Source organism: Nocardia sp. CA-136227, assembly GCF_050955695.1.
GTDB lineage: Bacteria > Actinomycetota > Actinomycetes > Mycobacteriales > Mycobacteriaceae > Nocardia.
Window position 1 is genome coordinate 2,460,708 of record NZ_CP192081.1, and the last position, 56,922, is coordinate 2,517,629.

Here is a 56,922-nt window from a genome sequence, read left to right on the forward strand (position 1 = left end):
TGCTCTCGATGTCGTCGTCGAAATCGAGGTAGGGCACCTCGGCCCGCAGGCACGCCTCCATCACGGGTCCGGCGGTGCGGTTGTACGGACCCGCGCCGAGCACCACGAGCGCGGCTCCCTCGATCGCGTCTCGAAGTCCTCGCTGGTCGTAGAGGTCGAGCCGCCCGGCGGTCGCCAGGCCGGGCGGCAGCCGCCGGACCAGCTCGTCGAGCAGGTCGGGACGGATGTCGTACAGGGCCAGCGTCCAGTCCCCATCGGCGACGGCGAAGCGTTCGATGGCGAGCCGGCACATCTCCCCGGCTGCCCCGATGAAGACGATTCGTTTGGTTCCCATGGATATCTCCTGTGGGTAGAGGGGCCACACGTGGGCCAGATTTCTCGTACTCGATTCGAGTTCGAGTTAGAGCAGGATAGTGCCGGATGTGACCTAGGCGCTACCCGTTCCTCGAGACTGTGCGGCCGCACAGGATCCATAGCAACCCGTGAGCCGCTGCACATGGCATATGCCGCGTCGGACCCGCAGTATCGACTTCGACAGTGACCGGGGTCATAGCGCTCCGATGTCAGGGATGAATCGAGAGAGGTGCCGATCGTGTACGACTACGTCGTCGTGGGCGCGGGGTCCGCCGGATCCGTGCTGGCCAGCAGATTGTCCGAGGATCCGACGGTGACCGTCGCCCTGATCGAGGCCGGGCCGACCGACACCGCCGAGGAGATCCATCTGCCGATCGCCTTCCCGTCCCTGTTCAAGGGCGCCTTGGACTGGGACTTCGACTCCGAACCCGAAGCGGGACTGCACTTCCGCCGGGCCTACCTGCCGCGCGGGCGCGTGCTCGGCGGGTCCAGCTCCATGAACGCGATGATCTACATTCGCGGGGCGCGCGCCGATTTCGACGCCTGGGCCGCCGGCGGCGCGGATGGCTGGAGCTACGACGAGGTGCTGCCGTACTTCCTGAAGGCCGAGGACAACGAGCGTGGCAAGGACACCTATCACGGCGCCGGTGGCCCACTCTCGGTCAGCGACAGCCGCTCGGAACATCCACTGGCGGAAGCGTTTCTGCTCGCCGCGGAACAGGCCGGGCACCGGCGCAACGACGATTTCAACGGCGCCACCCAGCTGGGCGTCGGACGCTATCAGCTGACGCAGCGCAATGGCATGCGCTGTAGTGCGGCGGTCGCCTACCTGCATCCGGCCGCGGACCGTCCCAACCTGACCGTGCTCACCGATGCGCTCGTGCATCGGGTCGTGGTCGAGGACGGCCGCGCCACCGGCGTGGTGGTGGGGCGCGGCGCCGGCACGGAGGTCATCGCGGCGCGCCGGGAAGTCGTGCTGAGCGCCGGTGCGTACGGATCGGCCCAGTTGCTGCTGCTGTCGGGCATCGGCCCGGCCGAGCAGTCGGCGGCGTTCGGATTCGATGTGGTCCGAGACCTTCCGGTCGGCCAGGGCATGCAGGACCACCTGTCGGTGTTCCTCAACTACCGCACCGATCGCGAATCCCTGATGACCGCGCTCACGCCGGAGAATCTCGGCCTGTTGCAGTCGGCGGGCCGCGGGCCGCTGACCTCCAATATCGGTGAGGCCGGTGGATTCGTGCAGACCCGAACCGGATTGGCGGGCCCCGACATCCAGTTCCACATGGCCCCGGTGCTCTTCCACGGCGAAGGCATGGGCGTCGCGTCCGAGCACGGCTTCGCCTTCGGCCCGTGCCTGGTCGGCCCCGAGAGTCGCGGCACGCTCACCCTGCGCTCCGCGTCCCCGACGACCGCACCCCGCATCCACCACAACTACCTCGCCACCGAGGCGGATCGCGCCGCGCTGATCGCGGGCCTGCGCGCGGCCCTCGACATCGCCGCGCAGCCCGCCCTGCGCGAGCTCACCACGGGCGAATTCCTCACCCCGGCAGGCGATTCCGACGCCGAGCTGCTCGATTTCGCGGCGCGCACCGCGCAGACCCTCTACCACCCGACCTCGACCTGCGCCATCGGCGCCGTCGTGGACCCGCGGCTGCGGGTGCTCGGCGTGGACGGTCTGCGGGTGGCCGACGCGTCGGTGATGCCGTCGGTGGTCCGCGGCAATACCAACGCCGCCACCATCATGATCGCCGAGAAGGCCGCGGCCATGATCGGCGAGGACTCCGCCTCCGAGGGAGGCCACGCGTGAACCCCGCGGTGACCGGCACAGCCGACACGACCGTCACCGCCCTGCGGAACGGCGAGATCCAATGGGCGCGTACCGCGTTGTCCGCCCGGCGCGTGCTGCTCGAACAGATCCACGCCAATACCGCCAGGTTCGCGCAGGAATGGGTCGACACCGCGGCCCGCATCAAACAGCTGCCCGAGGATTCCCCACTGCTCGGCGAGGAGTGGGTCAGCGGCCCCTACTCGCTGCTCACCGCGACCACCGCGCTGGCGGAATCACTGCTGGCGCTGGAGCAGGGCCACAGTCCGATCGACGGCTACCCCACACACGCGGCGCCCGGTGATCGCACGGCCGTCGCGGTGTTCCCGCACGGCCTGTTCGACGCGTTGCTGCTCAACGGTTTTCACGCCGAGGTCTGGACCCGACCGGGCGTCGACGCCGAAACGGTGCGGGCCCGTGCGGGTCTGGGGCAGCGCACCCCGACCGCCACCGGCGGCATCGGCGTCGTGCTCGGCGCGGGCAATATCTTCTCCATCGCCCCGCTCGACGTGCTGTACCAGCTCTACGCCTACAACCGGGTGGTGGCGCTGAAGCTCAACCCGCTCACCGATCCGCTGCTGCCGGTCTTCCAGAAGATCTTCGCCCCGCTGGTCGAGCGCGGCTTCCTGCGAATCGTCACCGGCGGACCGGAGATCGGGTCGGCGCTGGTACACCATCCGGGTGTGGGCGCGGTGCACATGACCGGCAGCGCGGTCACCCACGACGCCATCGTGTTCGGCTCCGGGGCCGAGGGCGCGCGCAATCGCCTGGCCGGCACCCCGAGGCTGGACAAACCCATCACCAGCGAATTGGGCGGCGTCTCACCGGCGATCGTGGTGCCGGGCCGTTGGTCGGACGCCGACCTGCGCTACCAGGCCGAGCACGTCGCGACCCAGCGGTTGCATAACAACGGCTACAACTGCGTCGCCGCGCAGGTGGTGGTGATCCCCGCCGACTGGCCGCAGAAGGACCGATTCCTCGACGAACTGCGGGCCGCGATCGAACGCGCGCCGCAGCGGCCCGCCTACTATCCGGGCTCGCCGGAACGGGTGGCGGACGCGTGCGCCACGTATCCCTGGGCGCAGCGGATCGGTGCGCGAGTCCTCATCGAGGGCATCACGCCCGATCGTGGTGAACCGCTGCTGCACACCGAGTACTTCGCACCGGTGCTCGGCGTACTCGAACTGCCTGGCGCCGCGGCCGAATTCCTGGATCGTGCGGTCCAGGTCTGCAACGAGGAGATCGAGGGCACGCTCGGGGTGAATCTCATCGCCCACCCCGCGACCATCCGCGCGCTGGGAGACCGATTCGACGGCGCGGTCGCCGCGCTCCGGTACGGGACCGTCGCGATCAATGCCTGGACCGGCCTGGGCTACCTCACCGCCCGCGCCACCTGGGGGGCGTTCCCGGGGCACACCCTCGCCGATATCCAGAGCGGAATCGGCGTGGTGCACAACGGATTGCTCATCGAGGACCCGGAACGCACCGTCGTGCGCGGTCCCTTCCGTCCGGCCCCGCGGTCGCTGCTCCACGGTGAGTTCACATTGTCCCCGAAGCCGCCCTGGTTCGTCACCAACCGTACCGGCGCCACGACGCTGCGACGCCTGACCGGCTTCGCGCACAGACCCGGATTCGCCGCCCTGCCGGGGATTTTCGCCTCCGCCCTGCGTGGCTGACCACCGGCACGCCGACCACGAAGCAAGAGAGAACCTCACCATGAGCCCTTCCCGTCGCCCCCGCGAGGTCCGCGCATGACCCGCACCCCTATCCGTATCGCGCGCTCGCGCAACCCCTTCGAAGAATCCGGCGTGGCCCTGGACGCGGCGGGCGTCCGGCGCTACACCGATCTGCCCGCGACACTGGTGGACGTCCTACGGACGCACGTCGACGCCCGCCCCGATGCCGAGGCGGTCGTCGAAGTCGGCGGCAGGCGACTGACCTACGCCGAACTGTGGGACGGCGCGGTGCGAGTGGCCGGTGGGCTGTACGCCGACGGCGTGCGGAGCGGGGACCGGGTCGCCATCCGCTATCCGGCGGGCGTGAACTGGGTGCTCGCGTTCTGGGGCACCGTGCTGGCCGGCGGCATCGCGGTGCCCGTCAACACTCGGTCGGCGGAGCCGGAGGTCCGCTACGTCCTCGACGACGCGGGCGCGACCGTGGACCTCACCGCCGAATCCCCACTGCCCGACGGCGACCCCTACTTCGCGCACGATCTGGAACCGGACGACGTGGCGGCCATGTTCTACACCTCCGGCACCACCGGGCATCCGAAGGGCGTCCCGACCACACACGAGGCGTTCATCACCAACGCCGAGAACATGATTCGCTGCTTCGGACTCCCCCGCGACAGCGGATCCGAACTGCGCACCCTGATCTCGGTCCCGCTGTTCCACGTCACGGCCTGCAATTCGCAGCTGCTGGTCGCCGCCTACGCGGGCGGGGCCTCCGTGATCCTGCCCGCGCTGGATCTGCCCACCCTGATCGAGGTGCTCGAGACCGAGCGGATCTCGTTCATCGTGACCGTGCCCGCCGTGTACTCGCTGCTGCTCCGGCATCCGGACTTCGCGGGCACCGACCTGTCCGCCGTCCGCGTCGTCGGATACGGCGGAGCGCCCATCGCACCCACGCTGGTGCGCGCGCTGAAAGCTGCCTTCCCCCAGGCATCGCTGCTGAACGGCTACGGGATGACGGAGACGGCGGCACTGATCACCGTGCTGCCCGACCACGACGCCGCCGCGCACGCGGACTCGGTCGGGTACCCCGTCCCGTCGGTCGACCTCGGCATCGTCCCGATCGGCACCGACCCGGCAGTCGGCGAACTGGTGGTCCGGGGCGCGAATGTCACCTCCGGATACTGGAACAAGCCCGCCGCCACCGCCGACGCGCTCGTCGACGGCTGGCTGCACACCGGCGACATCGTGCGGGTAGACGAGGCCGGACGGGTGCACATCGTCGACCGGGTCAAGGACATCATCATCCGCGGTGGCGAGAACGTCTCCAGCGTCGAGGTGGAGGCCGTGCTGCTGTCGGCCCCCGGCGTCGCCGACGCCGCGGTCCTCGCGGTACCGGACGAGGTGATGGGGGAGAAGGTCGGCGCCGTCCTGTTCGGCGGCGAGGCGGCCATCGACCTCGACGCCGTGCTCGGGCACTGCCGAAACCATCTGGCCGACTTCAAGATTCCGCAATTCGCCGCCATCCGCACCGAACCACTGCCGCGCAACCCCGGCGGCAAACTCCTCAAGAGCCAGCTGCGCGGGCAGGTGCGCTGGGGCGCCCCGCTGCGCTAGCCGTCCGAGCATCCACGAAGGAACACACATGACCCGACTCGATCTCACCGGTCGCACCGCGATCGTCACCGGAGGCTCGCGCGGCATCGGACTGGCCGCGGCCAAAGCGATCGCCGCGGCCGGCGGCAATGTCATCCTGACCTCGCGCAGCCAGGAGTCCGCGGATGCCGCCGCCGCCGAAGTCGGCGGCACCACGCTCGGCATCGTCGCACACGCCGTCGACGAGCAGGGCGCGCGGCGCTGCATGGACCTGGCCCTCGAATGGTTCGGCAGCATAGACATTCTCGTCAACAATGCCGGAACCAACCCGGCCTACGGCCCGGTCATCGATCAGGACCACGCCCGCTTCGCCAAGACCTTCGACGTCAACCTGTGGGCGCCGGTCCTGTGGACCGGGCTCGCGACCCGGGCGTGGATGGGCGAGCACGGCGGCGCCGTCGTCAATATGGCCTCGATCGGCGGCCTGGGCTTCGAACCGGATCTCGGCATCTACAACGCGTCCAAGGCCGCGCTGATCCACCTCACCAAACAACTGGCGCTGGAACTGTCACCACGAGTGCGGGTCAACTCGCTCGCACCGGGCGTCGTCCGCACCAAGCTGGCCGAGCAGTTGTGGAAACAGTATGAGGGACAGCTGAATTCGAGCACCGCGCTGGGCAGGATCGGCGAACCCGGCGACATCGGGTCCGCGGTCGCCTTCCTGGTGTCCGACGCCGCGAGCTGGGTCACCGGGGAGACCTTCGTGATCGACGGCGGACAGCGCCTGGGCGATGCCGCGCTGTTCCGGGCCGAGGCGCTGGCCGATGCCTGACACTCGCGCTTCGGTCGCCGTCGATGGCCCGGTCGCCATCGATCTCGAGGCGGCCGCCCGCTGGCTGGCGACGCTCGGCATCGAGTGCGTGCTGCCGCTGGGGCTGCGGCGAATCGGCCAGGGCTATTCGAACCTGACCTACCGCCTCACCGACGCCGAAGGCCGGGCCTGGGTGCTGCGCCGCCCGCCGCTCGGTCACCTCCTGAGCACCGCGCACGACGTGGTGCGGGAGGCCCGAATCATGGCGGCGCTGGCGGGCACCGGCGTCCCGGCGCCCCGAATCCTCGGCGTCGCAGTCGATTCGGATGTCGCGGACGTGCCGGTCGTCCTGATGGAATTCGTCGACGGCGTCATCGTCGACACGATGGCGGCGGCCGAAGCGCTGTCCCCGGAACGCCGCCTCGGCATCGCCCGGTCGATGCCCGCCATGCTCGCCCGGATCCACTCCGTCGACCTCGCCGCCACCGGACTGACGGATCTCGCCGGCCACCGGCCCTACGCCCAGCGGCAGCTCGAACGCTGGGCCGCGCAATGGGAATCGTCCAAGACCCGCGAGTCGCCCGCGCTGGACGCGCTCACCCGGCGATTGGCGTCGGCCGTCCCCGAACAACGCGAGATCAGCCTGGTGCACGGCGACTTCCACCTGCGCAATCTGATCACCGCGCCCGCCACCGGACAGGTCACCGCGGTACTGGACTGGGAACTGTCCACCTTGGGCGATCCCTTGGCCGACATGGGCAGCCTGCTCACCTACTGGCCGGAACCCGGCGAGCCGTCGTGCGGCATCCTCGAAGCCTCGACCCTGGCGGGATTCCCCGACCGCGCGGAGATGGCGCGCCTGTACCTCGACGAGACCGGTCGTGACCCGGCGGCGCTGCGCTACTGGCACGCACTCGGCCTCTGGAAGCTGGCCATCATCGCCGAGGGGGTGCGGCGCCGGGCGCTCGACGAGGCGCACAACGAATCCGCGGCGGGCACACCGACTCTCGCCCAGATCGACGCCCTGGTCCAGCAGGCGGGCGAGATCGCCGACACCGCGGGAATATGAACCCTGTGCGCCCGTTCGAGATCGAGATGCTGGAGTTCGCCGCCGAGTGGGCTCCCTACGGCGGCAACGACGACGCGGCGTTCGTGCGCTTCGGGCTCACCCCCGAGGAGTTCCACTGCCGCCTCGCCCGTCTGCTCGTCACCCCGACCGCGCGGACGCTCGACAATGCGACGATCGCCCGGCTCCGGGCGCAATGCGCCGATCGCTCCGGCGGCCCGGCGCGGCGCTGACGAACGACGAAGGCCCGCCTGACATCTCAGGCGGGCCTTCCTCGTTCTCGGCTCAGTTGTAGGACTTGGCGACCCCGTCGAGGAGGTGTTCGAGGGTGTCGTAGTCGGGCGGGCTGACCTGGTTCACCAGGTTCGGGTCGACCGGGACCTGGTGGGCGGCCGTGGCTTTCGTGAACAGGCTCACGTCGGTCGGCCGGAAGCCGTGGTCGGCGGCCAGGCGCTGCAGGTCGGGGTCGGTGGTGAGGAGCTTGCCGAGCCGGTCGCCCTTGTCGTTGAACGGGACGACGGTGTGCTGGGACATCACCGTGGGCTTCGGGTACATCAGCACCATGTCGGGCTTGAGCTGGTTGTGCACCGCGGCGTCGACGTACTGGGCCTCGTAGATCCAGGCCATCGGGACGGTGCCCATGCCATTGGCCAGGTAGTCCTTGAACGGGCCGTCGCTGGAGGACTCGGTGTAGCCCTGACGGGTGAACAGCCGCGAAACCCGGGACACCGCATAGTCTTCGGCCTTCGCGCCGCGCACGATGGTGTTGTCATTGGCCACGTAGGCGGTCACGGCCAGGTACATGGCGGCCGAGTTGGAGGTGCGCGGGTCGGTCGTGGAGACCAGCACGTTCTTGGGCACCGAATAGGCCGTGTTGCCGTCCAGCTGCGTCCACTGCACCCCCTTCTCGGCCAGCGACAGGTACTTCTCGACGTCGAAAGTCGTTGTCGCGCCGGGCTGCACGATCCCGGCCTGGGTCAGCAGGTCCGCGATCGGCTTGAAGGTGGCGATGGCCATGGGGGAGGAGAACGGCATGTACTTGCCGCTCACCCCGCGCTGGCGCTGGATCCGCTCCGCCGCCGCCGAACTGGACGGAAACGCGAAGTCGTACTTGCCGAGATCCACCGAGGTCGCGATCTGGCGCGACCCCGCGGGCTCGACGTCGACCTTGAATCCGTGCTTGCCCAGCGCGTCGACCACCTTCGGATCGTCGAAGAACGCCGACTTCTCCGACCCGACGACCCCGCGCACCGTGGTCAGCACGGGCGCGGCCGTGCCGCCCTCCGACGGCGAATCCGATTGCTGCACAGCCAGAATCACACCCAGTGCGGTGACCGCGGCCACACCGGCTGCCGCGACCCCCAGCACCCGCTTGTTCTCGACCAGCCGCGCCGGGACGAACCGGCCGGCGACGGCCGCGAACACACTCGTGGTCTCCGCGCCGTGGCCGTCGGCCGAATTGCTCTCGCCATTCGCCGCGACCGGCTCGGACTTGCTCGAGTCGACCTGGCCCGCGCTGTTCTTGGAACGTTTCGGATCCAACTCCCGACGCGCAATCCGTTCGACGAGAATCGGAACGAAATCCCGCACCGCATGCCCCTCGAACCGCTTGCGCACCGCACCCACCACGGCCTCGACCCGCTCCGGCGGATGCGCCTCGCCATAGTCGTCGACCAGGCGATTCGTCATCTCGCGTAGGGCCTTCTCCTCCCGCACAGCTTTCTCTCCCCGCGCAGCACCGACCGCCACGGTATCTCCCTCCGAGCTCGCACCGAATTTCGTTGCACGGCAGGAAAAATGCGAAAAGAGCCGCGCCGCACAGACCCTATCGATCCAGGGTTGTGCCCGGTGATCGAGAACGGAAACGGAAAGTGCGGACGCGGCGAATTCCCGGTAACCCTGCGGACCGGTTTCCCGGTATCCGATCAGGCCTTACCGGGGAAGGGTGTGGTCACCGGGCTCGTACCCAGGATGGACTCCCAAGTGGCAAGGCGCACAGCGCATTCGGTGAGCGCGTCGATTCCGGTGCGGCGCACGCCGGGATCGGTGGCGCGTTCCACCACCGCCCGCCAGGAGGCCGCGGCGTCGGATTCCACGGTCACCGCCAGGTGCGCCGCCGGGATCGGATCGTTCACCGGGAACGGCGCGGTGTAGGCGGCGGCCGGTTCGGGAACCGTCGCGCCGTCGGCCCGCAACGCGTCGATGGTGGCGTCGCGCCGGGCCCGGTGCGCGGCGGTGTACTCGGCCACCAGCTTGTCCCGGTCGTGGTTGGCGTAGGCGGCGATCACGCCGTAGGCGTAGACCGCCGCGTACTCGGCGCTCAGGGCATCGATGAGCGCCTGCTGATCGAGGGTGGTCATGCGAGAAGGACTCCTGCGTGGGTGCCGCAGCAGGCGCTGATCGAGGCCAGCAGCCCGGCGCGGAATCCGGAGAGGGAGATGGACAGGTCGGCGGCCGAACGCTGCGAGGCGCTCAGCTGGGTGCGCAGCGACGCCACCGACGTCGGGCTGATGACGGCGATCGCGGTGGGCGGCGGGGTGCGGCGGCTGGGGGTGGTGCCGTCGCCGTAAACGCCGATGGCGCGGTCGATTTCGGTGCGCAGCGCCTGCGCGTGCGCGGTGCGCTGATCGGCGATGGTCTTCAGTGCGCCCGCCCGATCGGGGGTGGTCGCGATGGCCTCGGTGGCGGCGGCGGCATCAGTAAGTGCCGCGGTCTCCTGCGCCAGCAGCGGATCCGGCGCGGCCGGCTGCTCGTTCTTCGTGCACGCGGCCGACGCACCCGCGGCGGCCGCCACCAGCAGGCTGCCCCCGGCCAACCGCAGCGCGGAGCGCCGATTCACCGCGGCATCGGACCGGGGTGAGGAAATCGGGGTGGGGGCGGAGCCGGTTCGGTCCGGTTGGACCGTGAGACCGACGACATCGGCCATGAGGCCGCTCTGACTGCTGGGCACGGGGTACATGGTGCCAGCCGTCGCGGACAGCTTGCTGCGCGAGGGCGGTCGGATAGGCTGTGATCAGCGACGACGGGCAACCGTCTTGGGCGCGTCGCTCTCGACGCGCCAGCGGTACCGCACGGCCGACCATGCCGAACTCAGGCGGGTCGGCTGGTCCTTTACACTCTTTCAGCGCGTTACGCTAGACCTTCGGCCCGGTATTTCGCCGAAGCAGACAACTCAACCCGTGACAACTGAACCAGGAGCCGCCCCATATGCCGATGCCGACCGAGGAAAGGGTGAGCCAGCTAGTTGCTGAGCTCGTCGAACGCCGAGGATTCGACCTCGAAGGCGTCGCGATCTCGGCTGCCGGTCCAGCGAGCAAGGTCAAGGTGACCGTCGACAGCGACGGATCCCCGGACCTGGACGCGGTCGCGGAACTGAGCTCGGAGATCTCGCAGACCCTCGACGACGCCGGTGACTTCGGCGAGACCCCGTATCTGCTGGAGATCACCACCCCCGGCATCGACCGGCCCCTCACCAGCCCGCGGCACTGGCAGCGCGCGCAGGGGCGCAAGGTCAAGATCACCCTGGCTCCCGGCGCCGAATCACCGGAGGAGAAGGGCAAATCCACGTTCGAGGCCAGGGTCGGCGTCCTCACCGACACCGACATCGCCCTGGTCCTCGGCGGCAAGCGGAAGCCACACCGGGTGACGGTGCCGCTCGCCGACATCCACTCGGCCGTCGTGCAGGTGGAATTCACTCCACCCGGCGTGGCCGAGCTGGACCTCGCGGGGGGAGTAGCGCCGGGCCGTCCCCAGCCGGGCGCCCCGGAGGACAACGAAACCGAAACAACAGAATCCGATTCACTGACCGAAGGGATCGTGGAATGAACATCGAAATCGAAGCCCTGCGCGCGATTGTCGCCGACAAGGGGATCTCGATGGAGACGGTGATCTCCGCGATCGAGTCCGCGCTGCTCACCGCCTACCGGCACACCGAGGGCCACCAGCCCAACGCCCGCATCGACATCAACCAGAAGACCGGTGTCGTGCGCGTGATGGCCCGCGAGGTCGACGCCGACGGCAATGTCATCTCCGAGTGGGACGACACCCCCGAGGGCTTCGGCCGCATCGCCGCCACCACCGCCCGCCAGGTGGTGCTGCAGCGGCTGCGCGACGCCGAGAACGAGAAATCCTTCGGCGAGTTCTCCACCCACGAGGGCGACATCGTCGGCGGCGTGGTGCAGCGCGACGCGCGCATGAACGCCCGCGGCACCGTCGTGGTCCGCATCGGCTCGGAAGCCCATGGCGCCGAGGGTGTCATCCCGCCCGCCGAACAGGTGCCGGGCGAGACCTACGAGCACGGCGACCGCATCAAGTGCTACGTGGTCGGCGTCTCGCGTGGCCCGCGCGGCCCGCAGATCACCCTCTCGCGCACCCACCCGAACCTGGTGCGCCGCCTGTTCGCGCTCGAGGTCCCCGAGATCGCGGACGGCTCGGTCGAGATCGTGGCCGTGGCCCGCGAGGCCGGGCACCGCTCCAAGATCGCGGTCCGCTCGACCGTGCCGGGCGTCAACGCCAAGGGCGCGTGCATCGGCCCGATGGGTCAGCGTGTGCGCAACGTCATGAGCGAGCTGGCGGGCGAGAAGATCGACATCATCGACTACGCCGAGGACCCGGCCGCCTTCGTCGGGAATGCGCTGTCCCCGTCGAAGGTTGTGTCGGTGACGATCGTGGACCCCGACGCCCGCGCCGCGCGCGTGGTGGTCCCCGACTTCCAGCTCTCCCTCGCCATCGGCAAGGAGGGGCAGAACGCCCGCCTGGCGGCCCGGCTCACCGGCTGGCGGATCGACATCCGCTCGGACGCGGCGGCCGACCCGCAGGGCGGCGCGCGTCCCGCGGCGGCGACCGGCGGCTCCGACACGCACCGGAACTGAGGGTCGCGTACGGCCGGGATCGAGGCGCCACGGTAGCTCGATCACGGCCGCCCGGCACCGGGCTGATCTTGCTCGATGAGTCCGGCCCGGTCGGAAATGGATTTGTGAAACAGACCCCTGGGATGACAGCTTGGTAACTTCCAAGGGGTACGGATGCGGAGATCGGGACGTGAGAGCGGTAGAGTGGACGCAGGCTCAGCGCGAGTCTTCGACTTCTCCGCGCGCCGAGCGGGTGCCGGTAAGATCAGCACCCGTCCGGACCTGCATCGGATGTCGCAGACGCGAGCTGGCTGCCGATCTGATGCGGGTCGTGGCGCAAGGGTCTGCCGAGAGTGGGCAAACCCTTGTGGTCGTTCCGGATCCGCGGCGCAGACTTCCCGGAAGGGGTGCTTGGTTGCACCCCTCTTCGGTTTGTCTGAGTCAAGCAGTTCGGCGCCGAGCAATCGGCAGAGCACTACGAGTGTCCGGACATCTGGATATCTCAGCCCTGGAGCATTACGTAGAGAACAGGCACGAGCACTCATGAGCACACCGTGAAGTCCCAGAAATGATCGGCCTTCGAAATTAGTCGAGGTCGTGCGGACGCCCCGTTGTAAGCGGGCTGTCACGCTCGGCCTCTGAGTGAGGAGAGCAGTGGCAGGCAAGGCCCGCGTGCACGAGTTGGCAAAAGAACTCGGTGTCACGAGCAAAGAACTACTCGCGCGGCTCAAGGAGCAGGGCGAGTTCGTGAAGTCGGCGAGCTCGACGGTGGAAGCACCTGTCGCGCGCCGGCTGCGGGAGTCGCTCGCACCCAAGAGCGCCCCCTCCGGTGCCGCCAAGTCGGCGGCCCCCAAGCCCAGTGGTGACAGCACCCCGCGTCCGGCAAGGCCCGGAGAGGCGGCGGCCGGCAAGCCGGCCACCCCGGGTGCCGGTCCCCGTCCCGGCCCGCGTCCGACCCCGGCGGCTCCGGCCCCCGCGGCTCCGGCTCCGGCCCCCGCCGCACCGGTGGCTCCGGCCGCCCGTGCCGAATCGCCCGCGACCCCGGCCGCTCCCGCAGCGCGTCCGGCTCCGGGCCCGAAGCCCGCGGCTCGCGAAAACGCTGCTCCGGCAGCCGCTTCCGCGTCTCCGGCTCCGTCCGCTCCGGCTCCGCAGGCCCCGCGTACCGACGCTCCGCGTCCGGGCGCTCAGGCCCCGCGTCCGGCGCAGCAGGGCGGTGCCCCCGCCCCGCAGTCCGGTCCGCGTCCGGGTGGCCCGAAGCCGGGTCCGAAGCCGCCGCGTGTCGGTAACAACCCCTTCTCTTCCGCGCCCGAGCGTCCCGCGCCGCGTCCGGCCCCTCGTCCGGGTCAGGGCCAGGGTGGTCCGCGTCCGGGTCAGGGCCAGGGTGGCCCGCGTCCGGGTCAGCCGCAGGGCGGCCCGCGTCCGGGTCCGGGTCAGGGCGGTCCCCGTCCGGGTCCCGGCCAGGGCGGTCCGCGCCCCGGTCCCGGCCAGGGTGGTCCCCGTCCGGCTGCTGCCGGTCAGGGCGGTCCCCGTCCCGGCGGTCCGCGTCCCAGCCCCGGTTCGATGCCCCCGCGGCCGAACCCGGGTGCCATGCCCGCTCGCGCTCAGCGTCCGGCCGGTCCGGGTGGCGCAGGCCGTCCGGCGCGTCCGGGTGGTCCGGGTGCCGGCGGCGGCCGTCCCGGTGGCGGTGGCGGCGGTTACCGCGGTGGCGGCGCTCCCGGTGCGGGTGGCGGCGCTGGCGCCGGTGCCGGTGCCGGTGGTGGCACGGGTGCTCCCGGTGGTTTCCGGGGTCGTCCCGGTGGTGGCGGCGGTGGCCGTCCGGGTTCCGGTGGCGGTCGCGGCGGTGCCGCGGGTGCGTTCGGTCGTCCGGGTGGAGCTCCGCGTCGTGGCCGTAAGTCGAAGCGGGCGAAGCGCGCCGAGTACGAGAACCAGCAGGCGCCCATCGCCGGTGGCGTGCGGCTGCCGCGCGGCAACGGTGAGATCGTGCGTCTCGCCCGTGGCGCGTCGCTGTCGGACTTCGCCGAGAAGATCGGCGCCAACCCGGCCTCGCTGGTCCAGGCGCTGTTCAACCTCGGTGAGATGGTGACCGCGACCCAGTCGGTGAACGAGGAGACCCTCGAGCTGCTGGGTTCGGAGATGAACTACGTCGTGCACGTGGTCTCCCCGGAGGACGAGGACCGCGAGCTGCTCGCCAACTTCGACCTCACCTACGGCGAGGACGACGGCGACGAGGAAGACCTGCAGGTCCGTCCGCCGGTCGTGACCGTCATGGGTCACGTCGACCACGGTAAGACCCGACTGCTGGACACCATCCGTAAGGCCAACGTCCGTGAGGGCGAGGCCGGCGGTATCACCCAGCACATCGGCGCCTACCAGGTGCTGGCCGAGGTCAACGACGAAGACCGCCTCATCACCTTCATCGATACCCCCGGTCACGAGGCGTTCACCGCCATGCGTGCCCGTGGTGCGAAGGCCACCGATATCGCGATCCTCGTGGTCGCGGCCGACGACGGCGTCATGCCGCAGACGGTGGAGGCCATCAACCACGCGCAGGCCGCGGATGTGCCGATCGTGGTGGCGGTCAACAAGATCGATAAGGAAGGCGCGAATCCGCAGAAGATTCGCCAGCAGTTGACCGAATACGGTCTGGTGGCCGAGGAATACGGTGGCGACACCATGTTCGTCGACATCTCCGCCAAGCAGGGCACCAACATCGAGTCGCTGCTCGAGGCCGTGGTCCTGACCGCGGACGCCTCGCTGGATCTGCGGGCGAACCCGGACATGGACGCGCAGGGTGTGGCCATCGAGGCCCACCTCGACCGCGGCCGTGGCCCGGTGGCGACCGTGCTCATCCAGCGCGGCACGCTGCGGGTCGGCGACTCGATCGTGGCGGGTGACGCCTACGGTCGCGTCCGCCGCATGGTCGACGAGCACGGCGACGACGTCGTGGCGGCCATGCCGTCGCGGCCCGTCCAGGTCATCGGTTTCACCTCGGTGCCCGGCGCCGGCGACAACCTGCTCGTGGTCGAGGAAGACCGCATCGCGCGTCAGATCGCCGACCGCCGCAACGCTCGCAAGCGCAACGCCCTGGCCGCGCGCAGCCGCAAGCGGATCTCCCTGGAAGATCTGGATGCCGCTCTGAAGGAGACTTCGGAGCTGAACCTGATCCTCAAGGGCGACAACTCCGGTACCGTCGAGGCCCTCGAAGAGGCGCTGCTCGGTATCGATGTCGGCGACGAGGTGCGTCTGCGCGTCATCGACCGCGGTGTCGGTGGCGTCACCGAGACCAACGTCAACCTGGCGTCGGCGTCGAACGCGATCATCATCGGGTTCAACGTCCGCGCCGAGGGCAAGGCGACCGAGCTGGCGAACCGCGAAGGCGTGGACATCCGCTACTACTCGGTCATCTACCAGGCGATCGACGAGATCGAGAAGGCCCTCAAGGGTCTGCTCAAGCCGATCTACGAGGAGCACGAGCTGGGCCGGGCGGAGATCCGCCAGATCTTCCGCTCCTCCAAGTTCGGCAACATCGCGGGTTGCTGGGTGCTCTCGGGTTCGGTCAAGCGCAACGCCAAGGCGCGCCTGATCCGCGACAACGTCGTGGTCGCCGAGACCACCATCCAGTCGCTGCGTCGTGAGAAGGATGACGTGACCGAGGTCCGCGAAGGCTACGAATGTGGTCTGACCGTCGGGTACAACGACATCAAGGAAGGCGACATCGTCGAGGCCTACGAGCTGCGCGAGAAGCCGCGCGACTAGGCGAAAGCAGTACGCGATCCCGCCGGACCTTCGGGTCCGGCGGGGTTGTGCCCCTTACCTTTCCGGGTAACTGTGCGCGCATTCCCCGGGGCGCGTTCATATGACTGAAAAGATGTTCTTCGGAGCGCTCGAGTTCGATATCTTGCTCGGTGATGTGCATTCACTGAAAGAGAAGCGCTCTGTCATCCGCCCCATCCTCGCGGACCTGAAACGGTTCGATGTGAGTGTCACCGAGGGCGGAGATCATGACCGTTATCGACGGTCATTGCTCGGTGTGGCAATGGTCAGCTACGGCATGAACCACCTGACCGAGGTGCTGGACAAGTGTGAACGGCACGTCGCCAATCGTCCGGAGTTAGAGTTGCTGTCGGTACGCCGCCGCATCTTCGGACCCGAAGACTGAAGAAGTGAGGAGCGCTCTCATGGCTGACCAAGCCCGAGCACGCCGACTCGCGAAGCGCATCTCGTCCATCGTCGCCACGGCGATCGAGTACGAGATCAAGGATCCGCGACTGCGGTTCGTCACCGTCACCGATTCCAAGGTGACGGGGGATCTACGCGAGGCGACAATTTTCTACACCGTCATGGGTGAAACCATCGACGCCGAACCCGATTACGCGGAAGCCGCTGCCGGTCTGAAGGCCGCCGCCGGCATTCTGCGGTCCAAGGTGGGCGCGGGCACCGGGGTGAAGTTCACCCCCACCCTCGCGTTCAAGCTCGACACCGTGCCCGACGCGGCGCGCGAGATGGAAGAGCTGCTGTCCAAGGCCCGCGCCAGCGACGCGCGGGTCGCGCAGGTCGCCGTCGGCGCGACCTACGCCGGTGACGAGGACCCGTACAAGAGCGAAGAGGACGAAGACGACGACGAAGCCTGACCTCCGGTGACCCCCGTCGACGTCACCCCGGCGGTCGAGATTCTCGACGCCGCGAAGTCGGTGACCATCCTGTGCCATATCCAGCCCGATGCCGATACCGTCGGCAGCGGGCTGGCGTTGGCGCAGGTCCTGCGTCGGCGTGGGGTCCCGGTCGTCGTCTGCTTCGCCGAACCGGACCGGTTGCCGGTGTCCATGCGGTCGCTGCCCGGCACCGAGCTGCTGGTCGGGCCCGATCAGGTCCCGGCCGAGACGGATGTGCTGGTCACGGTTGACTGCGGCAGCGCGGATCGGCTCGGTGTGCTGCGGGACCGATTGGCCGGTGCCGCAACCACTCTGGTGATCGACCATCACCGCTCCAACACCCGCTTCGGCGCGGTGAACATCGTCGACGAGTCCGCCGAGTCGACCGCGGGTGTCATCGCCCGTATCCTGGACGCCTGGTCCGAGCCGCTGGACGCGAATATCGCGCACTGCCTCTACGCCGGACTGGTCACCGATACCGGCTCGTTCAAATGGGTGCGGCCGGGCTCGCACGCCCTGGCCGAACGGCTGCTGGCCACCGGTATCGACGGCGCGGCCATCACCCGCACCCTCATGGACACCCATCCCTTCGCCTGGCTGCCGATGCTGTCGCGGGTGCTCGGGTCGGCGCAGTTGCTGCCCGACGCGGCCGGGGGAGCGGGCCTGGTCTACGCGGTGGTCCGCCGCGAGGACACCGAGGCGGTCCGGTCCGAGGAGGTGGAGAGCGTCATCGACCTCATCCGCACCGCCGCCGAGGCGCAGGTCGCGGCCGTGTTCAAGGAATCGCGGACCGAACCGGACCGGTGGACGGTGTCGCTGCGTTCGCACGCCAATGCCGACGGCACTCCCGGCGTCGATGTGGCGCGGGTGGCGGTGTCGCTGGGCGGTGGCGGGCATCGCTACGCCGCCGGGTACAGCGCGACCGGGTCGCACGACGATCTGATCGAGACGCTGAAATCCCGTTTGAGTGACTGAGCTCGAGTGACTGACCCCACCGATTTCCGGCTCGCCACCCGCGATTAAGCCTTTGTGATTACAGTGGATTCGACAACCATCCTCCGCCGACGGCTTGCCGGGGGAACAGTCCGGGGGCTTCCGCGCGAATACGCTTGATGACAAGGACGTTTCAGCATTCTCGAAGTGGGCGAAGGCATGCGCGACCGCGTTCGCGGAACTCCCGATACCGGTGAGGAATTCCCATGGCGTCTACAGTTCTGCCCCGCATCGCCCGCCGTCTCGGCACCCAGCGCTGGGTCATGCACGCGGCCGGCACGATTCTCGCGTCCGACCGCGCGGTCCGGCGAATCACCCGGGGGCGCAACGGCGTTCTCGACATCGCGGGCCTGCCCTCCCTCGAACTGACCGTGATCGGCCGCAAGACCGGCCTCCCGCGCACCACCTCGCTGCTCTACGTCCCCGACGACGGCAGCATCCTGCTCATCGGCTCCAATTGGGGCAGCCCCGACCACCCGTCCTGGTCGGCCAACCTGCGCTCCGCTGCCACCGCCACCGTCCATGTGGGCGGCCAGCGCTTCCCCGTCACTGTCACCCAGATCACCGGCGTCGAACGAAAACGCGCCTGGGACACCGCCATCGAATTCTGGCCCGGCTACGAAATGGAACACGAGCTCTCCGGCGGCCGTATCTTCCGCATCTTCGAACTACGCCCCGTCCACCCGACGCCGCAGCTCGCATCCGCCATCCGCGGCGACACCCTGTCCCGCCCGCGCTCCCCGTACACCCGCCCGGCGCTGGCGGCTGCCGCCGTCACCGTCGCGGCGCTGTGGTGGCGTGCTCGCCGCGAATGAAGCGGGCCGCGGCCGAGTTCGGGGGAGAGGCCGACTTCAGTAGGCGGGTACTCCTGCCTACGGTCGGCACCCGGCGAATGCGGCTGCGTCGGTGGTCTGACCGCGAACGTCGGGCTTCGGCTCCCTCCCGGCGGCCGCGTGCGCGCTGTCATCGAGCGGTCGGCGGTAGGCTGGCATGTTCAAATGCGGACATGCGCATCTAACCTTGCCGCCGGGCGCGTCGGATGGCAGAGGCACGGAGGAGCCTTGTCGGGGACCAGGCCTCGGCAGGCAGAGCCGTCGGTCGCTCTGGCGTCGTGGGCCATTCGTGTGGCGGGTCCGGGATTGAGCGTCGGTGCCGGTACCGGGGCGGCGGCAGGAACCGGTGCCCGCGGTCCGCACCATATATTTGCCCGTTCACGGCTCTCGGCGGGCGCTTCGGCCGGTTCCCGTGTGGAATGGTGGGCCCATGAGCGGTGCGGAGATCGTGGCGGATGGCGGGGAGGATCCGGGATCCCCGGCGGCGGGGGATGAGGCGGCCAGACGCGCGCGGGCGGAAGCGCGGGGCGCGGAGGCGGCGGCCGCGGGGCCGCGGCGGATTCTCGGGATCGCGGTGCCGACCCTCGGTGTACTGGTCGCCGAGCCGATCTACCTGCTGTTCGACATGGCCGTGGTGGGGCGGCTCGGGGCGTTGGCGCTGGCGGGGTTGGCGGTCGGGGGTTTGATTCTGGCGCAGGTCAGTTCGCAGTTGACGTTCCTGAGTTACGGGACGACGGCGCGCGCGGCCCGGCGGCACGGGTCGGGGGAGGAGCGCGGGGCGGTCGTGGAGGGCGTGCAGGCCAGTTGGATCGCGGTCGCGGCCGGGTTGGCGATCGTACTGGTGGTGCAGGTGTTCGCGGGGCCGATCACGCGGGCCATCGCCGGCGGGTCCGATATCGCCGACGCGGCCGAGTCGTGGGTGCGGATCGCCTTGTTCGGGGTGCCGTTGATCCTGCTGTCGATGGCCGGGAACGGATGGATGCGCGGGGTGCAGCAGACGCGGCGGCCATTGCTGTATGTGGTTGCGGGGCTGGTGGTTTCGGGCGTGCTGTGCCCGACGTTGGTGCACGGGCTGCTGGGCGCGCCCCGGATGGAGCTGGAGGGGTCGGCGGTCGCGAATCTGGCCGGGCAGGCGGTGTCCGGGGTGTTGTTCGTGCGCGCGTTGTGGCGGGCGCACGTGTCGATCGCGCCGCACCTCGAGATCATGAAGGCGCAGCTGGTGCTGGGCCGGGACCTGATCGCGCGCAGCCTCGCCTTCCAGGCGTCGTTCGTGTCGGCGGCGGCGGTGGCCTCGCGGTTCGGGGCGGCGTCGGTGGCGGCGCATCAGCTGGTGCTGCAACTGTGGAACTTCCTGGCGCTGACGCTGGATTCGCTGGCCATCGCGGCGCAGACGCTGGTCGGCGCGGCGCTCGGGGCCGGAAACGCGCGCGGGGCACAGGGTTTGGCCCGGCGGGTCACGGCCTGGTCGACTGTGTTCGCGACGGTGCTGGCGGTGTTCTTCGCCGCGGGTCACTCGCTGATTCCGCGCCTGTTCACCGATGATCCCGCGGTGCTGGACCGCACCAATGTGGTCTGGTGGTTCTTCGTCGCGATCATCCCGATCGGCGGTGTGGTGTTCGCCCTCGACGGCGTCCTGCTGGGCGCGGGCGATGCCGCCTTCCTGCGCAACGCCACCCTCGGCTCGGCGCTGCTCGGGTTCCTCCCGATGATCTGGCTGTCGCTCGAATTCGATTGGGGCATCGGCGGAATCTGGACCGGCCTGGTCGCCTTCCTGGTCCTGCGCCTGATCACGGTGTCGTGGCGGGCGCTGTCGGGCCGCTGGGCCCGCGTCGGCGCCGAGGTGCCGGGACGGATGGCGTAGTCCGTTCCGGCGGCGTCGCTAGTCGCTGGAGCCGTTCGCCTGGGCGGCGGCCTGCTTCTCGAGGTTCTGCGCGACCTCGGCCTGCCAGTTCTCGTTGGCGTGGGTGGTGTCGACCTCGTACTCGAACCGGGCCGTCATTTCCGGCTTGATATCGGCGACGTCGACGTAGAACTGCTCGTACCAGCGGCGATGCTGATAGACCGGCCCGTCTTCCTGGGTGAGCAGCGGATTGTCGATGCGGGTCTTGTGTTTCCAGATCTCGACGTCCTGGAGGAATCCGACGCCGAAGCTCTTGCCGAAGGACTTGGCGAGCTTCTCGGATTTCTCCGGCGGCAGACCCTGGATGCGCTGCACGCTCACGCCCCACTGCAACATGAACGAGTTGTGGGTGACCGGGTAGTGGCAGTTGATGAGCGCCACCTCGACGGTGTTGTCGCCGAAGTCGTTGTGCAGGTAGTTGATCATGTACGACGGCCCGAAATAGGAGGCCTCCGAACGCAGCAGCGACATTTCCTGCGAATAGTTGGACTTGGCGTGAATGTCCGGCCGGCCCTTGGAGTGCAGGAACTGGGTCGCCACATGCCCTTCGAACACATTCTTGAAGTACACGGGGTACGCGAAGTGAATGTAGAAGAAGTGCGCCATGTCGACGTTGTTGTCGATGATCTCGCGGCAGTGCGCGCCCTCGATGAGCAGTGAGTTCCAGTCCCAGTCGCTCCACTGGTCGGTCTCGATGCCCTCGATGTGCGGAATGGCGACCTCGGGCGGCGGGGGATTGCCTTCCGGGTCGTTCCACACGAAGAACTGGCCGTTTTCCTCGCAGGTGGTCCAGGACCGGGTGCGCGCCAACGGCGGAACGCGCCGCGCATAGGGAATGGCGGCGCATTTGCCGTCGCCGCGCCACCGCCAATCGTGGAAGGGGCAGGCGATATTGTCGTCCTTGACGCTGCCGTAGGCGAGGTCCGCGCCCATGTGCCGGCAGTAGCCGTCGAGGGCGTGTAATTCGCCTTTGCTGTCGGACCAGATCACCAGTTTGGTGCCGAAGGCATTGACCGAATGTGGCTGTCCGTCCCGGAAGCTCTCGGCGAGCCCGAGGCAATGCCACCCCCGGGCGAACCGCGTCATCGGTTCGCCGACATCGATGCTGCGATAGTGCTGACTCATCTGCGTCCTCCGCGATCGATCAGTCCGTGCACTTCGCAGCCTACTAGAACACGTGTCAGTTCTGGTTCGGAATCAGGCCCCTCGATACCGCCGCACAACGACTTTCGCGGGCCGGATCGAGCGATCCCCTATGGTCAGGCCCGGCTGGATGACCGACTCCACGGTCTTGTCCGCCTCCCGGTCGTCGGTGCCCACGATCTCGGCGGCCTCCATGGTGTCCGGATCGAACGCCGTGCCCCGGAACGGCGTCACCAGCTCGCCGCCGCGCTCGGCCAGCATGCGCTCGACCCGGCGATTGATGGCCTCGAAGCCCTGGCGGTCCGGTTCCGAATTCGAGGTGGAGACGAAGGTCTGGGCCAGCCCGTGCAGGGCGAACAGATCGCGCAGCAGCGGCGCGTCGGCTTCGGCGCGCTCGTCGCGGATCTTCAGTTTGGCGGCGTCGGCTAGTCGCTCGATGGTGGCGGCCTGCCGGGCGATGACCCGGGCGAGGTCGTCGATGCGTTCGGTGATGCGGTCGAGAGTCGGGGCGGACTCCTCCGCGGTCGCTGGGGGCGCCTGGGGAATCGTGGCCGCCGGGGCTGGATCGGTCATGCACGAACGATAAACCCAGCTGTCGCCGGTGACTGCTACCATCGCCGCCATGGGGGTCTATGGAATCGATCTGGGCACAACGAATTCGGCAATTGCGGCAATCGACGCAGATGGCCGGCCGCAGGTCCTGGTCGGATTGAAGGGGGAACCGACCGTTCCCTCCGTTGTGCTGTTCGCCTCCGCGAGCGACCATGTGGTCGGCGAGGGCGCGCGCCGGCAGGCCCGGCTCGACCCTGACAATGTGTGCACCCTGGTGAAGCGCCGCATGGGCGACGCCGAATGGCGGTTCGGCGCGCACGGGCAGCTGTGGTCCGCGCCCGCGGTGTCGGCGCTCATCCTGAAAAGCCTTGCCGCCGACGCCGAGTTCTCCGGTGGCGAACCGGTGCGGCGCGCGGTCATCACGGTGCCCGCCTACTTCGGTGACGAGGAGCGCCGCGCCACCATCCAGGCCGGAACCTACGCCGGATTCGATGTGGCGGGTGTGCTCTCGGAGCCGATCGCGGCCGCGCTGTCCTACGGCTTCGGGCGCCTGGACGGCGGTATCGAACTCGGCAAGGAACCCACGCGCGAGACCGTGCTGGTCTACGACCTCGGCGGCGGCACCTTCGACGCCACCGTCATCGAACTGGCCGATCGCCGCATCTCGGTGCTCGCGGTGGAGGGCGACCATCAGCTCGGCGGCGCGGACTGGGACGAGCGGCTGGCGCTGTATCTGTCCCAGCAGTTCTGCACGGCCAACCCGGATGCCGAAGACCCCCTGGACGATTCGGTCGGCTCCCAGCTGCTGGTGCTGGCCGCCGAACAGGCCAAACAGGAGCTCACCGCCGCCGAGGCCACCGAGGTGGTGATCGCGCACGACGGCGCGCGGGCGGTGATCCCGCTGACCCGCTCCGATCTGGAATCGCTGACCGCCTCGCTCATGCGGCGCACCCTGGACCTGACCAAGGCCGTGCTGGCCGCCGCCGAGAAGCGCGGGGTGCGGCAGGTGGACCGGCTGCTGCTGGTCGGCGGCTCCTCGCGCATGCCGATGGTGGCCGAGCAGCTACGGAAGGAATTCGGGCTCACCGGCGAACTGCGCGACCCGGACCTGTCGGTGGCCCGCGGCGCCGCGCTGTACGGCGAGAAGCTGGAGATGGAGCGGCTGGTGGCCGCGGACCTGGTGACCCGCGGGCGGCTCCGCGACGGAGCGCCGCTCGGTGACGCCGATCCCGGTGACCTGGAGGGTTCGCTGGTGCGGGTGGCCGCATCCTTCGGCCAGCCGGTGAGCCTGGTGCGCCGCATGATCGAGATCCAGGTGGACACCGTGGTGTCGCGCGGGTTCGGTGTGCTGGCGCTGGATCCGTTCAACGGGCTGGCGGCGAGCTGGCTGGTGCACCGCAACCAGACGCTGCCGATCAAGGTGCGACGCTCCTACGGCACGGTGCGCGCGCACCAGGAGCAGATCGAGCTGACCATCGTCGAGCAGCAGGGGCAGGCGGCCTCGACCCGTCCCGAGGACACGAAGGTGCTGGTGGAGGGCAGGATTCGCGATATTCCGCCGGGGTATCCGGAGGGTAGTGAAGTCCGGGTGACCTTCGAGATGGGATTCGACGGTGTGCTGCACGTGACGGCCTACCATGTGGACGCCGATCTGCCGCTGACCTTGTCGGTGCAGACCGGGGCCACCCTGTCACAGGCGGATGTGGAGCGCGAGCTGGATCAGCTGCAGCGCACCCGCCGTCGCAATTCCTGACCGGTATACGCTGTCCGACGAAAAGCCATGCACGCCTTCGATCCCAATGACTATCGCAAACGCGTCCTCGCCGCCGTCGAACGCCGCGGCGGCCTCGCGGAGTCGGATGCCTTCGAGCTGTACGACATTCCGCTCGCCGACGCGTCCCGGCTGAGTGACGCCGACGTCGCCGCGCGCGTCGAGCAGGTATGGGCGCTGTGGCAGAAGCTGCGCGACCACCCCAAGTTCCGGGTGCTGGCCGGGCTGCTGGTCGAGGCGCATCAGGAGCTGTCCGAGCCGCTGCTGCACACCGGTTCCCGGCTGATCGAGGCCGACCGGGTCAAGCAGTTGCGTGACCGTCGGGACGCCGAACGCTACGAGATGCTCGATGCCGCCATCGAGCGGCTGATCCAGCGGCACAACGGCATTCCCGCCGGGAAGATTGCGGGCCTCGAGGACATCGGCCGCCTCGGTGGCCTGACGGTCGCCGAGGTCGCCGCCCGGGTCCGCCGCCACCGCATCATCGACGAGGCCCCCGCCGCGCCGCCGCCCCCGGCCGCGCCCGCGCTGAGTACCGAGCGTCGCCGCCAGATCCGGTCGCTGCTGGCCGAATACGAGCGACTCCTCGCCGGTGACCCGGTGCCCACCCTGCTGTCCCTGCTCGACATGGATTTCTCGGCGGCCCACCGCAGCAACGAGATCCGCCTGCGCGCCGAGGCCCTGCGCGCCCGCACCCGCGAGCTCCCGCCCGGCCGTCTGCGCGTGGTCCTCGACGAGCTCCTCATCCACATCGGCGATCTGCTCGAGCCCGGCGGTCCGCTGGTCGACGCCTATCTGCTGACCATCACCGAGACCGTCACCGACCAGCTGCGCCCCCAGGTCCGCGCGGCCGTGCTCGTCGAGGACCTGCTGGTGGCACCGGATTTCGACTACCTGCTCGGCGTGGCCATCGCCGGCGGTCTCGACCGCGCCAATGCCGAACGCATCCTCGTCGCCCTCGCCGACGAGCTCGGCACCACCGTCGAGGGGCGCGAACACCTCGCGGCCGGTCGGAAACCGTCGACCACTCCGGAGAAACAGTCCACCTCAGCCACGTCGACAGCTGCTCCGGTGAATCCCGCCGCGGACGAGGCGAACCCGCCGGGCGCGCCGCAGCCGGAGCACTGGCAGCGGACGCCCTACGACGGCACGACCCAGTCGGGGCGGCCGTGGGAGGCCGCGTTGCGGGCGGCGCGGGCGTCGCTGCGGGCCGGAAAGCCCAAGGAGGCGGCGGCTTTCATCGCCGACGCCCGGCGACTGGTCGGCGATGACGCGGCGGCCGCGCGCTCGGTGCGCGCGGTGGGGGAGGACGTCGAGCGGGTGCTCGCCGAGGCAGTCGTGCACTGGCGGGCCGCCGTGTCCTGCTGCGCGGGGCGGCGATTCGTGGAGGCGCTGGCCGAGCACCTGGACTTCCTGGATCGGAGAGCCGCCGATGTCGCGAATCCCGATCCGCGCGGCGCGAGCCGGGAACTGCTGATCGGCCGTGCGCGGGCCGCTGTGATCGAGGCGGGCCGCCTGTTCGAGGCCCTCCCCGCCGATCCCGGCCTGCGCATGCAGGCGGTGCGCGAAGTCCTCGAGGTCTGCGCCGACCACGCCGAGGCCCGCGCGGCCCTGGCCGAACTCCGCGTCGCCGCGCCCGAACACGTCACCGTCAGCCGCAAACCGGACGGCACGGTCGTGATCACCTGGACCCCGTCGACCACCGACCAGGCCGAGTACCGCATCACCCGGCTGCTCGCGGACGGTTCCTGGCGCGTGGTCGGCCGCACCCGCGGCGTGGCCATGGAGGACGGCGGCGCGCCCGCCGGACCGGTGCCGGTGTACGGCGTGGTCGCCTCGATCTCGGGCCGCGCCTCGGACATGACCCGCTCGGACCGGACTGCCGCCACCACGGGGTCCGCGTCGACAGCACAACACGGCGATCCCGCCGCCCGCCGAAACACCCCTGGACCCGCCGAGAATTCGGCCACCGGTTCCACCGGGGCTGCCGCCGACACCGCCCGCGAGCCCAGCGGCCTGCCGACCGTGCGCGGCCTCGCCGAGCGCAATGGCCTGCTGGTCTTCCAATGGCCGACCGGCGTCACCGAGGTCATGGTCGTGGCCCGCGCCGACGCCCCGCCCGACGACCCCGACGACCCGCAGGCGCAGCGCTGGAAGGTCACCAATATGCGCTACGAGATCGAGGGCGGCGTCCGCATCCCCGCCGAGATCCCGCGCCCCTGTCATGTGGCGGTGGCGTCGTGTCGCCGGGAGCCGTCCGGAACCCTCACCGTCGCGGCCGGATTCGGCGCCGCGGCTCGCCTTCGCTGGGTGCGGTGACGTCGGTTTCTCCCGCGCATGGGAATCTGGTGGAGGCCGGGATGGTTGCTGCCAGGACGGTCGTGAACAGGAAGGCGGAACCGGGTGATTCCGAAGTTGATGGCGGTGAGCGACATCCATGTCGGTCATCAGGGCAACAAGCCGGTGGTGGAGGCGATCCACGCGGATTCCCCCGAGGACTGGCTGATCCTGGCCGGTGACGTCGGCGAGAAGACCGATGACATCCGCTGGGCCCTGCAGACGCTGCGCGGCCGCTTCGCCAAGGTCATCTGGGTGCCCGGCAATCACGAATTGTGGACCACCGCAAAGGATCCCGTGCAGATGCACGGCGCGGCCCGCTACGACTACCTGGTGTCGCTGTGCCGCGATCTGGACGTCGTCACCCCGGAGGACCCGTTCCCGGTGTGGGAGGGCGCGGGCGCGGAGGAGTTCGGCGGCGCGGTCACCTTGGCCCCGCTGTTCATGCTCTACGACTACTCGTGGCTGCCGGAGGGCGCGAAGACCAAGGCCGAGGGCCTGGCCATCGCCCGGGACCGCAATGTGGTGGCGACCGACGAGTTCCTGTTGTCGGCCGAGCCGTACCTGACTCGCGACGCCTGGTGTCACGCCCGCGTCCAGTACACCCAGCGCCGCCTTGACGCGCTGCCCGCCGACACTCCGCTGGTTCTGATCAACCACTTCCCGTTGCTGCGCAAGCCGGTCGACATGATGTGGTACCCGGAGTTCTCCCTGTGGTGCGGCACCGACCTGACCGCGGACTGGCACACCAGTTACAACGTGGTCTGCGCCGTCTACGGCCACCTCCATATTCCGCGCACCACCTGGTACGACGGCGTCCGCTTCGAGGAGGTGTCGCTCGGCTACCCGCGCGAGTGGCAGCGTCGCGGCCTGCCCGACAAGCTGCTGCGTCAGATCCTGCCGGTCCCCGACTACGGCGACACCCTCAACGAGTGGGGCGGCCACTTCAAGATCACCCCGGAGATGCAGGCGGCCGCGGTGAAGATGAAGGAGCAGGCCGAACGCCGTCGCGGCCTGGTCTGATCCGTCGCGGCCTGCCGGGCCGGGCCGTGCACGTCCGCGCGAATCGGTCGGTGACCGGCCTGCCCGGTAGGCTCGATTCGGCAGTTGGTGGAAGCGAGCAGGAGGCGGGTCATCGAGGAGCGGGCAGTCGCGGCGACGGAGTCGGCGCGCATACTCGGCAGAATTCTCCCGAGCGGGGTCGCGGCGGCCGAGCTGACGGCCTACCCGGAGGATCTGAAACCGCATCCCGGCGAGGAGCATCTGATCGCTCGCGCGGTCGAGAAGCGTCGCCGTGATTTCATCGGCGCCCGCTACTGCGCCCGGCAGGCCCTGACCCAGCTGGGTGAGCCCGCCGTCGCCATCGGCAAGGGCGGCACCGGCGAACCGGTGTTCCCGCGCGGCATCGTCGGCAGCCTCACCCATTGCGACGGCTATCGCGCCGCGGCCCTGGGCCACAAGCTCCGCTTCCGCTCGATCGGCATCGACGCTGAACCGCACGGTCAGCTGCCCGACGGCGTCCTGGATTCGGTCAGCCTCGCGCCCGAACGCGAGTGGCTCTCCGCGGTGCTCCCCGGCACCGGTCTGCACCTGGACCGGCTGCTGTTCTGCGCCAAGGAGGCCACCTACAAGGCGTGGTTCCCCCTGACCGGGCTGTGGCTCGGCTTCGAGGACGCCCACATCACCTTCACCGTGGACGAGGAGTCCGCCGCCGGCGGCGCGGGCACCTTCCACAGCGACCTTCTGATCCCCGGCCCCGTCACCGACGGCGGCACCCCGCTGACGGCCTTCGACGGCCGCTGGGTCGTCAGCGACGGCCTCATCCTCACCGCGATCGTGACGGCCTGATGGGCGACGAATCGATGGTGGTCGGCGCGTCGGACGCCGCGGTCCCCGTGGAATCCGGTGCGGTGGAGAACGCCGAGGCGGCGCAGGCTCGTGGTGGTGCGAAGCGTCGCGGCCGGCCCGGGCCCAAGCGGGAGAAGCTGCCGCCCTTGGTCGATGCGTTCGGCGGCCTGCTGATCGTCGACAAGGAGGGTGGCTGGACCAGCCACGACGTGGTAGCCAAGAGCCGAAGGCTGTTGCGCACCAAGAAGGTCGGCCACGCGGGCACCCTCGACCCGATGGCCACCGGCGTGCTGGTGCTGGGCGTGGAGCGCGCCACCAAGCTGCTCGGCCAGCTCATCCTGACCACCAAGTCGTACACGGCCACCATCCGCCTGGGTCAGTCCACCATCACCGACGACGCCGAGGGCGAGGTCACCGCGACCACGGCGGCCGCACACCTCACCGACGCCGAGATCGCCGCGCGCGTAGCCGAATTGACCGGCGACATCCAGCAGGTCCCCGCCACCGTCAGCGCCATCAAGGTCAACGGCGAGCGCGCCTACGCCCGCGCCCGCGCCGGTGAGGACGTGGAACTGGCGGCCCGCCCCGTCACCGTCAGCCGCTTCGACATCCTGGCCCGCCGCGACATCGACACCGGCGAAACCCATTTCGTCGATCTCGACGTCGCCGTGGACTGCTCCTCGGGCACCTACATCCGTGCCCTGGCCCGCGACCTCGGTGAAAAGCTGGGCGTCGGAGGCCATCTCACGGCCCTGCGCCGTACCGCGGTCGGCCCCTTCACCCTCGACCACGCCCGCACGCTGGCCCAGGTCGAGGCCGCCGCCGAGGCCGGAGACCCGGTTCTCAACCTGGATATCGATGCCGCGGTCCGCACCGCCTTCCCGGTTCGCGACATCACCGACGCCCAGGCGAACGACCTCCGCAACGGCCGCTGGCTCGAACCGGTCGGTATCCCAGGCGTTTACGCGGCCCTGGACCCCGCCGGCCACGCCATCGCCCTGCTCCAGGAGTCCGGCAAACGCGCCTCCTCCGTCATGGTCGTCCGACCGGCCAACCTCTGACGCTGCCCAACCTCTGACCTGTTGCCGCCCAATCGCTTACCGGCGTGAGCGATCGGGCGGCACCATGGATAGGTCGTCCGGCCGTGCAGAGGAGGCGAAGATGCCCACCGACCTCTCCCTCGATTCCATGAAGCAGTTCGTGGCGGACCATTTCGAGCAGTTCGTCAATCGGCGCAACGCCGCGGTGATCCACCGCAATATGACCCCCGACTTCCTCGATCACGACGGTCCGGGCGGGAAACCGACCGACCTGATCGGTGACGAGAAGATGATGCTCGGCATGTACGAGTCGCTGCCGGGCCTGCATGTCACCGTGGTCGACATGCTCGCCGAGGGCGACAAGGTCATGTGCCGCAATATCTGGCGTTGGACCGACCGCGCCACCGGTGAGCCGATGACCTCCCAGGGCTTCGTCCTGTGGCGCTTCCAGGGCCGCCGCATCGCCGAACGCTGGGCCACCGTCGCCCAACGCGCGCCCGGCACCGGCTGGGACTGACGACCTGCCGAGCGCCACCGGGCAATTCACTCACTGGTGGCCGCGCGGCGGATGCGGACGCCTACCCTTCAGGGGTGGAATTGCGGCAGTTGCGGTACTTCGTGGCGGTGGCCGAGGAGCTGCATTTTCGGCGGGCGGCCGAGCGTTTGTTCATCTCCACTCCGACCCTGAGTCAGCAGGTCCGGGCCATCGAGCGGGAGGTGGGCGGCCCGCTGCTGATCCGCGGCAATCACGGGGTCGAGTTGACCGCGGCGGGGGAAGTGCTGCTGAAGACGGCGCGAACCGTGCTGGAGGCGGCCGAGATCGCGGTGCGGGAGACGCGGGCCGTGGCGCAGCCGGGCAACGTGGTGTTCCGGCTGGGCGTGGTGAACGGGGCGCCGTCCTGGCTGCCGGGACGGATCGAGGCGTTGGTGAAGGCCCGCCAGCCCGGCATCCGGGTCGCGCTGACCACGGGGACCAGCGGGGATCAGGCGCGGCTGCTCGATCGCGGCGACGTGGACCTGGCGGTGTTGCGGCTGCCGGTGGGGCTGGCCGACCACTTCACCTGCACCCCGGTCGCCGATGAGGAGCTCGGCATCGTCATGTCCCGCAAAAACCCGCTCGCCGCCGCGGTTTCGGTGGAAGCGGCGTGCATCGGCGAGCAGGAGCTCATCATGTTCGCGCGCGACGCGGCCCCGGAGGTCCACGATTCGGTGCTGGCCCAGCTGCGTGAGCGGGGCGCGTCGGTGGTGTTGAGCGACAGCGCCATGAGCCACGCCCAGATGCTGCAATTGCTGCCCTTGCGTCCGCAGTCGATCGGGGTCGGTTCGTCCCGCACGGCCTCGGTCCCCGGCCTGGTGTGGCGTCCCCTCCACCCACGCCCGCTGGTCATCACCTACGCCGCCGCCTGGCGCACAGCCACCCGGAACCCCCTGTTGCACACCATGGCGGACGCCCTCTCCGGCGGCCTGCGCCTCACCTCGGAGCGCTCGGAGGGTTGCCCGCCGGTCTGAGTCCGGCCGATCTCATTACCGCTACCGGCGATCATGTCGTTCGGCTATTGACTTCTGCCGTGACCCGGCTCACACTCCTAACTGTGTTAGGAGAAACTACGCGCGATAGGAAAGCCGAACGTCGTGAGGCGACTCGGCGGGAGATTCTCGATGTCGCGTGGTCCGTGGCCCGCGAGCACGGGCTGGCGCAGCTCACGCTGCGGGCCGTGGCCGATCGGGTCGGGATGCGCGCGCCCTCGCTGTACACCCATTTCGCCTCCAAGCACGCCATCTACGACGCCATGTTCGGTGCGGCCTGGCTGGAGTACGAGGAGGTGTCCGGGCGGGAGCTGCGGGACCTGCCGGACTCCCCGCGGGTCCGGGTCCGGGCCATGGCCCGATCGTTCTTCGAGTTCTCGGTGGCGGACCTGGCCCGCTACCAGTTGATGAATCAGCGCACGATCCCCGGCTTCGTTCCCTCCGAGGAGGCGTTCGCGCCCTCGGTGCGGACCGTCCAGCAGGCGATCGACCTGCTCGGCTCGGCCGGGGTCGCGGACCGCGACGACGTGGAGATCCTCTTCGCCATCATCGGTGGCCTGGTGGATCAGCAGCTGGCCAATGATCCCGGCGGCGACACCCGTCGCCGCCTGCTGGATCGGGCCGTGGAGATGTGGGCCGACGGCGTGGGCCTGCCGCCGGACTCCGAAACATCGGGGCCCGAACCGCATTAGGGGAAGCCATGAGTGACAACCAGACCACAGTGCGCGGCGCCATCGAGACGCCGCTCCAGCCCGGAATCGCCCGCCCCGACGCCCTGCGCCTGGCGGCCGACGAATACGCCCGCGTCGCCGACGCGGTAGCCGCCCTCGCCCCCGGCGACTGGGAACGACCCACCGAATGCACGGAATGGACCGTGCACCAACTCGTCTCGCACGTGGTGGGCATGGCCACGATGGCCTCCTCACCCTTCGAGAGCCGCCGCCAGATGCGCATCGCGGAGAAGCGGCCCGGAGGGGAGGCCGAGATGGTCGACGCGCTCACCGCCCTCCAGGTCCGCGAATTCGGCAGGCACACACCGGCCGAACTGGTGGCCGACCTCTACCGGATCGGCCCGAAGGCCGCCAAGGGCCGCCGCCGCACCCCCGGATTCCTGCGCCGCCGCGCCATGGCGGGCTCGGAACTGGTCAACGGCCAGCGCGAACGGTGGACCCTCGGCTACCTCATCGACGTCGTCCTCACCCGCGACCCGTGGATGCACCGCATCGACCTCAGCCGCGCCACCGGCCGCCCCCTCGCCCTCACCGCCGACCACGACGGCCGCATCATCGACGATGTGGTCCGCGAATGGGCCGCCCGCCACGACAAGCCCTACCGCCTCACCCTCACCGGCCCCGCCGGCGGCACCTGGACCTCCCCGGACCCCGACGGCGAAGCCTTCGAACTCGACGCCATCGAATTCTGCCGAGCCCTCTGCGGCCGAGGCTCCACGCCCGCCCCGTTCGACACCCAGGTTCCGTTCTGACCGTTCGGCAGTGGGATTCAGCCTCGCCGGACTCCACTGTCGAGGAACCGATCCCACTGCTCCCCGGAGAACACCGCCCGTATCGAGCGGGAACGCGACCAGCTCCGTCGCCAATCCTCACTGGTTCGCCGGCCTGACCGCCGCGTCGTCGGCGACTCCGCGGTGTCAGCGGCCGTGTCAGTCCGCCATCAGCACCCTGTCAGCAGCCCCGGACAAAGTACTCCCATCGAACAAGACAGCCCCGAACCGCCGACCGGCTCAGGGCCGCAACAACTTCCGAAGGAGCACCTCATGTCCGCCACCACCGCCACCCTCGCCCTGACCGACCAGTCCAAGGCCACCGTCCGCACCGCCGCCTACGGTGCGGTCTCCCTCCTCGCCGCCGCCTCCGACAAGCCCGGCAAGGCCGCCGGCGCCGGCACCGCCGCCCTGCTGTCGGCGACCGGCGAGATCGGCCACGTCCTGAACGCCAAGTCCAAGGACATCCACCTGACCGGCAAGACGGTCGCCGCCCTGGCCGACCACGTCCTGCCCGCCCTGACCGCCGCCGCGACCCTCCTCGACGCCCAGAACCCCGCCGAGGCGACCAACTTCCGCACCACCATCCTGATCGCCGCCGAAGCCGCCGCCGCCACGAGCCGCCCCGGCCAGCCGGTCGTCGCCGAGATGACCCGCAAGATCGCCGCCGCCCTGCACACCGGCAATTGACAACGGCCATTGATGAATTGCCCCTGAATAGCTGTTTCCCTTCCACCCGCCCGATCTCTACCGTTTTCCCTGCGAGTGAACCCCCCAACTCCCGCTCGCACCGCCTCACCCCGAATGAGGCACCCGGGCGCCGCCGACCAACGGGCCCGACCCCCACGGTCGGCGGCACCCACCTGTAGACCCCCACTGCCGCAAGCTGATTGAGCTCGGCGCGCGGACAGCGGCAGTGAGGTAACCGGATCGGCCGGTAATCACCCCGGGCACTGGCCGATTCCCACCTCATTCCCGCCCGTCTGTATGGTTCGGATGATCAACCCGGGAGGACCGACGGCATGGCGCAGATTCACCATCAGATCGACGAAATGACCGATGACTCAGGATTTCTCGGCCTCGTCGACCCTCACGCCTACACCTCGTTCGTCGGCGAGGACTGGACGCTGGAGAGCCTGTTCGAACACATCGAATCAGAGCTTCCCCAACAGTCCATCCTGCTCTGGGGAACCGGCGGCGAGGAGCAATGGCGAATCGACCTCTCCGACTCCCCGGTAGACCCCCACCTCCCGATCATCAGGCAAACCACCGGCCCCATCACCGTGACCGGCGGCGAACTGATCGTCGTCAACCTCGACACCGTCACCATGGCCGCCCAGTACGCCGACTCCTCCGTAGCCGACGACAAGGAAATCTACGGCTCCAGCATCGAACTCCCCAACGGCGACTACACCTGCACCATCACCCAACTCACCGACCCCGAAGAAGACCGCACCCACGACGGCCCCGACTTCCACCTCCACCTACACGCCGGCCGAACCTCCCCCTGGTCAGAGATCGCCTGGTCCGAACTCTGACCCCTGACCCGGCGCACCGGAATCGATTGCCCGACTATGTGGTCGGCGTTCCGGCAGGTGCCCTGAGGTCCGGGAGCTCTGCGTAGTCGGGCAGTTCGATGCCGTTGATCGCGCGGTCGATCAGCTCGAGGTCCCACTCGGGCTCGGCGCTCGGCTCGGAGTCGGGCGCGGGGGTTGCGAGGCTGTGCGCGTGCAGTCGCCCGATTTCCTGGTTGGCCTCGACGAACGAACGCATGCGGGCCTCGTACGCGGTGAACCCGGCCTCGGGATCCCATCCGGCGGCGGCCAGCTCGCCGGCCAGCAGGTAGGCGCCGACCAGGGCCAGGCCGGTGCCCTGCCCGGACATTGGCGAGGAGCTGAACGCCGCGTCGCCGAGCAGGCCGACGCGTCCGGTCGACCAGCGGTCCATGATCACTTGGGCGACCTGGTCGAGATAGAAGTCCGGGGTGTCGTCGAGGTGCGCGAGGATGCGCGGGGTCAGCCAGCCCATGCCGGACATTCGGTCGCGCAACAGGCGTTTCTGGGCGTCGATGTCGCGGTAGTCGACGTCGAAATCGGCTGCGGTGAAGGAGAATATGGCCATCGCGCGGGTGGCGTCCTGGATGGGTCGCAGGCCCGCGGAACGCCCGGGCTCCTGGCAGTCGAGCAGCCAGCGATCCAGCTCGAATTCGTTCGGGACGCTGTAGAACGCCAGCGCCAGCCCGAGATGACGGACGAAGCGTTCATGCGGCCCGAAGGCCATCTCCCGCAATGACGAATGCAGTCCGTCCGCCCCGATCACCAGGTCGAACCGCCGCCGGTCGCCGCTCTCGAAGGTCACGTCGACCCCGTCCGCGTCCTGGGTGAATGCGGCGATCCGGTCGCCGAAGATGTACTCGACACCGTCGCGGGTGTCGTCGTGGAGCACCTGCGACAGGTCCCCGCGCAGGATCTCGATGTCCGCGATGTACCCGTCGCCGTCGTTGTCCTCCGCGCGAAAGGTCTCCAGCACTGTCCCGTTCGCGTCGACGGTGTACGCGCCCGCGGTCTCGGTGCGTGCCGCACGCACTTCCGCGTCCAGCCCCATGCGCCGGATGACCTCCTTGGCCACCCCGCGCGCGTCCACCGCCTGCCCGCCCGGTCGCAGCCCCGGTGCCCGCTCCACCACCGTCACCGCCGCGCCCCGCCGATGCAACCAATGAGCCAACGCGGGTCCCGCGATACTCGCCCCCGCCACCAACACCGTCGTACCGCTCACTGCGCCTCCCGCTCGCTCGGCCGGACCACTGCCCGGATCGATTGCTTCTGCCCCGGCCCACCGCTGTTCGGTGTGCCCAGAGGTGTCGACGACGTATCCCTCTGGAATTCATCGGTCCAGCGGAGATCGTGTCCACTCTGCCGGCCCATCGCAACGACACTCACCGCAACAGTGGTGAAGGCGGCGCCGCACCACAACGCTGTGGTCGGGTGATCAGTGCGGTCGACGAGCAGACCGGCAGCGGCAGCGCCGAGAACGGCGCCGATGTTGAAGGCGGTGGTCGCCAGTGCGCCGGCGATCCGCGGAGCCACCGGCGTGGCAGTCTGCACGATCGTCGCGATCAGCGTCGAACCGATACCGAACGCGACCGCACCCGCCACCATCGACATGACCAGCACCCCGATCAGCGTCTGCGCGGTCATCGCGGCCAGCAGCCAGACTCCGACGAGGACGACCGTTCCGACAAGGATGATCCGCTGCTGATGACGGTCGCTGTAGCGACCGGTGACCATCACTCCGAGAAACGAGCCGACACCGAACAAGGCCAGCACCACCGGAACCCACCGATCACCACCGGCGATGCCGGTCGTGATGGTGCCCAGATAGGTGAACCCGGCGAAGGTCGCAGCATTGACCAGGACACCAGCCGCGACGGCGATCAGAACCGGCCGCTGCCGCACCACCAGCCATTCGCGTCGCATCGACCGTGCCCGCCCGTCCAGCGTATCGCCGTCGTGCGCGTCACCGAGCATCATCCACACCGGCGCCAGCGCTGCCGCGCTGATGACGGCAACGGCCCAGAACGCCGAACGCCAACCCCAGACCTGCCCCAGCAACGCGCCTGCGGGAACACCGGCGATGCAGGCCACCGTCACCCCGGACACGACCACCGAACTCGCGCGCCCCAGCACCGCCGGACTCACCAACCGCGGCAACGCGGCCAGCACGATCGCCAAGAACCCGGCATTGGCGATCGCCGCGACAACGCGCGTCACCAGCAGCACCGAGAACCCGGGCGCCGCGGCGCCGACGACATGCGCAGCGCAGAACAACCCCAAAAACGCTGTCACCGAATACCGGACGGGGAATCGGCCTGCCAGCATCACCATCACCGGCGCCCCCACCACCATGCCGGCGGCGAATAGCGAGGTCAGCAGGCCGGCCGCACCGAGCGAGACCCCGACATCGGCCGCGATCTGCTCCAGCAGTCCCGACACCATGAACTCGGACGTGCCCTGCGCGAAAACCGCAGCAGCCAGCACAAACACCACAATGGGCATAAGAGGAACTCCCCGGATACAAGGCGCCGCAGTCACATCCACGACACCTGAGATGAATTGCGGAATCAGGCGAACCATCCACCCGACCGCAAGAGATCGACATCATCCGGCGTTGCGAGATGCCCGAAACGCACCGGTCGCTCGGCGACCGGTGGGGACCACGCTCACAACGCCGCCCAGCCCACAGGCCGAGCGGCTACCGTTTGGACGCCTCCGGAGAACTCACCCCGCCACCCTAACAACCCACCCGACCCGCAATACCTAAGGGACCGGGATCATTTCCGGATGCAGCAGGGTGGCCGGGGCCTTGCCGAGGTCGTCGAAACGGCCGAATGTCTTGTCGAAGAACGTGCGCAGGGAGCCGCGCTGCAGATCGAGCGAGTCCCGCGGGTCGATGGTGCCGACGATCTTGGCGGCGAAATCGGCGGGCACGATGCGCGCGGCGGCCAGGACGGGAACGATCAGCTGGTTGTCGCAGAACGAGTGATGTTGCGACCCGTCGAGCCGGAATTCCAGTTTCGGTCCGTGATCGGCGGTCCAGAACTGCTGCCAGCTGGGGTCCTGGGCGCGGCCGCGATCGGTACCGCCGATCAGCATGAACGGGCGGTCCAATCCGTCGGTGAGCACCGAACCCAGCAGCGTGCCATCCAGATCCACTCCCGCCGCGACCCGCCGATCGTCGTGCATCACCTGGGCGGCGGTGGCACCGCCGAGCGAATGCCCGAACATCGCGATCTTCGACATGTCGAGTATTCCGGCGAGATTCACCGGCAGCGGATGCCCGTCGGCGTCCGGGTCGGCGCCGGCGCCGATGTCGGCCAGCCGGTCGAGGACGAATCGCGTATCGGCGACGCGGACCCGCATCGCCAGCTCGGCTTGCGCCTTGATCTCGTCGATATCGGTGGTCTGCGGCAGCAGGCTCTTCTCGAGCCGTCCGCCGGGGAATTCGGTCGCCAGCGACTCGTGGGTGTGGCTCATGGCGACCACGACGAATCCGTGGCTGGCGAGATCCTCGGCCTGCGCGGTATTGGCCTCGCGCAGCATCCCCATGCCGGGGGAGAACAACACGATCGGCCGCCGCCCGCCGGCGATATCCGCGCCCGCGTCGACCCGGCCGTGGCTGGGCGCCCATGTCCACGACCCCGTGATCGGCGCGCCGATCTGAATCATGCCGTCGGTATAGGCGCGGGCAACCTGTTCGGAAACCCAGGGCCGCAACGGCATTGCGGACCGATCGGCGGTCGGGTACCAGATGCTGACCATCAGTTCGCGGGTCAGGTCCGGGACATACGGATCCTGGCGGGCTGGATCGACCAGATGCAGATCCACCACGCCGACGGCGTCGTCGCCGGTCGGCTCGGGGAGGGCGGCGACCACGGCTTCCGGTTGCGACGGCACCGGTTCGGCGGGGGCCACTACGTCAACCGCGGCCAACGCCAGCAGCGGAATCAACAGGCCACGAAATACCCGGCCCAACAAGACAATTCCCTCCGCAGTCTCGGCGATGCTCGCCTCGGATCGGCTCAGCCTAACTCGAGTTCCCGCGCCTCCCGCTCGGCGACTGTCCAGGTGTCGAGCGTGGTGCGAACCGTCGACAAGCGAACCCCAAGGTTTCGTTAACGCGGTCCTCGCAGAGTGGTCTTGTCGGACTACGAGGGGAGACCACAATGAAGGCACTCGCGAGTACAGCCGTCATCGGCGGAGTCATCGCGGCGGCGGTCATCGGATCGGCCGGATTCGCGTCCGCCACGGCGACGCCGGTGGTGAACACCTGGTGTCCGCGCAGCGAGCTGATGCATCCGACGTGGGATGTGAACACCGGGGAACCGGTCATCTGCGTCAATACCGGGGTCACCGGGTACATGTGGGTTCCCGACGCGACTCGCTGATTCTCGATCACTGCTCCGGATTCCCGTGGTGACCTGCCAGCGCTTCGAGCACCGCGTGGACGCGCTGGTCGAGCGGGCAGGTCAGCTCGAGAATGGGCACATCGTGGAGCAATTCCATGGTGTCGGCGTAAACCAGTTCCAGCAGAGCATCATTCACGCTCCGGCGGAGCCGGGTCAGCTCCGGTGTGGGCAGCACACGCTCGGTCTCCGCGGTGATCGGAACGATCACCAGCAAATCCAGGGAGGCCAGCACGGTCCGTATCGCGGATTCGTCGATCCCGGCTTCCGGATCGACGCCGGTGGCCGCCAGGTAGGCGAGGAAGTCGAGCGGTGTCCTGTCGAATACCGCCGCGGGTGCTCGATCACCGAGCAGGCGTATCGCGTAGCGCAACTGCGCCCGATAGTCCTCGGCCGCGGGTGGATACGCGAATTCGTATCCTTCCTCTTCGAGCCATACGTACGGTTCCTCGACCGCCGTGTGCCCGGGTTCCAGTCGCGCACACAGCTCTTCGACCAAGGTCGTCTTGCCGGTCCCATGTGGTCCGGAAACCCCGATGCGCAACTCCGCCCCTTCCTCTTCCTGATCACTACTATGCGTCTTCCGAGGAATCGTGCGGAGACGGGGCGCGGGGTGTCGGCTCCGCACATGTCTCGGCGACGCCGACGCGAGTTGATCGCCATCACATCTCGCGTCGAAATCACCTGACCGGACCGGATGGTCTGAGAAGGTCACCACATGAAGATCGGTGTCGCACTTCCGCAGATGGCTCCCGGCTACGGACCGGGCACGACGCTCGACTGGGCTCGGCGCATCGACGCGGGCCCGTTTTCGAGCGTCTCGGTGGGCGAGCGGGTGACGTTCTCGAACCCCGAGATGGTCGCGACGCTGGGCGCCTGCGCGGCGGTGACGGAGCGGGTGCAGGTCTTGGCGAACCTCTTTGTGCTTCCGCAGCACCCGACGGCGATGGTCGCCCAGCAGATCGGCACCCTCGACCAGCTCTCGAACGGCCGCCTCGAGGTGGCCGTCGGCGTCGGCGGTCGTGAACACGACTACCGCGCTCTCGGCGCCGACTTCAAGGGCCGGCACCAGCAGCTCGACGACAAGGTCGCCGAGCTGAAGTCACTGCTCGCCGGCGAGCCGCCGTTCGAGGGCGCCGACCCGGTCGGCCCGGCATGCGTGCAGCCGGGCGGACCGATCATCCTCGCCGGCGCGATAGGCCCGAAGGCGATGCGCCGGGCGGCGCGATGGGCCGACGGCGTCTCCGGCTTCAGCATCTCGGGCAACGCCGAGGAAATCGCCAACGCGACCGAACTAGCCGACCGCTGCTGGGCCGAAGCCGGTCGTACCACCACCCCACGCAAGGTCAGCGGCTGCTTCACCGCCCTCGGCGTCCCCGACGCACCGGAGGCGCTGCGCTCCTTCACCGCCCGCTACCTCGGCTTTCTCGGACCCCAGCTGTCCGAGGCGATCGCCACCTCGGCCCGGGCATCGAGCCCCGAGGTTCTCGCCGACATCCTCGACGGCGCGGAGCGGGCAGGCTGCGACGAGTTCATCCTGGTCCCGGCAGTCACCGACTTGAAGTTTCTCGAGGTGGCGACCGAGGTGGTGGAAGCACGTCTTTGACGCTCGAGTAACAGAACCTCGCGAAACCGGGGTGTGGACCAGGCGAATTCGGGGTGTGGTTCCGGGTGTTACCGGATAGGCGTGGGTGGGCCTGTTCTCTAGCGTCGGATCAGTCATATCCGAACGATCTTGGTCGTGTGGCTGAGGAGAACACGTGCGTGAAAAAGCAATCCGGCGCTCCCCGGTGGTCGTGCTCGCATCTTTGTTCGCCGTGACACTGCTGGCCACGGTCGGCTGCGGCAATCACACGGCGGAACCGGACGCCATCGCCGAGCCGTCGGCGCCGGTCTCCGAGGCGCTCAACAATCTCGTCCGTTCCGGTATGCCTGGCGCGCAGGCGGTCATCAGTGGGCCGGATGGACAGCGCGCCGTCACCGCAGGCGCCGGTGACCTCGGCACCGGAGCACCTTACGCCGACCGTGCACATTTCCGAATCGGCAGTGTCACCAAGACTTTCGTCGCCACCGTGGTGCTGCAACTCGCCGAGATGGGCACGGTCGAACTCGACACCCCGATCGAACGGTACCTGCCGGGTGTGGTGCAAGGTGCCGGCAACGACGGCAACCGGATCACGGTGCGCCAACTGCTTCAGCACACCAGTGGCCTTGGGGACTTCGCCCCCGAGGACGCCGCCCACAAATTGCCTCAGCAACTCGATCAGACATCCGACGGCATGGCCTACCGCGACTTGGCCGCTGCCGACCTGGTACGGATTGCGATGACCATGCCACCGCAGTTCGAGCCAGGAGCGCAATTTCAGTACACCAACACCAACTACGTGTTGCTGGGCATGATGATCGAACGCCTGACCGGTCAACGGCTCGCCGCCGAGATCGACGCGCGCATCCTGAAACCGCTGGCCCTGCACGACACCTATTTCCCCGTGGCAGGCGAGACCGGCCTGCGCGATCCACACCCACTCGGCTACCACAATGTCGATGGCAAGTGGGTCGACGCCACCACGATGGAAGCCGCATGGGCAGGCGCCGCCGGCGCGATGATCTCCACCGGCGCCGACCTGAACCAGTTCATCACCGCACTGACAACCGGAAAACTGTTTCCCACAAGACAACTCGCGCAAATGCAAACCGCCATGCCCATGGCACCCGGCGCCGAGATGAACTACGGCCTGGGCCTGATCCGATTCCAAGTGCCTTGCGGTCGACAACAGAAGGAAGTCTGGGGCCACTCCGGCGGCATTCCCGGCTTCAGCACCCTGACCATCGCCACGCCCGCGGGAACCGCCGCAACCGTCAGCGTCAACACCGAACAGACCAACGACCAGTTCTCCACCGCACTGACCGCCATCATCTGCGCACTCGCATGACCCAACCACCCGGGCCTCGCCCCCTTGGCGGGCCGAGATCATCTCGGTCCGTGAACTTTCCGCACCCCGCTGTGGCCGTTTCCAACCGCGCTCAATGCGGCATTATCGTGCGTTCTTGGAGCGTGTCTCCGATCTTCGAACTAGGAGGCACCGACGATGAGCATGTCCATCCACTGGCAGCTGGAAGACTTCGGATGGGCGAATGTTCGCGTGTCCGACGAGAACATCGAGGCAACCGCGGTCGCCTCCTACGTCACTGGTGCGCCGCAATACCTCCTGCGAGCAGCCACCGACATCGTGCGTGGCGTTCCCGAGGCCCGCGCCGAGTTCGAGGCCGAGCCGACCGTCTACCGGTGGCTGTTTCGTCGCCAGGGCAATGAGATCGACATCCGGCTGCTCGAAGTGGACAACTACGATCTGCCCGACTCGTCAGGAATCCAACGCTGGCGCAGCTGTCAAACCGTCTGGGCGCTCGCCGCCTCGGTGTGCATCTGCTTCCGCGACGTCCTGCGACACTACGGTTTTCAGGGATACCTGGACCAATGGGGTCGTCCCTTCCCCCGGAATGAACTCGAGGCTCTGATCAGCGCAACCCGTCAGCTGGCGCAGCCCTCTGCCGATTCCGATTAACTTCGCGCTGAAGTCGCCATCGCCACGTGTTCCCCTGTCCTGTGTGTCGAGCCCGCCGTTCTGATAAGACCACGCTCAGTCGGTTCGGTCAGCGCGCCATGCGGCATGAGCGGATGCTCCCAGTCGTACGTGTGTCACCAACTGGAAGCTGTGATGATTGATAATCAGTCTGTGGGAGCGGAGCTGATTGGTTTGGCAGTAGCAGGCGTTGGAGTTGTTGGGACGCTGGGTGCGACAGTGGCCGCGCAGTGGGCGGGGTTTCGTGGCAAACGCCTTGATGCTGAGATTCAACGAGATCAGCACGCTGAACAACGGCTTCAGTCAAGGATGGAGCAGCAGCACGAGCAGAAGCAATCTGCGTACTCAGCCTTCAACACCGCGGCCCGGAGTTATCGAATGTACCTGCACCACTGTGTGATAGAGCTGGAGCGCGGTGGGCAACCTGATCGTGACGGGCTCGAAGCCGCCCGCGAAAGCTACCGCGAGATCTATGCCCAAGCGCAAATGGTCATCCCGGACCGGGTGCTTGAGGTTTCCGCCGAGCTTGACAGGTGTTTGGCCAATACATATCGGGTCATTCACAACACGGTTGATCGAACAGAAGCCGAGCGCCTGGACAAGTTGCATCGATGGTTGGATGGCCCTGTCCTAGAAGCGGTGTGGTTGCTCCGTCAAGTCCTCAGGGAGGATCTAGGCGTCACGTCGGAATCACCGGATCTGCACGTGAAGGTAGCCGCGTTGGCATCCGCCCGGGCCGAGCAATTCGATACCGGAGCTGGAGGTCCAATCTGCCGGTTGCAGCGCAATATTGGTACGTAGTGACCGCACTGGCCGCTCATCGGCTACTTAAGACTGGTGTCAGGACTTGATCTCGGCCAGGATCTGGTCCAGGTGCCCGGTGAGAAGCTCCCTAATCGGCTGCCCACCTGCAGTATTGGTGTGGCTCTCTCATGGCGTGCCTCTCGCCGGGCACCGCGCGAGGAGTGGCTGGAAAGGGGTCTGCCCGAGCTCGAAGTAGCGTTGCCCTCCCTCGCCGATAACCCCGTAGACCAGGGAGGACACCGATGGCAGTCATCATCGGCATGGATCCACACAAACGCTCGGCCACCATCGAAGTCATCGACCACACCGGCAAGATCCGAGCCGTCGGAAGATACGGCACCGACAAGGCCGGATACGCCGAAATGCTCACCACTGGCAGGAAATTCGGAAACCGGGTGTGGGCGGTGGAAGGCTGCAACGGTATCGGCCGCCATATCGCCCACCGTCTGGTCCACGACGGAGAAACCGTACTCGACGTGCCAGCGAAACTCTCCGCCCAGATCCGAGTATTCGCCACAGGCAACGGCCGCAAAACCGACCCCGTCGACGCCCACTCGGTCGCGATGGCCGCACTGCACTCACCGAACCTGCGCCGGGTCGAACCCGACCCAGACCTGCTCCTTCTGAGCATGCTCGCTGACCGCCGCGACGAACTCGGACGCGCCCGCACCGAAACCATCAACCGCCTGCACCGGTTCCTGCTCGAACTGTTCCCCGGAGGCGCCGAAAGATACTTGTCCGCAACGAAGGCGCGCGCGTTGATCACGACGATCAAACCACGCGATCCGCTCGGCAAAGCCCGACGCCGGCTGACCGTCGAGCTGATCGCTGATCTCGACACCATCGACCGAAAGATCAAAGCCGCCGACAAAGAGTTGCGCCAACTCATCGTCGACCGCGGCTCGATATTGATGGACTTGGTCGGCATCGGACCATCCAGCGCCGCAAGGCTTCTCGCCGACACCGGCGATATTCACCGCTTCGCCAACCGGGACAGGTTCGCCTCCTGGAACGGCACCGCACCCCTGGACGCCTCCTCCGGCGAGCAGCAGCGGCATCGACTCTCCCGCGCCGGGAACCGGCGCATCAACCGTGTCCTGCACATCATGGCAGTGGTCCAGCTACGCAATCCGACCCGAGGCCGCCTCTACTTCGACACCCGCAAAGCCGCTGGGAAGACCTCGATGGAATCGATGCGCTCACTGAAACGTCGGCTTTCCAACGTCGTCTACGCCCGCATGCTCGCCGACGAACGACAACGCGAAAAGGCAAGCCCGGGAGGGCACTCGGGAACGACTCTGCAATCCAGCGCGACCGGCCTGACCCCGCACACCGATCCTTCGGAAAAGCCACTTCCCGGACCTGCCACCAACAAGGTTAACCCCGCACCCGCAGCAACGCCTTGACATAAAGGGGAGCCATGAGGGTGCGTTCGGCCGGCCCCCGACTCGGCCTGTCCGAGCCGCCCGTAAGCGGCAGAACCGGACGGCTTACGCAACCGTTTCGCGCTCGGCGAGGAAGGTATCGAGCAGGTCGAATAGAACGGCCAGGACGTGCGCTTCCTGTTCCGGGGTTCGCTTGATGCCAAATTCTTTGTCCGGCAGCGCAATATTCTCGATGAGGGCCCACCAGGCAAGGCTGCTCTTGCGGCGCACATGGTTGGTGAGTAGCCACTCGCGGAAGCCGTCCAGGCCTTGTCCGCCGTGGTGGCGGGCAGCGTAGTCGAATCCGTTGAGGAAGCTCACTACACCGCGTACGGATTCGTAGCCGATGTACATGCCGGGTCGTTTAGCGAACAGTTGGAGGTACTCACGTTCGCTGAGTTCGTTCACATCCGTGATTTCGCGCCCGTTCACCATTAACCGATGTGTGGGCCCGTAGGAACCAGGCTCGCCTTCTTCCAGCATGCGGACACTTCACCACGGCGGCACGTGACCGGCCAGCCGTACCACGACCTCCAGCAGACAAGCCGTCGTCGGATCCGGCTCCGTGGCTGGTACAAAGCGGTTTGTGCTCTCATGGCGGATCATGTGCGGGTGGATTTGGATGAAGTCGGTCGCCGCAGCGAAGCACTCGCCGCGCGGCTCGGGGTGCCGGCGCCGGACGTCGAGTCGGGCAACTTGCCGGAGTGGTGCCTGAGTGGTTTGCGCCTGCGCCGAAAGAACCGGCATGTCGTGGTCGTGGTCGGCAATGCGTTCGAAGGGCTATCAGCGGTCGAACAGGAGGGTGCGCTTGCCTATATGGTCGCGGCTTCCGGTGGCTATGCGGGTGCACCGGCCAACCGCGATAGCGCTGGATGGAAACGAATCTCGCAAATCGTTGGATTCGTGCTCGGGGTGGCTGTGCCACTGACGATTTTTTCACTGCGGTGGGCTCGTCAGCGGCGCTGGGGTCCGCCGTGGTGATGGTGCTGTCGATGTTCGCCCTCCTGGCGGTGGTCGTGTCGTGGACTCGGCGAATGATCTATCGGACGGATCATCTGGTGACCAAGGTGATGGGTCGGCCGGTCATGGAGATGCTCTTGGCCCGGGAACGCGGCGGACCGCGCCCTCCGCTGCTTCGAAGCCTGTATGTCCGAGCCGCTGTCCCGAGCTATCGGCGGCGCGTGGAACGCTTGAATGTCGCGAATGTTCCAGAGCCACGGTAGATCTCGACGCGGAGGGTCGATACTGGCCGGTCTCGTCAGTGCGGGAAACGGCAAGAGTGGATGATGTCCTCGGCGGGTGAAGGTTTCGATCCGGTTTAGCATTCGTGCGTGCGTAGAGAATGGGACGAGGCAGACCTGATCGCGGACGGCTTCGAGCGTGTGTACACCGAATCAGAACGGTATGACTGGCCGCGAGCCGGGTTAGCCGATGTCGGCGGTCAGCCACACTATTACAACGGCTGGGCCTTCGACCACGCTGACGACATGTACGAGTACTACGTCTGGCCCGCTAGCGAAGAAGCGGTGGCCTGGGAGCGTGAGTCGTGGGCAATCTACATCGCCTGGGAACTGCGCCGCGAGGCTGGCAAGGCGGGGGACGACAGCCATCCGGGTCTCGGTGGCATCAACACCCGCTACGACGAATTGGCCAATCTGGTCGCTCCGCACCGTCAAGTTCCAGAGAAGAAGCGAAAGCTTCTGGCCGAACGCAGATTCGACAACGGCGACGGCTTTCGAGCCGCTGATACCGGTATGTGGTTCCGATGGCATTCAGATGAGGGCACCGACGCACACGAGTGAGTGTCGCCGGTGACTACCGCCTGCCGATCTCGATCTGCATGACCTCATCGGCAGCACTGCAGGATTCACCGCGATCGCCTCGGACGTGAACGTCGACACCGCCGGATGTCGTATCTCGATCATGGCCGATCGCCCCTACTCGACCGACACCAACTGAACCAGACTCGCTGTGCTCAACGCACTCAATTCGGTGCGGACACAGAATGGCCCTGAGAATGCCCAGGGGCCGTTGATCTTCAGTCGGGTCGCGCTGGCTGCCGTGAAGCGCGCGGGATGCGCCGATGAGTGCGTGCCAGGGCTGGGAAACTGGACGGGGTGCGGTCTTTGCCAGGCATGATCCTGGGCGTGCAGTTTTCAGCGAATACACCCCCACCGGCTGGATGGCCTTCTTCACCGGAACCGACACCCGGATGGCTCGCCAGCGGACAGTCGACGGATGGGATTCAGTCACAGGAACCGCGCTGGTGGTCGACCCGGAAACAGGTGTGCGACGGCCGGTTACGGACTATTCCGACTTCTCGCACCTGGAAAAGGCCAGCCAAGTGGTCACCGCGTTCCCAGGGGGCGGGTGGCACGCCTGTCAGCGGGGACACGGGCCTCAGGACCCGGACTCAGCGCCCGAGTTGGTGGTGGCGTGGTTGGTGACGTCGGCGGGCAAACTCGTCCCGATCACCGTGGACGACGACGGGTGGATAGGGGCAGACCAAGACATGAATCGGTTCCTACCGCCGAATCCCTAGGTACACTCAATTCGGCAGAAGCGGACGTTCTGCGGCGTAAAGGGTTCCAGCTGCCCGCGGGACCACCACCGCGGCCCCGGACCGCGCGGGTAGCGGCAGTACAGCGCATTCCCGAACGCCAGCGGTGTTCCGAGGCTGTCGGTATGTGAGTGCAGACTTCTCCGCGTGAGTTATGACCTCGACATCTGGGAAGCCGACCGGACACGCAGCGATGCTGACCATTGGTACGAACTGGATCGAATCAATGAAGACCAGAGCGAACGAATTCTCAAGGGAGCGAAGCCCTACCCCCTTCCCCCAAGCTCGAAGATCTCGGACTTCACACAAGCCCTGCTACGGCGTTGGCCTGAGGACGAGGAAGATAGTCCTTGGTCATGTGGTGGGGCGGGTGATGCAGACGGCTCGTTCGTTTGCGTTCGTATCCAGTGGGGTCGAGAAGACGAGGTTTCCGCCTTCGTAGCTGGCCTGGCGAAGGTTTACGGCCTGGTCTGTCACGACCGCCAGACAGGCCGCTTTCGCCCCTAGGTGCGAGTGGAGCATCATCACCTTCAAGGTCGGGAATCGACGCACCGCGAGGCACGATCATCGGCAGTAGCCGACGTTCTGCACCGCACCAGGTTCCGACCGCCGGTGCCCGCGCTGGCCGGTTCGGTCAGCGCGGTATGCGGCAGTTGAGTGTGTTCACCAAGTCGCGCTCGCGAGGCTGACTGTGGTGGTGTGGAGGTGGCCCGAAGGAGACATCGTATGACCGCACGCTTGAAGTTGGTGGCAATCACCCTCGACTGCGAGGACCCCGGTGCGCTGGCTGAGTTCTACCGGCAAGTGACAGGTTCCGAGCTTCATCCCAAGTCCCACAACGATTTTGCCGGTCTGATCGGTGTGGGAGGGCTGTTCATGGGATTCCAACGAGTCGACGGGTATCGACGACCACAATGGCCCGATCAGACTGTGCCCCAACAGATTCATCTCGACTTCGAGGTCGAGGATCTCGATCAGATGGAAGCAATACTGCTGCGCTTGGGCGCAACCAGGCCAGAACATCAGCCAGCGGGCGAAAGAGCCCGGGTCCTCATCGATCCTGCCGGACATCCGTTCTGCCTGACCCTAAATTGAACATCGTCGACGAGTGCGAACGAGAACCGCTCAGCACAGATCCTCAACTCGGCAGTAGCGGACGTTCTTCGCCGCACCAGGTTCCGGATGCCGACGCCCCGCGCTGGCCGGTTCGGTCAGCGCGGTATGCGGCAGAGTAGTGCGCTCTGTGAGTAGCTGCTGCACGATGGGCGGATGGAGTTTCAGCTCGCGGTGTCGGCTCCGCCCGACAGCCACCGGTTCACCATCGTGATCGAGCCGGAGGCAATGCAATACGAGTTCCCAGGTGAAGGCAAGGTCGTCCTCGCCTTCCGCGGACCTGATGCGATGCTGGCCGAACTCAGCCACTACCCGGATACAGTGGTCATCTGGCGCCCGGCAGACACTCAGGTCTGGGCCACCACCGCCGATGGGAAATCCGAGCATATCGCTGGGTTCGCAGACAATCCGGCACCTGGCCTCGACACCGGCGGAAAGCCATTGGATCGCCCACTACGCCAGTCACTCGAAGCAATCTTCTACAGCCAGCCCCCAGACCACGATCCCTCACACTGACCGACAGAATGTCCATCGCAAACGACACCGTTCACCAGCCCACGCGGCCCGACCGCGGGTCGCGGCATGAGCGGAAGCTCGACGTTCCCCGCCGAGCCGTGTTGTGTATGAGTTGACATGTGAAAGCAGATATCGATGGGGCAGCTCGCATCGCCCGCATCGCAAGCGAATTCGGCTGGACATGGACCGATCGGGACGTGGCTCGCTTCTGCGAAGCCACGCAGTGGAGCATCGTGGACGGAGTGCGGGGTAGCGGTCCTACCCTCCAGACCAACCTCGACGTTCATCAGCCGCGGTGTCACGTTGTCTTCACCAGGCGGTTCATGGACCGGCAGGCCGGAGGTGGCGGGGGCATCGACGAGATGAGGATCTACGTCGCCGATTCCGGACAGACGAAGCCCACGAAAGCACAGTCCGCAGCGCTTCACCACCAACTCCGAGAACGTCTGGCCAAGGAGTTGGGACCGGTATCTGAGTACGTCTTCGGTGAGGATCTGGACAACGACTACTGGCGATTCCCCAAAGTGGTCATCACGGTTGCCCCGCACGACGATTTCATCCAGCTGGATCTGGTCAACCCGAGATATCAACGGTGCCTGGACGAAGAGGGCGCTCGCGACTTCATGTACGACGGGGACGAAGAGGAAGACGACGAGGACGAGGACTAGGTTCAGCGTGCTGCGAGGTTCCTGGCAGGGCCCGCTCGACACACTGCAGTCGGCATGAGCAGACACCGCCGACGGTCCCGAGCGGCGTCGGCGCTGGCAGGTTCGGTCAGCGCGGGAAGCGGCAGATGAGTGCGTTGTCAGCCGTGGCAATAGACCTGGACAAGCACTGTGTCTTCGGGCAACGCCGCTAGATAGTCCTTGTTGCCACCAGGTGGTACCGGGCAGTCGGGCTCGTCTTCGTAGGACGTGTTTTCGTCCCAGTCCCTGTGCGCCCAGACGCCACTCTCCTCGACCCACCAACCGTCGAGAGTGAGTACATCGGACCAGGCGAGAGTTTTTCTGGCGAGGTCCAGCGATCCCTTTGGCCCTCCCGCACACTCGCCTCTGTTGGTAGGCAACACTTCGCCTCTGTAGTTGGGGGTGTCGTGAATCAACCGGGGGTCGTCCTCGAAGCCCGGTCGTACAAAGAACCCGGCGCCTTCGCCACCGCCGCGAATCCGCCAGGTATCCCACATACTTCGCTCGGCGGGCTGTTCATACATCTCGAAGGGAGCGAGGGCTCGAGTGAGCGCCGTCTGCACGTCATCGATCGCATCCGGTGGCAAGCACACGACCACCCAGATATGCGCCAAAATCCCTCCCTCGCAAGACCGAGCGCCCACGCTACCGCCCAGAGTCAGCAGACGCAGCTTGATTTCTGACCGGGTCGTAACGGCCCGGCCATCGGATGCGCGGGCATCCGGCTTCCGCCAGATGGCCTGGCCCATTGACCTTCCGTGGTGCGGTGCTGGCCGATATGGCCAGCGCGGCATGCGGAATGAGCGGATGCCTGATCCGCACCGGTTCAGTCGAGCACTACCAGCACGCATTCGTCCAGGTCGGCTGCGAGTCGATACAACTGTGCATACTGAGCCAGCAGATCGAGCAGGTGATCGCGATCCCACGGACCTTTGTAGACGCCAGAGGCTTTCATGGCTTCGGCGTCGAAGAGCCGTGCAGCGCTCTCCAGGCTGCTCTCGATGTGTTCGGCCACGGTCCGTGCTGTGGGCGGCCGGACAAACCGGAGTGGAAACCCTTGCGTTGCAGTCGCGCCCGAGGCGAAGGGCTCAGCTCCAAACACTGCGATCTCGGCCAATCCGGTCGGGTCTTGCTCTTCCTGGTTCCGGCGGTTGGGCGCGAGCAACCAATACACCGCGTCCCATCCCCGCGTGGAGAGTTTCCGGTCCAGAATGCCGGGCCGCTCGGCCAGGATCTGACGAGCGACCGGCGCCAGCTCGAGGCAGATCGGTTCATCCGAATAGTTCGAAATGTCGTCGGTGGCCAAGGTGCCGAAGAACTGGATAGCGCCCTCTGCGGCATCGCGATCCTGCATGGCGCGCTCCAGCAGTGGGTCGTATGGGATTGCCTGGTACCAAGCATCGAGGGCCATCTCGAGATCGTAGTTTTCGCTGTCACAGCGGCTCGGCACAGCCTCCCAGAATCGGCAGTTCAGTGCGTTTACCGGCGGGCGCCGCGGCAGTCTCAAGCTGAGCGGTCAGCGGCAAGACAGGATACGAGACTCCATCACATTGGGGCCGATCGACCTCAGCTGTTCGGCGGACGTCATCGATGACTGGTGGCCAGCTTCAAGCCGAAGCCGAGCAGAATTGCTCCTGTAACCGTGTCCATCCCACGTCGTACGGTCTCTCGGCTCAGCCAAGTCTTCGCCGCGCCCGCAGCGCTGATAAGGACCGTGAACCACGCGATCCCCTCCACGTTGTGCACCAGCGCAAGGGCGCAGCCCATCACCAAATGCGGCATCCCTTCCGGCAGGAACTGAGGCAGCATCGCGGCATAGAACACGCCGACCTTCGGGTTGAGCAAATTCGTGCCCATCCCGCGGACCCACGCACCGACCACACTTCGCGGTGAAAAATCGACTGCGGCTTGGGACCTCGCTGAGGGGCTCGACAGACCCTCTCTGATCATGGCGATACCCATCCATGCCAGATAGACCGCTCCCGCGGTCCGCAGCGCCGTGTAGGCCAGCTCCGATGCCGCCAGCAGCGTCGAGACGCCTGCGGCGGCGGCCAGGCCCCACACCAGTGTGCCGCAACCGATACCGACGGCAGAGGCGAACGCGTAGCGGCGACCATGGCTCACCGCGGCCCGTAGTACGAGTGCGGTATCAAGTCCAGGAACGAGCGTGAGCAGACCGGCCACCACAGCGAAGGACAGCAACGAGTGGACCACTGCCACAGCGTATCCGGCGTTCGCCTTGAAACCGCTGCGGTCCAGTCGCTCATCGGCAGGAGTGGACGTTCTGCACCGCACCAGGTTCTGCACGCCGACGCGGCAGATTAGTGCGTTTCGCAGATCGTGATCTGAGCTCTCGACTCGCACACCGGCATCCAGATCCGGCCGACAGATCGTCGAACTCGCGTCGCGCTGTCACGCGACTAGGTTCGACGAGGTGGAGATCGTCACCGAATCAGCCCCGTACCCGATGCCATGTATCAACTGCGACTCACTGACAGAGTCCACACTCACCGAGGCGCTGGTAGGCGAAGACCACCGGTGGGATATCGACGGGCAATGCTCGACGTGTGGCGCGGTCTGGGCGGACTGCGGTTATCCGCAACCACTCTCGGGCTTTCGTGATGCCATCTTGGCCGCGAACAGAACTACTGTCCTCGAACTCGGATCGGTCGATGTGCCGGCAGCCACGCTAATGCGAGTGCTACGCCTGACTGGGCCTCTGTCGCTGGCACAGGCCAAAGCCTTGGCCGAGGAGCTACGCGCGACCGGCCTCGAAGGCACGCGTGTCGAGATGGAGATCATCGGGCGCCGGCTCCGTGTAATGGGCGTGCCCGCGAGACTTCAACCTGGTCGACCGTAGCTGCCGGAGCCCGCGAGTGAGGTCGCGTTGGAATCGCCAGATCAGTGCTTTCGGTCGGGCACCGCGGCCGTCCCAAACCGAGCGATCAGCGGCATGAGCGTACTCAGCTGAGTACAGCCCAAACTTGTTCTGGCCGTGGGTTTCCTGACCACTTCGGCGCGGGTATCAGCGCCACAGATTCATCAGACACTGATAGCCCTGTTCGGTCCACACCAGAAAATCTCCGTTGGCCGCCGCGAGCCCCTCCTCGATCAGAAACCGGTGATCGAGATTCCCCCAATCGGCCACTACCCTGGCTCGCCCGTTGTTACAGAGTCTCCAGCAGATCGATAGCGCTGCGATGCGCGTCGGCCCATTCATATTTGTCCATGCGCTCCATCTAATCTCGCCGATTCGGCTCGGGTCATCCGTCACCCCTTGCTTGCACTCAACAGGTTCCGGCCCGCGGCGCGCTGCGCTGGCTGGTTCGGTCGGCGCGGTATGCGGCAGATCAGTGCGTTCACAGGCTCGAGTGGAAGGATCCTCGTATGGGCAAGCACTTTGAAACATCGGCGGTGCCGCGGTGACCACGGTTCTCACCTACAGCGAGGTCGGAGCCACCCGGCCCGCGGATTCCCGATGGAAACAAGCGCCATCGGGCTTCCGGTCTTACGCCCGCACGGTGGAGATCGGGCACGGAACTGATTTCTGGGACCAGGTGTCGGCAGAGGTCATACGCTGGGGCGTCAAGCGGCGCAGCGGCTTTCGGGTCAACCCCGACACCGGTGCTGTCGAGGGCGCCAACTATAGGATCTCGGCCGGTTTCGGACCTGTGCTGGTGCATGAACCCGTACGGGTGGTGCAAGTGGTCGACCTACCCGACCGGCGCGGATTCGCCTACGGCACCCTGCACGGACATCCGGTTTCCGGCGAGGAGGCGTTCATCGTCCACCGCGACCGCGATGGCACGGTCTACCTCACCCTGCGATCGCTGACGCGCGCCGCGCCTACCGGACCGTGGAGATGGGGATTCCCCATCCTGCTTCTCGCGCAACGCGTTTACCGACGCCGCTACCTGCGGGTTTTGAAGGCCGCCTGACGCCATACGGCCAGGCCTGCAAATCATCCTGGACTCTGCAGGTATGTGCACTCGCCGGCCGCGCTTGCCGCTGGTGCCGAAGGCTCGAGTCGCGGCAGTATCGGATGATCAAGCGGACAGAACGTTTATGACAGGTTCGGCAGGGAGCCGCTCACCGAACCAGCATCCCCCTCACCACAACATGTGGCCGATAGTGTTTCCACCGCCCGGAATTCGCGTTTGGAGTAGACGTTTCTCGGTTCGGGCGACGGTTGTGGCACGCCCGGGTCGCGGCATTACAGTGCGTTCTTTCGGTGGGCCCCGCTTCGCGCCAGCAACGGCCATGTCGGAGGTTTCGACTAGGTTCAGCTCACTGATGATTGATCGTGATGGCGGGGAGGGAGTTCGGCGTGGGTTGGAAGGTGAACGGGCTGATCGTTGAGGGGCCAGTGGATGCTGCTCGACTTCCAGGTCGACCGCGCGACACAGGACAGACCCTCGACATCGATGCCGTTTACGAACACCCCTGCGATTATGGCATCGCCGTAGTCGGCGGGTGGACCTTTGTCGCCGACCCCGAGTTTCGGGTGAGCTTCAACGATGATGCGGTGCTTCAGGTTTCGCCCAAGGGGCGAGCTCTGGCATGGGTGACCAACAGCGTTTCCACGCTGCACGGCTTCGCGTGGTACGTCGACGGAGCCCCGATTCGTCGTGTCGTCTATGCGGAGGGCGAAGTCGTCGATGAGAGTGGGGAGCAGCTTCGCGAGGAAGCCTTGGCACCGGAACCTCTGAGTGAGGACTATGTCTTCGAGATGATCGAGAGGCTGACTGGAGAAGGCTGGGGCGGCGGCGCCGACGCTATGTATCGCGTCTGGACTTGCACCGAACGAGTCACCGCGGAGAACTGAGGTCGCTCCCAGACCCTCCCTTCTGCTGTTGACTCGCTCATCGGCAGAAGCGAACGTTCTGCACAGCACCGGGTCCCGGCCGCCGGCGCCCCGCGCTGGCCGATTCGCTCAGCGCGACATGCGGCAAAGTAGTGCGTTTCCCGCGTAGCGGCGAGGCGCTGTATGCGGATTTAGGGTCGATCGCCGTGACTGTTCCGGCGAGGCGCTGCGGCATGCGGATTCTGTTGCGACGCAGGGCATTCAAGGTGCAAAAGCGCATCATATTGTAACGTGTTCTAGTATCTCTGTATCGTAGCGATACAGAACATGTCAGGGGGCGTGCGGGATGGCGAATGCCGTTGAGTTGGCAACTGGATTCTTCGAATCGATCGATGGTGGGTTCGCCGCACTCGAAGCTGCGCGAGGACCGTGGAGACCCGACTCGATCGGCGGCCAGGCCCTGACCGCGCTCGCAGCTCGGGAACTGGAACAACACTGTCCGATCGAGTCAGCTGGATGCCGCCTAACCCTCGACTTCGTCCGACCCACCACCTTCGACGCGATCCAAGCCCGGACTGAACTCATCCGATCGAGCGCAAGACTGACGCTCCTGCATCTGGACTTGATCCAGTCCGATCACGTCGTCGTCAGAGCCTCGGCGCTATTCGTGCGCCCGTTGGAGGCGGACCAGGCCGAAGGCGATGCCTGGACACCCACCCCGGACTTCTCCCATCCTGGCATCGTTGTGGATCCGGCGGTGCCAACCACACCGGCCTCGATGATCAGCAGCGCGGGATACCCCAACGACTGGTCGGCTGATTTCGCCGACCACCGAAACAACGCCCGCAAACGGATGTGGACCACGACGATGATCCCCGCCATCGCAGGCGAGAAATCCACTCCCTTCACCCGCGTTGCCACTCTGGCCGAGGCCACGAGTTTCGTCACCAACTGGAGCGAGGCCGGCGTGCCCTTCATCAACGCCGACGTCACCCTGAACCTTCACCGGATGCCTGAATCCGATGGTCTAGGTCTGGAATCAAACGGTCAGCACGCCGCTGCCGGTGTCGCAGTCGGTTCCGCCACTGTCTATGACGAATTCGGCGTCCTCGGAGTCACCTCCGTCACCGCAGTGGCCAACACGCACCGGCAGGTTCACTTCTAGACCCAGCACGAGATGCGCTGGAGTCACGCTCATCGGTACGGGCTCAGGCGGTCATCGCAACACCAGGTTCCGGCCGCCGGCACCCCGCGCTGGCCGGTTCGGTCAGCGCGGTATGCGGCTACTTAAGACTGGTGTGAGGGTCGGGTCCCGGCCAGGATCTGATCCAGGTGCCCGGTGAGATGCTCCTCAATGCGGCTGCCCGCCAGCGTGATCGGTGTGGCTCTCTCATGGCTGCCTCTCACCGGGTGCCGTGCGGGAGTGGCTGGAAAAGGGGTTTGCTCGGCTCGAAGTAGCGGTGCCCTCCTCGCACGGACACCACACACTCTGCGAGGCAGGAAGGAACACCGATGACCGTCATCATCGGGATGGATCCGCACAAACGCTCGGCCACCATCGAAATCATCGACCACACCGCGCGGATCCTGGCCGCCGGCCGATTCACCACCGACACGGCCGGATACTCCGAAATGCGCGCCAGGGCCGAGCAATTCGGTGAACGGATCTGGGCCGTCGAGGACTGCAACGGCGTCGGCCGCCACCTGGCGCACCGCCTGGTCCACGACGGCGAAACCGTTATCGACGTGCCGGCGAAACTCTCGGCACAGATCAGGGTCTTCGCCACCGGCAACGGCCGCAAAACCGACCCCGTCGACGCTCATTCGGTCGCCCTGGCAGCACTACACGCACCGAACCTGCGCCGCGTCACCGCCGATCCGGAAATCGTGGCATTGGGCATGCTCGCCGACCGCCGCGACGGACTCGGGCGCGCCCGCACCGAAACACTCAACCGACTGCACCGGCTGCTACTGGAACTCATCCCCGGCGGCGCCAAGAAGTTTCTGTCCGCTTCGCAGGCCCGCGACCTGACCAGCTCCTTGCGCCCCAGCGATCCCGTCGGCCGAGTTCAACTGCGGCTCAGCATCGAACTGATCGAAGAACTCGAAACCATCGACCGCAAGATCAAGGCCGCGGACAAAGAACTTCGACAACTGGTCACCGAGCATGGCTCGACCTTGATGGACCTCCATGGCATCGGACCATCCAGCGCAGCAAGGCTTTTGGCTGACACCGGTGATATTCATCGGTTCGCGACCAAGGACCGGTTCGCGTCCTGGAACGGCACCGCACCATTGGATGCTTCCTCCGGAGATCAGCAACGTCATCGGCTTTCCCGCGCTGGCAACCGCAAGATCAACCGAGTGCTGCACATCATGGCAGTGGTCCAGCTACGCAACCACACCGCGGGCCGGACCTATTACGACGCCCGCAAAGCGGGCGGCAAGACCTCGATGGAAGCCATGCGCGCACTCAAACGCAGACTCTCCAACGTCGTCTACACCCGAATGCTCACCGATCAACGGCGAACCGAACTAGCGGGCCCGGGAGGGCAACCGGGAACGACTACTCATACCAGCGCGACCGGCTCCAACCCGCACACCGATCCTTCGGACAAGCCACAGCCCGGACCCACCACACAGGCTAACCCCGCAGCCACATCAACGGCTTGACATAAAGGGGAGCCATGAGCGATTATTCGTGCTCTGCAGCCTGATGACGCCTCGATCTCATCGACATGGCTTGCGCCAGGTCTCACCGGCCTGGTGGCTCAGCGTTATTCCAAGGGGCGATGCGGCGGCTAAGCGCCGAACTTCGTCCATTGCCCTTCGGAAACCACCTCCACCGAGCCGTCGACGACCTTGATCGCCGTCTGTTCGTCGATGGCGTAGGCGGGTACGCCGATGTCGGCCGCCCAGCGCTGTGCGTCAGCGAGGGTGTTCCCCGGGAAAGCATCCAGGTGCGGAAAGATCGAGAAGTCAACGACTCCCAGGGTGCGGTCATCCGGCGCGGAAGGCCACTCGACGAAGGCGGTTCCGATTCGCGGTGTCAGCACCATGCTTCCGGCACTGACTCCCACCCATACCGTGTCGGGCAGCGACGGCAGCAGATCGGCCAGTCCGGACTCCCGCATCCAGTGGCACAGGTACGTCGCGTCGCCGCCGTCGACCAGGAGCACGTCGGCCTCCCGGACCCAGGGAAC

Annotated in this window: 58 protein-coding genes (2 of these 58 running past the window's edge); 42 read left to right on the plus strand and 16 right to left on the minus strand. The window is 67.3% G+C overall.

Annotated features, from left to right (window positions below; all coding sequences use genetic code 11):
* On the minus strand, positions 1-334 hold the start of the coding sequence (locus ACQP06_RS11095; protein WP_433672133.1) for a saccharopine dehydrogenase family protein. The gene continues 920 nt to the left of window position 1, outside the view; the window shows 334 of its 1,254 coding nt (coding positions 1-334); it begins with the start codon at positions 332-334; the stop codon falls past the left edge of the window.
* Positions 335-592: 258 nt separating this feature from the next.
* Between ACQP06_RS11095 and ACQP06_RS11100 the strand changes: the two genes are divergently transcribed.
* The 6 genes from ACQP06_RS11100 to ACQP06_RS11125 all read left to right on the plus strand — a co-directional run bounded on the left by ACQP06_RS11100 (position 593) and on the right by ACQP06_RS11125 (position 7,555).
* On the plus strand, positions 593-2,161 hold the full coding sequence (locus ACQP06_RS11100) for a GMC family oxidoreductase (protein WP_433672134.1): 1,569 nt from the start codon (positions 593-595) through the stop codon (positions 2,159-2,161).
* Positions 2,158-3,855, plus strand: a complete 1,698-nt coding sequence (locus ACQP06_RS11105) for an aldehyde dehydrogenase family protein (protein ID WP_433672135.1) — start codon at positions 2,158-2,160, stop codon at positions 3,853-3,855. Before ACQP06_RS11100 ends, ACQP06_RS11105 begins: the two co-directional genes overlap by 4 nt.
* Positions 3,856-3,930: 75 nt before the next feature.
* On the plus strand, positions 3,931-5,466 hold the full coding sequence (locus tag ACQP06_RS11110; RefSeq protein WP_433672136.1) for a class I adenylate-forming enzyme family protein: 1,536 nt from the start codon (positions 3,931-3,933) through the stop codon (positions 5,464-5,466).
* A gap of 28 nt (positions 5,467-5,494) precedes the next feature.
* The gene (locus tag ACQP06_RS11115) at positions 5,495-6,277 is read left to right on the plus strand and encodes an SDR family oxidoreductase (RefSeq protein ID WP_433672137.1); all 783 of its coding nucleotides are present in this window, start codon (positions 5,495-5,497) and stop codon (positions 6,275-6,277) included.
* A complete protein-coding gene (locus tag ACQP06_RS11120) occupies positions 6,270-7,325 on the plus strand; it encodes a phosphotransferase family protein (protein WP_433672138.1) in 1,056 nt (351 codons plus the stop codon). The genes ACQP06_RS11115 and ACQP06_RS11120 overlap by 8 nt, the downstream gene beginning before the upstream one ends.
* Complete coding sequence (locus ACQP06_RS11125; protein ID WP_433672139.1) at positions 7,322-7,555, plus strand: DUF3263 domain-containing protein; 234 nt, start codon at positions 7,322-7,324, stop codon at positions 7,553-7,555. The genes ACQP06_RS11120 and ACQP06_RS11125 overlap by 4 nt, the downstream gene beginning before the upstream one ends.
* A 52-nt stretch (positions 7,556-7,607) precedes the next feature.
* Here the strand turns inward: ACQP06_RS11125 and ACQP06_RS11130 are convergent, their stop codons facing one another.
* The 3 genes from ACQP06_RS11130 to ACQP06_RS11140 all read right to left on the minus strand — a co-directional run bounded on the left by ACQP06_RS11130 (position 7,608) and on the right by ACQP06_RS11140 (position 10,272).
* A complete protein-coding gene (locus ACQP06_RS11130) occupies positions 7,608-9,038 on the minus strand; it encodes a three-helix bundle dimerization domain-containing protein (RefSeq protein ID WP_433672140.1) in 1,431 nt (476 codons plus the stop codon).
* Positions 9,039-9,247: 209 nt separating this feature from the next.
* Positions 9,248-9,682 carry a ferritin-like domain-containing protein gene (locus ACQP06_RS11135; protein ID WP_433672141.1) on the minus strand — a complete coding sequence of 145 codons (435 nt, stop codon included), beginning with the start codon at positions 9,680-9,682 and terminating at the stop codon, positions 9,248-9,250.
* Complete coding sequence (locus ACQP06_RS11140) at positions 9,679-10,272, minus strand: hypothetical protein (protein ID WP_433672142.1); 594 nt, start codon at positions 10,270-10,272, stop codon at positions 9,679-9,681. Before ACQP06_RS11140 ends, ACQP06_RS11135 begins: the two co-directional genes overlap by 4 nt.
* Positions 10,273-10,529: 257 nt before the next feature.
* Between ACQP06_RS11140 and rimP the strand changes: the two genes are divergently transcribed.
* From rimP to ACQP06_RS11185, 9 genes are all read left to right on the plus strand, one after another.
* A complete protein-coding gene (rimP, locus tag ACQP06_RS11145) occupies positions 10,530-11,147 on the plus strand; it encodes a ribosome maturation factor RimP (RefSeq protein WP_433672143.1) in 618 nt (205 codons plus the stop codon).
* Positions 11,144-12,193 carry a transcription termination factor NusA gene (gene nusA, locus ACQP06_RS11150; RefSeq protein WP_357093062.1) on the plus strand — a complete coding sequence of 350 codons (1,050 nt, stop codon included), beginning with the start codon at positions 11,144-11,146 and terminating at the stop codon, positions 12,191-12,193. The genes rimP and nusA overlap by 4 nt, the downstream gene beginning before the upstream one ends.
* A 232-nt stretch (positions 12,194-12,425) precedes the next feature.
* Positions 12,426-12,719: a YlxR family protein gene (locus ACQP06_RS11155; protein ID WP_433673291.1), complete on the plus strand. Its 294-nt coding sequence runs from the start codon at positions 12,426-12,428 to the stop codon at positions 12,717-12,719.
* A gap of 107 nt (positions 12,720-12,826) precedes the next feature.
* A complete protein-coding gene (gene infB, locus ACQP06_RS11160) occupies positions 12,827-15,928 on the plus strand; it encodes a translation initiation factor IF-2 (RefSeq protein WP_433672144.1) in 3,102 nt (1,033 codons plus the stop codon).
* 112 nt (positions 15,929-16,040) lie between these two features.
* A complete protein-coding gene (locus ACQP06_RS11165; RefSeq protein ID WP_357093398.1) occupies positions 16,041-16,331 on the plus strand; it encodes a DUF503 domain-containing protein in 291 nt (96 codons plus the stop codon).
* Positions 16,332-16,350: 19 nt separating this feature from the next.
* Positions 16,351-16,803 carry a 30S ribosome-binding factor RbfA gene (gene rbfA / locus ACQP06_RS11170; RefSeq protein WP_433672145.1) on the plus strand — a complete coding sequence of 151 codons (453 nt, stop codon included), beginning with the start codon at positions 16,351-16,353 and terminating at the stop codon, positions 16,801-16,803.
* A gap of 6 nt (positions 16,804-16,809) precedes the next feature.
* Positions 16,810-17,799, plus strand: a complete 990-nt coding sequence (locus tag ACQP06_RS11175; protein ID WP_433672146.1) for a DHH family phosphoesterase — start codon at positions 16,810-16,812, stop codon at positions 17,797-17,799.
* 224 nt (positions 17,800-18,023) lie between these two features.
* Positions 18,024-18,632, plus strand: a complete 609-nt coding sequence (locus tag ACQP06_RS11180; RefSeq protein ID WP_433672147.1) for a nitroreductase family deazaflavin-dependent oxidoreductase — start codon at positions 18,024-18,026, stop codon at positions 18,630-18,632.
* Positions 18,633-19,080: 448 nt separating this feature from the next.
* The gene (locus ACQP06_RS11185) at positions 19,081-20,511 is read left to right on the plus strand and encodes an MATE family efflux transporter (RefSeq protein ID WP_433672148.1); all 1,431 of its coding nucleotides are present in this window, start codon (positions 19,081-19,083) and stop codon (positions 20,509-20,511) included.
* An 18-nt stretch (positions 20,512-20,529) separates the two neighbouring features.
* On the opposite strand, the gene ACQP06_RS11190 is transcribed toward ACQP06_RS11185, so the two are convergent.
* On the minus strand, positions 20,530-21,675 hold the full coding sequence (locus tag ACQP06_RS11190; RefSeq protein ID WP_379271318.1) for a Rieske 2Fe-2S domain-containing protein: 1,146 nt from the start codon (positions 21,673-21,675) through the stop codon (positions 20,530-20,532).
* 72 nt (positions 21,676-21,747) lie between these two features.
* Positions 21,748-22,266, minus strand: a complete 519-nt coding sequence (locus ACQP06_RS11195; RefSeq protein WP_433672149.1) for a nucleotide exchange factor GrpE — start codon at positions 22,264-22,266, stop codon at positions 21,748-21,750.
* 49 nt (positions 22,267-22,315) lie between these two features.
* Between ACQP06_RS11195 and ACQP06_RS11200 the strand changes: the two genes are divergently transcribed.
* The 11 genes from ACQP06_RS11200 (at position 22,316) to ACQP06_RS11250 (ending at position 33,807) form a co-directional block, all read left to right on the plus strand.
* Positions 22,316-23,998, plus strand: coding sequence for an Hsp70 family protein (locus ACQP06_RS11200; RefSeq protein WP_433672150.1), 1,683 nt, complete (start codon positions 22,316-22,318; stop codon positions 23,996-23,998).
* Positions 23,999-24,025: 27 nt separating this feature from the next.
* Positions 24,026-26,335: an Ig-like domain repeat protein gene (locus tag ACQP06_RS11205; protein ID WP_433672151.1), complete on the plus strand. Its 2,310-nt coding sequence runs from the start codon at positions 24,026-24,028 to the stop codon at positions 26,333-26,335.
* Positions 26,336-26,419: 84 nt separating this feature from the next.
* Positions 26,420-27,376: a metallophosphoesterase family protein gene (locus ACQP06_RS11210; protein WP_357281277.1), complete on the plus strand. Its 957-nt coding sequence runs from the start codon at positions 26,420-26,422 to the stop codon at positions 27,374-27,376.
* Positions 27,377-27,526: 150 nt separating this feature from the next.
* A complete protein-coding gene (npt, locus tag ACQP06_RS11215; RefSeq protein ID WP_433673292.1) occupies positions 27,527-28,201 on the plus strand; it encodes a 4'-phosphopantetheinyl transferase Npt in 675 nt (224 codons plus the stop codon).
* Complete coding sequence (gene truB / locus ACQP06_RS11220; RefSeq protein WP_433672152.1) at positions 28,201-29,262, plus strand: tRNA pseudouridine(55) synthase TruB; 1,062 nt, start codon at positions 28,201-28,203, stop codon at positions 29,260-29,262. Before npt ends, truB begins: the two co-directional genes overlap by 1 nt.
* A gap of 100 nt (positions 29,263-29,362) precedes the next feature.
* Positions 29,363-29,758, plus strand: a complete 396-nt coding sequence (locus ACQP06_RS11225) for an ester cyclase (RefSeq protein ID WP_379271330.1) — start codon at positions 29,363-29,365, stop codon at positions 29,756-29,758.
* 74 nt (positions 29,759-29,832) lie between these two features.
* Positions 29,833-30,750, plus strand: a complete 918-nt coding sequence (locus tag ACQP06_RS11230) for a LysR family transcriptional regulator (protein ID WP_433672153.1) — start codon at positions 29,833-29,835, stop codon at positions 30,748-30,750.
* A gap of 83 nt (positions 30,751-30,833) precedes the next feature.
* The gene (locus tag ACQP06_RS11235; protein ID WP_433672154.1) at positions 30,834-31,460 is read left to right on the plus strand and encodes a TetR/AcrR family transcriptional regulator; all 627 of its coding nucleotides are present in this window, start codon (positions 30,834-30,836) and stop codon (positions 31,458-31,460) included.
* A gap of 8 nt (positions 31,461-31,468) precedes the next feature.
* Positions 31,469-32,251 (plus strand): maleylpyruvate isomerase family mycothiol-dependent enzyme, encoded by a 783-nt coding sequence (locus ACQP06_RS11240; RefSeq protein WP_433672155.1) that lies wholly within the window; start codon positions 31,469-31,471, stop codon positions 32,249-32,251.
* A gap of 291 nt (positions 32,252-32,542) precedes the next feature.
* Positions 32,543-32,959, plus strand: a complete 417-nt coding sequence (locus ACQP06_RS11245; RefSeq protein ID WP_433672156.1) for a hypothetical protein — start codon at positions 32,543-32,545, stop codon at positions 32,957-32,959.
* 332 nt (positions 32,960-33,291) lie between these two features.
* Positions 33,292-33,807 carry a hypothetical protein gene (locus ACQP06_RS11250; RefSeq protein ID WP_433672157.1) on the plus strand — a complete coding sequence of 172 codons (516 nt, stop codon included), beginning with the start codon at positions 33,292-33,294 and terminating at the stop codon, positions 33,805-33,807.
* Between the two features lie 34 nt (positions 33,808-33,841).
* Here ACQP06_RS11250 and ACQP06_RS11255 read toward each other — a convergent pair whose 3' ends face one another.
* The 3 genes from ACQP06_RS11255 to ACQP06_RS11265 all read right to left on the minus strand — a co-directional run bounded on the left by ACQP06_RS11255 (position 33,842) and on the right by ACQP06_RS11265 (position 37,803).
* Positions 33,842-35,044, minus strand: coding sequence for an FAD-dependent monooxygenase (locus ACQP06_RS11255; protein WP_433672158.1), 1,203 nt, complete (start codon positions 35,042-35,044; stop codon positions 33,842-33,844).
* Positions 35,041-36,324 (minus strand): Cmx/CmrA family chloramphenicol efflux MFS transporter, encoded by a 1,284-nt coding sequence (locus tag ACQP06_RS11260; RefSeq protein WP_433672159.1) that lies wholly within the window; start codon positions 36,322-36,324, stop codon positions 35,041-35,043. Before ACQP06_RS11260 ends, ACQP06_RS11255 begins: the two co-directional genes overlap by 4 nt.
* Before the next feature lie 261 nt (positions 36,325-36,585).
* Complete coding sequence (locus ACQP06_RS11265; RefSeq protein WP_433672160.1) at positions 36,586-37,803, minus strand: alpha/beta hydrolase family protein; 1,218 nt, start codon at positions 37,801-37,803, stop codon at positions 36,586-36,588.
* Positions 37,804-37,991: 188 nt separating this feature from the next.
* On the opposite strand from ACQP06_RS11265, the gene ACQP06_RS11270 reads away from it, so the two are divergent.
* Entirely contained in the window at positions 37,992-38,213 is a 222-nt protein-coding gene (locus tag ACQP06_RS11270; RefSeq protein WP_433672161.1) for a hypothetical protein, read from the plus strand.
* Positions 38,214-38,220: 7 nt separating this feature from the next.
* Here the strand turns inward: ACQP06_RS11270 and ACQP06_RS11275 are convergent, their stop codons facing one another.
* Positions 38,221-38,775 carry an AAA family ATPase gene (locus ACQP06_RS11275; RefSeq protein ID WP_433672162.1) on the minus strand — a complete coding sequence of 185 codons (555 nt, stop codon included), beginning with the start codon at positions 38,773-38,775 and terminating at the stop codon, positions 38,221-38,223.
* 174 nt (positions 38,776-38,949) lie between these two features.
* Here ACQP06_RS11275 and ACQP06_RS11280 point away from each other — a divergent pair, with 174 nt between their 5' ends.
* The 5 genes from ACQP06_RS11280 (at position 38,950) to ACQP06_RS11300 (ending at position 44,022) form a co-directional block, all read left to right on the plus strand.
* On the plus strand, positions 38,950-39,837 hold the full coding sequence (locus tag ACQP06_RS11280; RefSeq protein WP_433672163.1) for an LLM class flavin-dependent oxidoreductase: 888 nt from the start codon (positions 38,950-38,952) through the stop codon (positions 39,835-39,837).
* Positions 39,838-39,991: 154 nt separating this feature from the next.
* The gene (locus ACQP06_RS11285; protein WP_433672164.1) at positions 39,992-41,164 is read left to right on the plus strand and encodes a serine hydrolase domain-containing protein; all 1,173 of its coding nucleotides are present in this window, start codon (positions 39,992-39,994) and stop codon (positions 41,162-41,164) included.
* 156 nt (positions 41,165-41,320) lie between these two features.
* Complete coding sequence (locus ACQP06_RS11290) at positions 41,321-41,794, plus strand: hypothetical protein (protein WP_433672165.1); 474 nt, start codon at positions 41,321-41,323, stop codon at positions 41,792-41,794.
* Between the two features lie 153 nt (positions 41,795-41,947).
* Positions 41,948-42,613, plus strand: a complete 666-nt coding sequence (locus tag ACQP06_RS11295) for a hypothetical protein (protein WP_433672166.1) — start codon at positions 41,948-41,950, stop codon at positions 42,611-42,613.
* A gap of 245 nt (positions 42,614-42,858) precedes the next feature.
* Complete coding sequence (locus ACQP06_RS11300) at positions 42,859-44,022, plus strand: IS110 family transposase (RefSeq protein ID WP_433672167.1); 1,164 nt, start codon at positions 42,859-42,861, stop codon at positions 44,020-44,022.
* 84 nt (positions 44,023-44,106) lie between these two features.
* Here the strand turns inward: ACQP06_RS11300 and ACQP06_RS11305 are convergent, their stop codons facing one another.
* Positions 44,107-44,523 carry a hypothetical protein gene (locus ACQP06_RS11305; protein ID WP_433672168.1) on the minus strand — a complete coding sequence of 139 codons (417 nt, stop codon included), beginning with the start codon at positions 44,521-44,523 and terminating at the stop codon, positions 44,107-44,109.
* A gap of 129 nt (positions 44,524-44,652) precedes the next feature.
* On the opposite strand from ACQP06_RS11305, the gene ACQP06_RS11310 reads away from it, so the two are divergent.
* The 6 genes from ACQP06_RS11310 (at position 44,653) to ACQP06_RS11335 (ending at position 48,897) form a co-directional block, all read left to right on the plus strand.
* The gene (locus ACQP06_RS11310; protein WP_433672169.1) at positions 44,653-45,021 is read left to right on the plus strand and encodes a hypothetical protein; all 369 of its coding nucleotides are present in this window, start codon (positions 44,653-44,655) and stop codon (positions 45,019-45,021) included.
* Positions 45,022-45,371: 350 nt separating this feature from the next.
* Positions 45,372-45,842 carry a hypothetical protein gene (locus ACQP06_RS11315; protein WP_433672170.1) on the plus strand — a complete coding sequence of 157 codons (471 nt, stop codon included), beginning with the start codon at positions 45,372-45,374 and terminating at the stop codon, positions 45,840-45,842.
* 905 nt (positions 45,843-46,747) lie between these two features.
* Entirely contained in the window at positions 46,748-47,107 is a 360-nt protein-coding gene (locus ACQP06_RS11320; RefSeq protein ID WP_433672171.1) for a hypothetical protein, read from the plus strand.
* A gap of 219 nt (positions 47,108-47,326) precedes the next feature.
* Positions 47,327-47,695 carry a VOC family protein gene (locus ACQP06_RS11325; RefSeq protein WP_433672172.1) on the plus strand — a complete coding sequence of 123 codons (369 nt, stop codon included), beginning with the start codon at positions 47,327-47,329 and terminating at the stop codon, positions 47,693-47,695.
* 174 nt (positions 47,696-47,869) lie between these two features.
* Positions 47,870-48,229 (plus strand): hypothetical protein, encoded by a 360-nt coding sequence (locus ACQP06_RS11330; RefSeq protein WP_433672173.1) that lies wholly within the window; start codon positions 47,870-47,872, stop codon positions 48,227-48,229.
* Positions 48,230-48,348: 119 nt separating this feature from the next.
* Positions 48,349-48,897 carry a DUF6301 family protein gene (locus tag ACQP06_RS11335; protein WP_433672174.1) on the plus strand — a complete coding sequence of 183 codons (549 nt, stop codon included), beginning with the start codon at positions 48,349-48,351 and terminating at the stop codon, positions 48,895-48,897.
* Positions 48,898-49,034: 137 nt separating this feature from the next.
* On the opposite strand, the gene ACQP06_RS11340 is transcribed toward ACQP06_RS11335, so the two are convergent.
* The 4 genes from ACQP06_RS11340 to ACQP06_RS11355 all read right to left on the minus strand — a co-directional run bounded on the left by ACQP06_RS11340 (position 49,035) and on the right by ACQP06_RS11355 (position 52,345).
* A complete protein-coding gene (locus tag ACQP06_RS11340) occupies positions 49,035-49,529 on the minus strand; it encodes a hypothetical protein (protein ID WP_433672175.1) in 495 nt (164 codons plus the stop codon).
* A gap of 212 nt (positions 49,530-49,741) precedes the next feature.
* Positions 49,742-50,326 carry a DUF1877 family protein gene (locus ACQP06_RS11345; protein ID WP_433672176.1) on the minus strand — a complete coding sequence of 195 codons (585 nt, stop codon included), beginning with the start codon at positions 50,324-50,326 and terminating at the stop codon, positions 49,742-49,744.
* A 173-nt stretch (positions 50,327-50,499) separates the two neighbouring features.
* Positions 50,500-51,222 (minus strand): LysE family translocator, encoded by a 723-nt coding sequence (locus ACQP06_RS11350; RefSeq protein ID WP_433672177.1) that lies wholly within the window; start codon positions 51,220-51,222, stop codon positions 50,500-50,502.
* Positions 51,223-51,940: 718 nt separating this feature from the next.
* Positions 51,941-52,345: a hypothetical protein gene (locus ACQP06_RS11355; RefSeq protein WP_433672178.1), complete on the minus strand. Its 405-nt coding sequence runs from the start codon at positions 52,343-52,345 to the stop codon at positions 51,941-51,943.
* Here ACQP06_RS11355 and ACQP06_RS11360 point away from each other — a divergent pair.
* The 4 genes from ACQP06_RS11360 (at position 52,338) to ACQP06_RS11375 (ending at position 56,392) form a co-directional block, all read left to right on the plus strand.
* Complete coding sequence (locus ACQP06_RS11360) at positions 52,338-52,853, plus strand: DUF1990 family protein (protein ID WP_433672179.1); 516 nt, start codon at positions 52,338-52,340, stop codon at positions 52,851-52,853. The genes ACQP06_RS11355 and ACQP06_RS11360 overlap by 8 nt on opposite strands.
* A gap of 389 nt (positions 52,854-53,242) precedes the next feature.
* On the plus strand, positions 53,243-53,740 hold the full coding sequence (locus ACQP06_RS11365; RefSeq protein WP_433672180.1) for a hypothetical protein: 498 nt from the start codon (positions 53,243-53,245) through the stop codon (positions 53,738-53,740).
* Between the two features lie 325 nt (positions 53,741-54,065).
* Positions 54,066-54,884: an acyl-CoA thioesterase domain-containing protein gene (locus tag ACQP06_RS11370; protein WP_433672181.1), complete on the plus strand. Its 819-nt coding sequence runs from the start codon at positions 54,066-54,068 to the stop codon at positions 54,882-54,884.
* A gap of 347 nt (positions 54,885-55,231) precedes the next feature.
* Positions 55,232-56,392 carry an IS110 family transposase gene (locus tag ACQP06_RS11375; RefSeq protein ID WP_433672182.1) on the plus strand — a complete coding sequence of 387 codons (1,161 nt, stop codon included), beginning with the start codon at positions 55,232-55,234 and terminating at the stop codon, positions 56,390-56,392.
* A 128-nt stretch (positions 56,393-56,520) separates the two neighbouring features.
* Here the strand turns inward: ACQP06_RS11375 and ACQP06_RS11380 are convergent, their stop codons facing one another.
* Positions 56,521-56,922, minus strand: partial view of a Type 1 glutamine amidotransferase-like domain-containing protein gene (locus ACQP06_RS11380; protein ID WP_433672183.1) — the 3' portion only. 261 nt of this gene lie beyond the right edge of the window; 402 of the gene's 663 nt are visible here — the last part of the coding sequence; the start codon falls outside the window, past its right edge; it ends in the stop codon at positions 56,521-56,523.

Excerpts from the sequence above, each read along its gene's own strand:
- ACQP06_RS11190 (WP_379271318.1), bottom strand. The coding sequence starts at position 21,675 with ATGAGTCAGCACTATCGCAGCATCGATGTCGGCGAACCGATGACGCGG.
- rimP (WP_433672143.1), top strand. The coding sequence starts at position 10,530 with ATGCCGATGCCGACCGAGGAAAGGGTGAGCCAGCTAGTTGCTGAGCTC.
- ACQP06_RS11120 (WP_433672138.1), top strand. The coding sequence starts at position 6,270 with ATGCCTGACACTCGCGCTTCGGTCGCCGTCGATGGCCCGGTCGCCATC.
- ACQP06_RS11250 (WP_433672157.1), top strand. The coding sequence starts at position 33,292 with ATGGCGCAGATTCACCATCAGATCGACGAAATGACCGATGACTCAGGA.
- ACQP06_RS11300 (WP_433672167.1), top strand. The coding sequence starts at position 42,859 with ATGGCAGTCATCATCGGCATGGATCCACACAAACGCTCGGCCACCATC.
- rbfA (WP_433672145.1), top strand. The coding sequence starts at position 16,351 with ATGGCTGACCAAGCCCGAGCACGCCGACTCGCGAAGCGCATCTCGTCC.
- ACQP06_RS11165 (WP_357093398.1), top strand. The coding sequence starts at position 16,041 with ATGTTCTTCGGAGCGCTCGAGTTCGATATCTTGCTCGGTGATGTGCAT.
- ACQP06_RS11375 (WP_433672182.1), top strand. The coding sequence starts at position 55,232 with ATGACCGTCATCATCGGGATGGATCCGCACAAACGCTCGGCCACCATC.
- truB (WP_433672152.1), top strand. The coding sequence starts at position 28,201 with ATGGGCGACGAATCGATGGTGGTCGGCGCGTCGGACGCCGCGGTCCCC.
- ACQP06_RS11180 (WP_433672147.1), top strand. The coding sequence starts at position 18,024 with ATGGCGTCTACAGTTCTGCCCCGCATCGCCCGCCGTCTCGGCACCCAG.
- ACQP06_RS11330 (WP_433672173.1), top strand. The coding sequence starts at position 47,870 with ATGGAGTTTCAGCTCGCGGTGTCGGCTCCGCCCGACAGCCACCGGTTC.
- ACQP06_RS11345 (WP_433672176.1), bottom strand. The coding sequence starts at position 50,326 with ATGGCCCTCGATGCTTGGTACCAGGCAATCCCATACGACCCACTGCTG.
- ACQP06_RS11290 (WP_433672165.1), top strand. The coding sequence starts at position 41,321 with ATGAGCATGTCCATCCACTGGCAGCTGGAAGACTTCGGATGGGCGAAT.
- ACQP06_RS11305 (WP_433672168.1), bottom strand. The coding sequence starts at position 44,523 with ATGCTGGAAGAAGGCGAGCCTGGTTCCTACGGGCCCACACATCGGTTA.
- ACQP06_RS11205 (WP_433672151.1), top strand. The coding sequence starts at position 24,026 with ATGCACGCCTTCGATCCCAATGACTATCGCAAACGCGTCCTCGCCGCC.
- ACQP06_RS11270 (WP_433672161.1), top strand. The coding sequence starts at position 37,992 with ATGAAGGCACTCGCGAGTACAGCCGTCATCGGCGGAGTCATCGCGGCG.
- ACQP06_RS11370 (WP_433672181.1), top strand. The coding sequence starts at position 54,066 with ATGGCGAATGCCGTTGAGTTGGCAACTGGATTCTTCGAATCGATCGAT.
- ACQP06_RS11110 (WP_433672136.1), top strand. The coding sequence starts at position 3,931 with ATGACCCGCACCCCTATCCGTATCGCGCGCTCGCGCAACCCCTTCGAA.
- nusA (WP_357093062.1), top strand. The coding sequence starts at position 11,144 with ATGAACATCGAAATCGAAGCCCTGCGCGCGATTGTCGCCGACAAGGGG.
- ACQP06_RS11280 (WP_433672163.1), top strand. The coding sequence starts at position 38,950 with ATGAAGATCGGTGTCGCACTTCCGCAGATGGCTCCCGGCTACGGACCG.
- ACQP06_RS11295 (WP_433672166.1), top strand. The coding sequence starts at position 41,948 with ATGATTGATAATCAGTCTGTGGGAGCGGAGCTGATTGGTTTGGCAGTA.
- ACQP06_RS11185 (WP_433672148.1), top strand. The coding sequence starts at position 19,081 with ATGAGCGGTGCGGAGATCGTGGCGGATGGCGGGGAGGATCCGGGATCC.
- ACQP06_RS11260 (WP_433672159.1), bottom strand. The coding sequence starts at position 36,324 with ATGCCCATTGTGGTGTTTGTGCTGGCTGCTGCGGTTTTCGCGCAGGGC.
- ACQP06_RS11245 (WP_433672156.1), top strand. The coding sequence starts at position 32,543 with ATGTCCGCCACCACCGCCACCCTCGCCCTGACCGACCAGTCCAAGGCC.
- ACQP06_RS11200 (WP_433672150.1), top strand. The coding sequence starts at position 22,316 with ATGGGGGTCTATGGAATCGATCTGGGCACAACGAATTCGGCAATTGCG.
- ACQP06_RS11325 (WP_433672172.1), top strand. The coding sequence starts at position 47,327 with ATGACCGCACGCTTGAAGTTGGTGGCAATCACCCTCGACTGCGAGGAC.
- ACQP06_RS11135 (WP_433672141.1), bottom strand. The coding sequence starts at position 9,682 with ATGACCACCCTCGATCAGCAGGCGCTCATCGATGCCCTGAGCGCCGAG.
- ACQP06_RS11225 (WP_379271330.1), top strand. The coding sequence starts at position 29,363 with ATGCCCACCGACCTCTCCCTCGATTCCATGAAGCAGTTCGTGGCGGAC.
- ACQP06_RS11240 (WP_433672155.1), top strand. The coding sequence starts at position 31,469 with ATGAGTGACAACCAGACCACAGTGCGCGGCGCCATCGAGACGCCGCTC.
- ACQP06_RS11115 (WP_433672137.1), top strand. The coding sequence starts at position 5,495 with ATGACCCGACTCGATCTCACCGGTCGCACCGCGATCGTCACCGGAGGC.
- ACQP06_RS11125 (WP_433672139.1), top strand. The coding sequence starts at position 7,322 with ATGAACCCTGTGCGCCCGTTCGAGATCGAGATGCTGGAGTTCGCCGCC.
- ACQP06_RS11195 (WP_433672149.1), bottom strand. The coding sequence starts at position 22,266 with ATGACCGATCCAGCCCCGGCGGCCACGATTCCCCAGGCGCCCCCAGCG.